The organism is Streptomyces sp. NPDC057010 (genome assembly GCF_042673805.1).
Classification (GTDB): Bacteria; Actinomycetota; Actinomycetes; order Streptomycetales; family Streptomycetaceae; genus Streptomyces.
In genome coordinates, this window is the sequence record NZ_JBHUSC010000006.1 from 1 (window position 1) to 54674 (window position 54674).

Consider the following 54674-nt stretch of genomic DNA (forward strand, 5'->3'; position numbering starts at 1 on the left):
GCACAGGGACGGGGGCGGGGTGCGCACTGCGCACCCCGCCCCCTTCCGGCTGGCCGGACGTGTCGTCCTACAGGAACGAGTTGATCTCGATCGTCTCGGTGCGACCCGGGCCGACGCCGATCGCGGAGATCGGGGCGCCCGACATCTCCTCCAGGGCCTTGACGTACGCCTGGGCGTTCGCCGGGAGGTCCTCGAAGGTCTTGGCCTTGGTGATGTCCTCGGACCAGCCGGGGAGGTATTCGTAGATCGGCTTCGCGTGGTGGAAGTCCGACTGCGAGTACGGGAGCTCCTCGACGCGCTTGCCGTCGATCTCGTACGCGACGCAGACCGGGATCTGCTCCCAGCCGGTCAGCACGTCCAGCTTGGTGAGGAAGAAGTCCGTGAGGCCGTTCACGCGGGTGGCGTAGCGCGCGATCGGCGCGTCGAACCAGCCGCAGCGGCGGTCACGGCCGGTGGTCACACCGCGCTCGCCACCGATGCGGCGCAGGTCCTCGCCGTCCTGGTCGAACAGCTCCGTCGGGAACGGGCCGGCGCCGACACGGGTGGTGTAGGCCTTCAGGATGCCGATGACGCGGCTGATCTTCGTCGGGCCGACACCCGTACCGGTGCAGGCGCCGCCCGCGGTCGGGTTCGAGGAGGTGACGAAGGGGTACGTGCCGTGGTCGACGTCGAGCAGGGTGCCCTGGCCGCCCTCGAAGAGCACGACCTTGTCCTCGTCCAGCGCGTTGTTGAGGATCAGGGTGGTGTCGGCGACGTACGGCTTGATCTGCTCCGCGTACTGGAGCATCTCCTCCACGATCGCGGCGGCGTCGATCGCGCGGCGGTTGTAGAGCTTCGCGAGGAGCTGGTTCTTGCCCTCCAGAGCCGCTTCGACCTTCTGGGTGAGGATCGACTCGTCGTAGAGGTCCTGGACGCGGATGCCGATGCGGTTGATCTTGTCCGCGTAGGTCGGGCCGATGCCGCGGCCGGTCGTACCGATCTTGCGCTTGCCGAGGAAGCGCTCGCCGACCTTGTCGAGGGTGACGTTGTACGGCGTGATCAGGTGCGCGTTGCCGCTGATGAGCAGCTTGGAGGTGTCGATCCCACGCTCGTTGAGGCCGCGCAGCTCGGAGAGCAGGACGGCCGGGTCGACGACGACACCGTTGCCGATGACCGGGGTGCATCCGGGGGAGAGGATGCCGGAAGGGAGAAGGTGCAGCGCGTACTTCTGGTCGCCTACGACAACCGTGTGGCCGGCGTTGTTGCCACCCTGGTAGCGCACTACATAGTCAACGGATCCACCGAGCAGGTCGGTGGCCTTTCCCTTGCCCTCGTCACCCCACTGAGCTCCGAGCAGCACAAGAGCGGGCACAGGCGTACACCTCTTCCGGATGGGGCATGTCCAAGGTCAGGGGGCGTACGACGATGTACACCGCAGGCTGAGCCGTCGGACCGGTACCCCGGAATAGACGAAGGCCCTGGCGCAATAGCGCAAGGGCCTCTTGCACAAAGATGCTACCCGAGGAAGGACCGAGGTGTCGGCTCCAGAGCCCACCATGAGCCACGCGGGCGCGCCGGTAGGCGGCCTGCTCGTGCTCGTCGACCCGGTCGCCCGCCGTCTTGACGGCGAGTCCGTGCGCATTGCGAAGGATGTGTTGTCAGCGGGAGCTGCGGCGAAAATCTGCCTCCCGGATTCGCAGGAGGAATTTGCGCGGGCGCTCGCCCGCCGGGGTCATCGGCGGCCGGTGATCGTGGGCGACGACCGGGCGCTGGTGCGGGCCGTGGGGCTGCTGCACCGGGAGCGGGGGCTGGCGGAGGCCGCCCTGGCGCTGGTGCCGGTGGGGCCCGTGGGGTCCCTGGGGCTGGCGCGGTCTCTGGGGGTGCCGTTGTCGGCCGTGGCGGCGGCGCGGGCGGTCCTGGACGGGTCCGTCCGGGTGTGCGACCTGCTGGTGGACGACAGCGACGGGGTGGTCCTGGGCGCGCTGCACATCGGCCCCGTACGGGTGCCTCCGCGGCCGGCCGGGCCGTCGGTGTGGAGCGCGTACCGCTCGCTCGTGCGGACCCTGGTGCGCCCGGCGCCCGCCGCGGCCGCCGGGCACCGGCTGCGGGTGGAGGCGGACGGGGAGGTGCTGGCGGACGTGGACCGGCCGGTCCAGGACGTGGCGGTGACCACCCGGGAGGACGGCGGCCTGGCGGAGGTGATGGTCCGTACGGACGGGGACGCGGTCCGGACCCACGCAAAGACGATCACGGTGTCGGGTGCGGACTTCCGCTACCGGGCCGACGCCGCGACGGCGGGCCCGGTCCGCCGCCGCACGTGGACCCTCCACCCGGGCGCCTGGACCCTGACCCTGCCCCACCAGCCACCCCCGCCCGACGCCTGAGCCCGGGGCGAGGCGGGGCCCGGGGCGGAGCCAGGGGGGGGGCGAGCCGTCAGTCGAGGTTCAGCGTCGCCCGGTGGGCCCGCCAGCGGTCCATCAGCCCCAGCATCTCGCCCTGCATGAACTCGAAGAACGCCGCCGTCTCCGCGACCCGCGCCCCGGCAGGGGTGCCGGCCCCCAGCCCCGCGGCCCCCTCCCGCAACGTCTTCTCCCACCGGGTCAGCACCTGGTCCCGCCGGGTGAAGGTCTCGTACCAGAGCTCGTTGTGCAGCACGTAACGGTCCCGCCGCGACCCCGGATCCCGCTCCCGGCTGATCATGTTGACCTGGCTCAGGTACGTCACGGCCCCCGACACCGCCGCCGGACTGATCTGCAGGGCCTCGCCCAGCTCCGCCGAGGTCATCGCGCCCCCGTCGCTCGCCAGTAGCTGCGCGAAGACCCGCGCGGCCATCCGCTGCATCCCCGCCTCGGTCAGCTGCGCGGCGAACCGCTCCACGAAGCGGGAGACCGCTTCCTCGTTCCGCACCACCGGTACCGCCATCTCGTCCGCCACCTTCCAAACTTTACGTGATTCCCTAGGTTCACAAATTTGTGAAAGTAGCGTACGTTCGGAAGCATGACGAAGGCAATCAGCGTCGCCGGACTCCACAAGTCGTTCGGCCGCACGCACGCACTGGACGGACTCGACCTCTCGGTCGCCACCGGCGAGGTCCACGGCTTCCTCGGCCCCAACGGCGCCGGCAAGTCCACCACCATCCGCGTTCTGCTGGGCCTGCTGCGCGCCGACTCCGGCACCGCCGAACTCCTCGGCGGCGACCCCTGGGCCGACGCCGTGTCCCTGCACCGCCGCATCGCCTACGTCCCCGGCGACGTCACCCTGTGGCGCAACCTCACCGGCGGCGAGGTCATCGACCTCTACGGCCGGCTGCGCGGCGGCCGCGGCAGGCGCGGCGGCCTCGACCGGGCCCGCCGCGCCGAGCTGATCGAGCGGTTCGAACTCGACCCCACCAAGAAGGGGCGTACGTACTCCAAGGGCAACCGGCAGAAGGTCGCCCTCGTCGCCGCCTTCGCCTCCGACGCCGAACTGATCGTCCTCGACGAGCCCACCTCCGGCCTGGACCCGCTGATGGAGGAGGTCTTCCAGTCGTGCGTCGCCGAGGCCCGCGCCGCCGGGCGCACCATCCTGCTCAGCTCGCACATCCTCAGCGAGGTCGAGACCCTCTGCGACCGGGTCAGCATCATCCGCCAGGGCCGCACCGTGGAGACCGGCAGCCTCGCCGACCTGCGCCACCTCACCCGTACGTCCATCAGCGCCGAGCTCGCCGGCCCGCCGAACGGCCTCGCGCACCTGCCGGGCGTCCACGACGTGGAGGTGCAGGGGCTGAAGGTCCGCCTCCAGGCCGACACCGACAAGCTCGACGCCGTCCTGCGCTCCCTCACGGCCTCCGGGGTGCGGTCGCTGACGTCGAACCCGCCCACCCTCGAAGAGCTTTTCCTGCGCCACTACACGGAAGAGGCGTCGCGATGAAGGACCAACTGGCGGGCACCGGTGAGCTGCTCCGGCTCGCCCTGCGCCGCGACCGCGTGATGATGCCGGTCTGGGTCCTGGTCACCGGCCTGCTGGTGGTAAGCATGCCCGGCTCCCTGGGGAGCGTGTACGGGAGCCCCGCCGAACGCGCCGAGGTCGCCGCCTCGATGAACGCGAACGGTTCGATGCGCGCCCTGTACGGGCCGGTCTTCGGCGACTCGCTCGGCGCCCTGACCGCCTGGCGGATCGGCGTCTACGGGGCCGTCCTCGCGGCCGTGATGAGCCTGGTCATCGTCATCCGGCACACGAGGGAAGAGGAGGAGACGGGCCGCCAGGAACTGCTCTCCGCCGCGATGGTGGGGCGGCGGGCCCCGATGACCGCGGCCCTGCTGGCCGCCCTCGTGGCCAACGTGTGCGTCGCGCTGCTCGTCGCGGGCGGGCTCGCGGGGCAGGGCGCGGCGGGTGCGCTCGCCCTCGGGCTGGCCATGGCCGGCGCCGGGATGCTCTTCGCCAGCACGGCGGCCATCGCCGCCCAGCTGACCGAGAGCGCCCGGGCCGCCAAGGGGATCACGGCCGCCGTGCTCGGCGCCGCCTTCGTCCTGAGGGCGGCGGGCGACGCCGGGACCGCCGGCGGGGGGTCGGTCCTGACCTGGCTCTCGCCGCTCGGCTGGGTGGAGAACGTACGGGCCTTCGCCTCGGAGCGCTGGTGGGTGCTCGCGGTGCTCGCCGCGGCCGTCGTGGTGCAGGCGGGCGCCGCGTACGTCCTGGCCGGACGCCGCGACCTGGGCATGAGCTTCCTGCCGACCCGGCCGGGCCCGGCCGAGGGACGCCTGGGCACGGCGGGTGCGCTGGCCTGGCGGCTGCAGCGCGGCAGCGTGTTCGGCTGGAGCGCGGGCTTCCTGGTCGCCGGCGTCGTCTTCGGCGGGATGGCGGAGGGCGCGGCCGAGGTGGTCGGCGGCAACGAGAAGACCCGTCAGATCATCGAGCGGATGGGCGGGCAGAGCGGGCTCACCGACGCCTTCCTCGCCGCGATGGCCGGGCTGCTGGGCCTGGTCGCCGCGCTCTACATCGTCTCCTCGGTGCTGCGGCTGCACGGCGAGGAGGGCTCCACGCGCGCCGAACCGCTGCTCGCGAACGCCGTCGGGCGCCTGCGCTGGGCCGGCGGCCACCTCGCCGTCGCGTTCGGCGGCTCGGCACTGATCCTGCTGCTGGGCGGCCTCGGGCTGGGCCTCGGGCACGGCGAGGACGTGGGCGCGGCGGTGGGCGCCACCCTCGCGCAGCTCCCGGCGGTGTGGGTGATCGGGGCCCTCGCGGCCCTCCTGTACGGGGTGGCCCCCACCTACGCGGTGGCCGCCTGGGCGGTCGCCGGGACCGCGCTGGCCCTGGGCTGGATCGGCCCGGCGCTGAACCTCCCGCAGGGGGTCCTGGACCTCTCGCCCTTCGCCCACCTGCCCAAACTGCCGGGCGCGCAGGAGCCGGCCTGGACTCCGCTGCTGCTCCTGACCGCGCTGGCGGTCGCCTGCACGGGGGCGGGCCTTGCGGCCCTGCGCCGCCGCGACATGACCGCCTAGAACTCCACGAGCAACTCCCGCAGTCCCCGGATGACGTACCCGTCCCGCCACTGCGGCTCCTCGACGAGCCGCATGGGCGGGACTCCGTCTTCCAGCAGGGCCCCGAAGGAGGCCTCCAGCTCCCGCCGCGCCAGCGGCGCCCCCAGGCAGTAGTGGATCCCGGCCCCGAAGGCCAGATGCGGATTGTCGGCCCGTACGAGGTCCAGCGCGTCGGGCTCGTCGAACCGCGCGGGATCCCGGTTCGCGGAGCCGAACAACAGTGCGACCTCGGCTCCGCGGGGGATGGCGGTGTCCCCGACCCGGATGTCGTCGAGCACCCAGCGCTCGAACATCTGGAGGGGTGTGTCGTAGCGCATCAGTTCATCCACAGCTGTGGACAACTTTTCGGGATGCGCGCGGAGCCGGTCGAGCTGCCCGGGATGGCGGAACAGCGCCCACCACCCGTTGACGGTCGTGTTGACGGTGGCCTCGTGCCCGGCGTTGAGCAGGAGCACGCAGGTGGAGATCATCTCCTGCTCGCTGAGCCGGCCCTCCTCATCGTGAGCGGCGATCAGCCCGGAGATCAAATCCTCGCCGGGCCGCGTGCGCCGCTCGGCGATCAGACCGCGCAGGTACGCGCTGAACTCCACGCTCGCCCGCACCGCGCGCCGCGCCGTCTCCTCGTCCGGCCGGAGCTCGAACATCCCGCAGATGTCCGCCGACCAGGGCCGCAGCAGCCCCCGGTCCGCCTCGGGGACCCCGAGCAGTTCCGCGATCACCGCCACCGGAAGGGGCTCGGCAACCGTGGTCAGCAGATCCCCGCCCCCGTCCGCGAGCAGCCGCCCCACCAGCTCCCCGGCCAGCCGCCGCACGGCGGGCACGAGCTGCTCCACCGTCCGCGGTGTGAAGGCCTTGGCCACCAGCCGCCGGACCCGCGCGTGCGCCGGATCCTCCAGGTCCAGCAGGCCGTTCCCGTTGAGCACGTGGAAGGGCTCGTGCTCCGGCGGCGGGGCCTCGCGCCCGAACTCCTCGTGCGTGAACCGGTGCAGATAGGTCCTGCCCAGCCGCCGGTCCCGCAACAGCGCACTCACGTCGGCGTAATGCGCCACCAGCCACTGCCCGGTGGCCTCACACCACACGGCCCGCCCCTGCTCCCGCACCTCCCGGTACGCCGGATACGGATCGGCGACGAACGCGGCATCCCACGGATCAAAGCCCATGCCCGCACCCTAGATCCGGATCACTCCTCCCAGGGGGATCCCTGGATCGCCTCCACGAAATCCCCGGGGACGAAACCGGGGACGAAGTGCCGCAGCACGTCCGCCTTCACGTTGCCGAAGGTGGTCGCCGGCTTCTGCGCGATGCCCTCGGTGAACGCGTCCAGGATCCGCCGCTTGAAGTCCGGCCGCGGGTGCAGCGCGGTGATCTCGGCGCGGGCGGCGGCATCGATGTCGTCGAAGCCGATGCCCAGCACGTCGTACTCCACGCCCGCCGTCAGCAGCGCCACCTCGGGCTCCATGAACTCCGGTATCCCGGGGGTGGTGTGCAGGGCGATCGCCGTCCACACCCGGCGCACCCCGTCCTCCGGTATCCCGTGTCGCTCCAGGAACCGCCGGGCCTCGTACGCCCCGTCGACCTCGAACCGCCGCCCGCTCGCCCGGAACTCCTTCCCGAGCCCCAGATCGTGGAACATCGCCGCGACGTACAGCAGCTCCGGATCGAAGGCGAGCCCCCGCCGCCGCCCCTGAAGGCTGCCGAACCAGTACACCCGCCGCGAGTGGTGGTAGATCAACTCGCTTGCCGTGTCCCGCACCAGCTCGGTCGCCTCGGCGGCGAGCCCGCTGTCCGGCACGGCCACCCCGGCGGCGCTGTCCCCCCGCACTCCCACGCTGCTGTGACTCACACCGTTCCCCTTCACGCGTGCTCCTCTCGACGTGCCTCCAGCCTCCCCGCACCCGCATCCCGCCCGCCATGTCCCTGCGGACAGCCACCCCACACATCAGGACACCGGTCCCGCCCCGCCCCCTCCCCGCTACCGTGCGGGCATGGGCACCCACACGATCACCGTCCTCGCCTTCGACGGCGTACGCCTGCTGGACGTGGCCGCCCCGCTGGAGGTCTTCACCACCGCCGGAGCGCCCTACGCCGTACAGGTCTGCACCCCCGACGGCGCTCCCGTCCGCACCTCCACCGGCCTGCGGGTCGACGCCGACCTCCCGGCCGAGACGGTCTCCCGCACCGGCACGCTGGTGGTCCCCGGCCCCGCCGACCTGGCCACCCTGCGCACCCGGCCCGGCCTGGTCGACCTCGTCGCCCGGCTGGCCGCCCGCGCCGACCGGACCGCCGCCGTCTGCACCGGCGCCTTCGCCCTCGCCGCCGCCGGCCTGCTGGAAGGCCGCCGCGCCACCACCCACTGGGAGCACGCCGCCGACCTCGCCCGCTCCTACCCGGGCACCACGGTCACCCCCGACGCCATCTACGTCCAGGACGGCCCCGTCCTCACCTCTGCCGGGGTCACCGCCGGCATCGACGTCTGCCTGGCCCTCGTCGAACAGGACCTCGGCCCCGACAGCGCCCGCCGGGTCGCCCGCGACCTCGTGGTGTTCCTGCAACGCCCCGGCGGCCAGTCGCAGTTCTCCGCGGCCTCCCGCACCTCACCCACCCGTGACCCGGTGCTGCGCCCCCTCCTCGACGCCATGGCCGCCGACCCCGCGGCCGATCACAGCCTCACCTCCCTGGCCCGCCGCGCGGGCCTCAGCCCCCGCCACCTCTCCCGACTCTTCAAGGCCCACACCGGCACCACCCCGGCCGTCCACCTGGAAACCCTGCGCCTGGAGACCGCCCGCATCCTCCTGGAGCAAGGCGAACCGGTCACCGTCGCCGCCCGCCGCAGCGGCCTCGGCACCGACGAATCCCTCCGCCGCGCCTTCGCCCGCCACCTCGGCACCACCCCCTCCGCCTACGCCTCCCGCTTCCGCACCACCCGCACGCCCTGACCTTCCCCCGCCCGGAGCACCCCGCCCTATCCCGGGGTCACCAGCCGGGTCTCGTAGGCGAAGACCGCCGCCTGGGTGCGGTCCCGCAGGCCCAGCTTCACCAGGATCCGGCTGACATGCGTCTTGATCGTGGACTCCGCGACGATCAGCCGGCCCGCTATCTCCCCGTTCGACAAGCCCTGCGCGATCAGCACCAGCACCTCCTTCTCCCGTTCCGTCAACTCGCCCACCCCCGCCGGATCCGCGAGCCGCGGCGTCTCGGAGAGCTTCGAGAATTCCGCGATCAGCCGCTTGGTCACCGAAGGCGCCAGCAGCGCCTCCCCGGCCGCCACCACCCTTACCCCGTCCGCCAGCTGACGGGCCGACGCATCCTTGAGCAGGAACCCCGACGCCCCCGCCCGCAGCGCCTGGTACACGTACTCGTCGAGGTCGAAGGTCGTCAGGACCAGCACCTTCGCGTCCGTGTCGGCGGCGACGATCTCCCGCGTCGCCTCCAGCCCGTTCATGTGCGGCATCCGGATGTCCATCAGGACCACGTCCGGCCGCAGCGCCGCCACCTGCGCGATGGCCTCCCGCCCGTCGACCGCCTCGCCCACCACCTCGATGCCTTCCATGGCGTTCAGCAGGACGGAGAACCCCTCGCGCACCATCATCTGGTCGTCGACGATCAACACCCGGATCGTCACGCCGCCCCCTCCTCCGGCACCGGCCGCGGCTCCGGACGACCGGCCACCGGTATGAACACCGCCACCTCGTACCCGCCCGTCGCGGTCCCGCCGGCCGTCATCTCCCCTTCGAGCATGGCCACCCGCTCCCGCATCCCGGTGATCCCGTGCCCGGCCCCCGGCGAGGGCCGCGCATCCCCGGTCCCGGCCTCGTTGACCACGCGTATCCCCAGGCCGCCCAGCACATACGACACCTCGACCGCCGCCGCCGCGCCCGGCGCGTGCCGCAGCGTGTTGCTCAAGGCCTCCTGGATGATCCGGTACGCCGACAGCTCCACGCCCTGCGGCAGCTCCCGCACCGCACCCGTCACCGTCTTCTCCACGCTCAGCCCGGCCTCCCGCACATTGGCCAGCAGCCCGTCCAGCGAGGCCAGCGTCGGCTGCGGGGCGTCCGGGGCCTCGTAGTCCGCGGAGCGCACCACACCCAGCACCCGCCGCAGCTCGGTCAGCGCCGCCACCGCGTTCTCCCGGATGGTGACGAACGCCGCCTCCAGCTCCGGCGGCGGGTTCTTCACCCGGTAGGGCGCGGCCTCCGCCTGGATCGCCACCACCGACATGTGGTGGGCCACCACGTCGTGCAGCTCCCGGGCGATCGTCGTCCGCTCCTCCAGCAGCGTCCGCCTGTCCCGTTCGACGGCCGTGACCTCCTGCTGGGCGCTCACCTCGGCCCTGGCGTGCCGGCGTATCTGGATACTGCTCGCGATCACCAGGGCGAAGGCCGAGGCCACCGCCATCTGCGGCACGTCCGTCCCGTACCCGGCCCCGAACACCATCGAGGAGACGAGGCCGAACGCGATGGTCAGCGTCCACATCCAGGCCGCGACCCGAGGCCCGGTCCGCAGCGTGACCAGGACCATGACCGCGACGTACGAGACGGAGCTGCCCGGACCCCACAGCCCGTCCTCGCCGCCTCCGAACGCGGAGAGCACCACCGTCATCGCGACGGCCGCCCACCACGCGGCGACCGGCCGCACCAGCGTCATGAGGACCGGCGCCGCGGCTATCAGCCCCATGAGGAACTCGCCGGCTTGCCCGAAGTAGCCGGACTGCGAAGAGGACGTGAGCAGCAGGACGAAGAGGGCCACCGCCACCACTCCCGCGTACTGCGTCCACGGGAAGTACTGGCGTATCCCCCTGGGAAGCCGTCGCACGAGCCGCCCGGGCGTCTCCAGCAGCGGCAGCGGCCGGTAGGCGAAGGCATGGGTGACGAGGTCCTGGCGGAGGGTCTCAAGCACCCCCGATGCCATACGGAACTCAGGTGTCCGGGCTGTCCCCCCGGTGGTCGTCTCGCTCATACAGGAACCGTAGGTCCGCACCCCTCTGGTCCGCGTCGCCGCCGAAGGGTATTTCCCGGGGTCCCTCTCAAGTACTACCCGGGTCAGGTCAGTAGCCCGTCGGGCGGACCAGTCCCGTCTCGTACGCGAACACCGCCGCCTGCGTGCGGTCCCGCAGACCCAGCTTCACCAGGATCCGCCCCACGTGCGTCTTCACGGTCTGCTCCGCCACCGTCAGGTGCTGCGCGATCTCCGCGTTCGACAGGCCCTGGGCGACGAGCGTGAGCACCTCGGTCTCCCGCTCCGTCAGTTCGTCGATCCGCGCCCGCGACGGCGCGCGCGGCGCCCCCAGCCGGGAGAACTCGGTGATCAGCCGCTTCGTGATGTTCGGCGACAGCAGCGCCTCCCCGGCGGCCACCACGCGCACCGCCTCCGCGAGCTGGTCGGCCGACGCGTCCTTCAGCAGGAACCCGGAGGCACCGGCCCGCAGCGCCTCGTACACGTACTCGTCGAGGTCGAAAGTGGTCAGCACCAGCACCTTCACCGTGGAGCCGGCGGCGCCCGTGATGACGGACGTGGCCTCGATGCCGCCCATCCCGGGCATGCGGATGTCCATCAGGACCACATCCGGCCCCAGTTCGCCGACCTTGGCCACGGCGTCCGCCCCGTCCACGGCCTGACCGACGACCTCGATGTCGGGCTGGGCGTTGAGGAGCACGGTGAAGCCCTGCCGGACCATCATCTGGTCGTCGGCGATCATCACCTTGATCGGGGTGGTCATGAGTCCCTCTTCGTCTCGGATGCGGAGCCGCCCGGCCGGTCCTGCGGATCCATGGGCAGGATCGCGGACACCTCGTACCCGCCGTCGGGGCGCGGGCCGGCGGCGAGCTCGCCCCCCAGCATGCCCGCCCGCTCCCGCATCCCCAGCAGCCCGTGCCCCGCACCGGGCGAGGGCGGCGCCGGCCTGGTCGGGGCCGTGTTGGCGATGCACAGGTGCAGATCGCGGGGCCCGTAGGCGATGCCGACCTCGACCCGCGAACCGGACGCATGGCGCAGGCAGTTGCTCAGCGCCTCCTGCACGATCCGATAGGCGGTGAGCTCGACACCCGGGGTCAGCGGCCGCCGGATGCCGGCGATCTCGGTGGTGACATCCAGTCCGGCCCCCCGCACGTTGTCCACGAGGCCCTCCAACTCGGCGAGGGTCGGCTGCGGATGCTGCATTGCCACCGGATCGTCCGGCTGCTCGGAACGCAGCACCCCCAGCACCCGGCGAAGCTCCGTCAGGGCCTCCAGCGCGTTCTCCCGGATGCCCGCCAGGTTCTCCTTGAGCTCCTCGGACGGATTCTCCACGAGGTGCGGCGCGACCTGGGCCTGGATGGAGATGACCGACATGTGGTGGGCGACGACGTCGTGCAGCTCCCGCGCGATCCGGCTGCGCTCCTCGAGCAGGGTGCGCCGGGCGCGCTCCTCCTCGGTGAGCGTCTCCTGTTCGACCAGCTCGCCGCGGGCCAGCCGCAGTGCGCGCAGCGCGTAGCCGAGCAGTCCGGCGAAGCCGAACAGGAGGGCGCCGCTGAAGAAGGTGCTTCCGCTGTGCTCCGGCTTGAACAGCGCTTCGGCCAGGCCGGTGCAGGCGAGGGGGACGGTGACGACCGCGACCGTCACCCGGGGCGGAACCCGAAGGGCGACCAACAGGATCACCACGGCGAAGGCGAAGATCCCGCCGATGGTCCCCGGCCACATCTGGCCATGACCGACGTGGTCGTACATCGCCCACGCGCCGAGGCCCGCCGTGATCAGGGCGAGCCACCACGCGGCGATCGGGCGGAGCATCGCGAGCGTGATGGACGCACCCGTCAGCACCGCCAGCACCGGCGGTGCCTGGCCGGTCAAGTGGTAGTGGTCGCTCAGCTGTTCCACCGTGAGGAAGCCGAAGAAGAGCGCGGCGTAGGCCACGAGGACGTGCGGCAGCCGGGCCAGCCAGCGCGGCCGGGACATCCGGGGAAGGGGATCGCGACGCAGGATGAGCAGCTCCTGTGCGGTGGCCCGCAGCATCTCGCTCCGCTTCGCGGGGACCTGCTCCGGGAGCCTGCTCTGCTCGTTCACGTCCTCAAGACTAGGCATGGGTGATCTCCTGGGCGGGCACGGCCCTGGGCCGGGCGGTCGGGCCGGAGCCGGTGATCGTGCGGGACCCGCGGACGGGGGAGGGCGGGGGAGTCCTCGACTCGGTGCGCCGGCCCTGTTCGTATGTACGGAACGCGGCCCAGCACAGCGTCAGCGCGGCGGCGAACACCGGCAGCCACAGGAGCCGGGCGGCTATCCAGTCCCCCGAGTCGGGCACGGTGTGCAGCCCGGGCAGGTCGGTCGAGATCAGCAGGCCGAGGGCGGTGACGGCCATCATGGCGGTCTGGTGCCAGAGGAAGACCGTCATGGCGGAGAGGTTCACCAGGGCCACCTTCGCCCAGGCCGCGGGCCGCCGCATGGCCCGGGCCAGCGGTTCGCGCACCAGCAACGCCAGCCCGCACTGGGCCAGTCCGAACGCGACGGCGGCGAGCGTCGGCGGGTTCAGGTTCGATATCGCAGCCCCCGGGACACCCACCATGGAGGCCGGGTACCCGCCCCGGAGGATCAGCGCGGCGGTCGCGGCGCCGCCCGCGGCGAGCAGGAGGACGGCCGGTCCGCGCCGGGCGAACGCACCCCGGGACCAGGCGGCGCCCAGGGTGTAGGGGACGAGCCAGCCGGCGGCCACGTTGATCCAGCCGGCCCACTCGGGCCCGTCGAGCCCGAAGCGCCACAGGTCGACCCCCGCCACCACGGCCAGCGGCCAGAGGGGGCTCAGCCGGGCCACCAGCGGGGTCGCGGCGGTCAGCGCGGCGAAGACGAGGAGGAACCACAAGGGGGAGAGGACCAGCTTGACCATCGTCTGGACGGTGTTCGGCTCCACCCCGCCGATCAGCATGGCGCCCGCCACGACCGCCCACAGCGTGAGGACGGCGGCGACCGGACGGAACAGCCGCCCCAGCCGCTGCCCGACCCAGGTGCGGTACGACTCCCCGCGGGACCGCGCCGTGGCGTAACCACGGGCGGCGACGTGCCCGCCGACGAGGAAGAACACGGCCAGGGTCTGGAACACCCAGGACACCGGCGCCAGCCAGGACATGTGGGCCAGCGGGCTGGTGTTGCTCAGGCCGCCGTCGGCGGTGGTGAGGGCGGTGACCAGCCAGTGGCCGAGCACCACGCCGAGGATGGCGAAGGCCCGCAGCGCGTCCACGGCGCGGTCCCGGTCGGGCGGGGTGGCACGGTCCACGGCCTCGGCCAGGCCGGTCCAGCGGGCGCGGAGCTTACGCACGGGAGGCCTCCGGGGCGGGCGTGGTGCCGAGGACGATGGCGGCCAGGCTGTCGAGAGACTCGGTGCCCGGCTTGAGGTAGTCGCTGTGCCCGGCGGCGCCGGCCGCGAAGGCCCGCGCCCCGAAGGCCGGGTCCACGGGGTCGGTACCGAAACCGACTCCGCCGAGCCGGACGTGCGGGACGTTCCCGATCCAGTCGCCGCTGCCCCGGCCCGCCCAGACCCGGGCCGCCGTCGGCAGCTCCCGCGCGGACCCGGCCCCCGTGCCCGGACTGCCGAACAGGACCATGTCGGTGACGACGGGGCCGGTCGCGGTCCGCGCGCAGACCACGGAACCGTAGGAGTGGCACAGGAGCGAGAGACGGCTGCCGGGCCACGCCATGCCGTGCAACCAGTCGAGGAACGGCCCCAGTTCGGCGGCAGCCTCCTCGGCCCGATCGGCGGTCAGGACGGTCGTGCTGACCGTGCCGGGGGTGTCGTACCCGAGCCAGGCGACCACGGCGGAGCGCGGATGCCCGGCCTGGAGGCGCTGCTGGAGCGAGACGGCCCCGGCACGGAACCTCTGGTAGGTGTCGAGCGTCGTGTCCGACCCGGGGACCAGCACGGTGACCCGGTCGGCGGTCTCCAGGTCGCCGAACACCTCGACGGCCCGGCCCCGTCCGCGGCCGTCGAAGGCGAGGAACCGTGCCGCACCCTCCGCCTCCATGGCGCGGAGCTTGGCGGCCCGGCCGGTGCGGCCGGCGGCCTCGGCCATCCGGGCCGCCTCGGCGAGGTTGGCGCGGTTGGCGGCGTACCGGTCGTGCGGCGCGGCGTCGTCGGCGAAGGCGGCGGGCGCCGGGGCGGGGACGTTGGGGGAGGCGGCCGCGGACATCGGGAACGCGACGGCCGCGGCGACGAGGGAGGCCAGCAGCGTGCGGCGCAGCCGCCCGGTCCGCCGACCGCCCCCCGCCGCCCCGCCCGCCCCCGCGCCCGTACCCAGCCCCGATGCCCCACCGGCCCCAGCCGCCCCGCCCGCGCCCGCCGTGGCGGCCCCGCCCCTCGTCCCCGTTGCCATCGGCTCTTCCTTCGGTGTCCGGAAGAGCGGTCAGCGCCCTTCTCTGCAACCGAAGTTATGAATCGGCCCCCCTCGCCCGCGTCACGCTCCGGAGCCGTCTTCCCACGTAGCTCTCAGGTATGACGAGGGATACCTGAGAGTCAGACAAGAGCCCGAAGTCCCGGGCAGGGAAAGCCGCCTAGCATCACCGCATGATCGAGAACGACTGGCGGCACGACCGCATCGGCAGCGCCCACCGGGGCCAGAACCCCACCGTCCTGCGCCGCCTCGACGCCGGCTTCGCCGTCATCGGAGACCGGCAGTTCCTCCCCGGCTACTCCGTCCTGCTGACCGAAGACCCCACCGTCACCCGGCTCTCCGACCTCCCCCGAGCACGCAGGATCGCGTACCTCACCGACCTGGAGCGCCTCGCCGAAGCCGTCGAGCGCGCCTGCCGCCGGCTCGACCCGGCCTTCCGCCGCGTCAACATCGAGATCCTGGGCAACACCGACCCGTACCTCCACGCCCACATCTGGCCCCGCTACGACTGGGAGCCCGCCGACCGCGTCCGACTGCCCGTCTGGCTCTACGCGGAGGAGTACTGGCGGGCCGAGCAGCACGCGCTGACCGGCCGCCACGACGCCCTGCGCACCGCCATCGGAGAGGAACTCGACGCCCTCATTGAGCCCTAAGCCCTAGCCGCGCGGGCCGTTCGACGCAGACCGCGCGCCGGTCGGGTCCTCGGGGGACTGGACGGCGTCCAAGGCCCGGGCCAGGCGGTCGAGGGTACGGACCGTCTCCGCGAAGGCGGCGTCGCCCAGTTCGGCCGCGAGGCGGGTCGCCAGGGAGGCGTGGCCGGGACCGATGCGGGCCACCGCCGCGCGCCCGGCTTCCGTCGGGCGGAGGAGTTTGGCCCGGCGGTGGGCCGGGTTCGGGACGTACTCCGCCAGGCCCTTCGCGGCCAGCAGGTCCGCGATGCGCTGCACGCTCTGCCGGGTGATGCCCATCGCCCGGGCGATGCCCGCGACCGGCAGCGGTTCCTTGAGTACCGCGCCCAGCACCTGCCACCAGGCGGCCGTCAGCCCGGCCGGCCGGGCCAGCTCCTCCGAGACCGAGAGGAACTGGCCGTTCAGGCGGAAGACGCCGAGTGCGGTGCGGCTCAGCAGGTCCTGGCGGTCCCGGAGGGTCGGTTCCTGCGGCTCCGGCTCACGCATCGCCCGCCTCCGACGCCTCCATCAGCACCGGGTACGCGCTCTCGTCCGAGTCGTGGAACAGGCGGTACCACGCGTCCAGGACGTGCGGCTTGTAGACGTCCAGGCGGGCGAACACCTCGCGCGCGAAGGCCACCGGTTCCGTCGGCCCGGCCGTGATCAGGTCGCCGTCCGTCACCGCGTCGGCCTCGACGTAGTGCTCGGCTCCCGCGTATCCCGGCTGCGGAGCCAGGTAGAAGGAGGCGGCGCTGGTGTGCGTACGGGAATCCAGGACGCCGGTGCGGGCCAGGCCGGCCGTGGCTCCGCAGATCGCCGCGACCGGGACGCCCGCCGCCAGGAACTCCGCCGCCTTGGCCGCGAAGGGCGCCAGGTCGTCGCCCGTGTCCCAGAGCGAGGCGCCGGTCAGGATCAGGAGCGAGGAGTCCTCGGGCCGCAGGTCCGCGAGGGACAGGTCGGGCTGGATACGGACGCCGCCCATGGTGGTGACCGGCTGCCCGGCGGCGAAGCCGACCGTACGGATCGTGTGGCCGCGCTGGGCGAGGTGAGCGGTGGTGTGGCCGGTCTCCCAGTCCGCGTACGTGTCGTAGACGGCGAGGTGGACGGGCTTGCGCGGGGTCTCGGTCATCGTGATCGCCTCCGGCTTCGGCTTTGGCTTCGTCTTTGGCTTCGTCGTGGGAACACTCTCTATGACAGGATGCTGTCACTATGGAAGTGTGCTGTCAATGATGGCGACGCGCGCGGTCGATGCGCATAAAGGCGCATACAGACTGCCGAGAGCGGCCCCCTCACCGCATACAGTCCGCCGATATCCCTTCCCACCTGCGCACTTCTAGCGTGACGACATGACCCCTCATGTCACCGGCGCGACCGTCAAGGCCGCCGACCGCGCTCACGTCTTCCACTCGTGGTCCGCCCAGGCCCTGATCGACCCGCTGGCCGTAGCCGGCGCCGAGGGCTCGTACTTCTGGGACTACGACGGGAACCGCTTCCTCGACTTCGCCTCCCAGCTGGTCAACACCAACATCGGCCACCAGCACCCCAAGGTCGTCGCCGCCGTCCAGGAGCAGGCCGCCCGGCTCTGCACCCTCGCGCCCGGCTTCGCCGTCGACGTCCGCTCCGAGGCGGCCCGGCTGATCGCCCGGCGGACCCCCGGCGACCTCGACAAGATCTTCTTCACCAACGGCGGCGCCGAGGCCGTCGAGAACGCCGTCCGCATGGCCCGGCTGCACACCGGCCGGCAGAAGGTGCTCTCCACCTACCGCTCGTACCACGGTGCCACCGCCGCCGCGATCAACCTCACCGGCGACCCGCGCCGCTGGCCCTCCGACACGGCCGCCGCCGGCGTCGTGCACTTCTGGGGGCCGTTCCTCTACCGCTCCCCCTTCCACGCCACCACCGAGGCCGAGGAGTGCGAGCGCGCCCTCGCGCACCTCGCCGACACCATCGCCTTCGAGGGGCCGCAGACCATCGCTGCGATCATCCTGGAGAGCGTGCCCGGCACCGCCGGGATCATGACCCCGCCGCCCGGCTACCTCGCCGGCGTGCGCGAGCTCTGCGACGCCCACGGCATCGTCTTCATCCTCGACGAGGTCATGTCCGGATTCGGCCGCACCGGCACGTGGTTCGCCGCCGACAACTGGGGCGTCACCCCCGACCTGATCACCTTCGCCAAGGGCGTGAACAGCGGTTACGTCCCCCTCGGCGGCGTCGCCATCTCCGCCGCCATCGCCGAGACCTTCGCCACCCGCCCCTACCCGGGCGGACTGACGTACTCCGGCCACCCCCTGGCCTGCGCCGCCGCCGTCGCGACGATCAACGCGATGGAGGAGGAGGGCATCGTCGAGCACGCCGCCCACCTCGGCGAGAACGTGATCGGCCCGGCGCTCGCCGAGATCGCCGAGCGGCACCCGTCGGTCGGGGAGGTCCGCGGTCTGGGCACCTTCTGGGCCCTGGAACTCGTACGGGACAAGGAGACGCGCGAGCCGCTCGTCCCGTACAACGCGGCCGGCGCCGCCAACGCGCCGATGGCCGAGTTCGCCGCGGCCTGCAAGGCCTCCGGCCTGTGGCCCTTCGTCAACATGAACCGGACGCACGTCGTCCCGCCGTGCACGATCACGGAGGCGGAGGCGAAGGAGGGCCTGGCCCTGCTGGACGAGGCGCTGTCGGTCGCCGACCGGCACACCACGGCCGGATAGGGGGCGTGCGCGGGCCGGCCCGGGGGCGGGGAACCGGCAGGTGGCCGGTGCGTGGACGGTGCGTGGCCGGTTTTCCGTCCGCATAACGGTCGGTAGATCCGTATAACGATCCTCAACCGTTCGGTTTCGGCCTCGCTGTCTGGCCTAAGGTGTCCGGAGTTCTACAGAGGAGACGGACCCTTATGCCAGGCAGCGGCGCTGTCACCCGCAACACACTTCGCCAGCAGATCGCGGACGCGCTGCGTGACGAGGTGCTCGCGGGACGCCTGCCGCCCGGAACCGAGTTCACCGTCAAGCAGATCGCCGAGAAGTACGAGGTCTCCGCGACCCCGGTCCGCGAGGCGCTCGTGGACCTCTCGGCCCAGGGGCTGCTGGAACTGGTCCAGCACCGCGGGTTCCGCGTCCGGGTCTTCTCCGTGGACGACTTCCGCGGAATGATCGAGGCCCGCTCGCTCGTCGTCGACGGGATCTTCCGCCGGCTCGCCGAGCGCGGCACCGCCCCCGGCTCCGGCGAGATGCTGGTTTCGGTGCGCCGCCGGGCGGAGGAGGCGCGGCGGGCCGCGGAGAGCGGTTCGCTCGAAGTGCTGATCGGCTACGACCTCCGCTTCTGGCGGGAGCTGAGCGAGCTCGTCGGCAACACCTACATCTCGGAGTTCCTGCACCGCATCCGCGTGCAGTGCTGGGTCTTCGCCGTCCCCCACCTCCAGCGGGAGCCGCAGCTGCGGGCGACGCTGTGGTGCGGGCACAGTGCGCTGGTGGACGCGGTGACGCTGGCGGACGCGGACGAGGTGCGGCGCATCGTGCACGAGTACAACCAGCACGGTCTGGACTGGGCCGCCGGCCTGTAGGGGCGGGGCGGCGGAGCGGGGCCACGGCGTCACCCGCCGTATACCGGGTTCTGCGCACCCCTTCGCGGAGGGTGTCCGGCGCACTACGCTGGCCGGATCGGCGGCAACGACTGATCGGAGCCCGCGTGGCCTGTGACCTGTGGCTGGTCCCCCTTGTCGACGTGCTGTGCCACAGCCCCGACAACCCCTTCGCGGAAGAGATCGCCTCGTACGACAAGGCGCTGGGCGAGGCGGGTCTGCCGTCGGTGCCCGTGTTCGCTTACATGCCGGGCCTGAGCGGGGACGTGGCCCCGGTGGCCGGTTTCGACTACGACGCCCTGCACTTCCTGCGGCGGGCGTACCTGCTCCAGATCTGCGGCCTGCCGGTGACGCCGGTGGACGAGCTGGGCGGGGACTACGAGCAGCTCCTGGAGATGTTCGAGCCGACGGCCCAGCAGTCGCACCTGGTGTGGCACTACGACCACGCGGGGGCGTACGTGCCGGTGGACTTCGCGGCTCCGCTGGCGAACGAGGAGCTGTTGGCCGGGGGCGGGCCGCTGGGGTCCGCGCACGGGCTGCTGCGGGAGCTGGCCTTCGTGGCGCCGGCGATCGGGATAGACCCGGGGAACCCGCCGGCCGCGCCCGCGCCGCCGGGGCGGCCGACGTCGTTGGAGGAACCGGCGGGGCCGATTCCCTATGACGACAGTCCGTTCGCGCGGGAGCGGCATGTGTGGCTGGGGTTGCATGCGGCTGCTACGCGGAGCCTGGGGCAAGGCTCGATGATCATCTTCAGCTGAGCGGTGCTTACCGGGCGCCGGGCCGGGGTCGTTCGTCGGCTGCGGCCCGGCCTCCTGGGGCTCCGCCCCCGACCCCGCCCCTCATGCGCCGGCGGGGCTGGATTTCAGCGGGGCTGTTCCGGCGGGCGTTGGCGGGGCATGTTCGGGCGGGTGCCCGGGGGGAGGGGGAAGCGGGCCGGGGGGATGTACGCGTCCGAGCGCGCACCGCCGGCGCCCAGGGACTGCATGACCAGGGGCGCGGGGCCGGAGCTGAACTCCACCATCCACTCCGCGGTCTCCGAGCGGACGAGCTCGGTCACGTCCTCCGAGAAGCGGCGCAGCACCGTGAGGCACCGTTCCGCCGCCTCGCTGGCCGTGCCCTCCGTCGGGCCGAGCACCTCCCGTACGTTCTCCGAGGCCCAGTCGAACTGCAGGGTCTGAAGACGGCGCTGCACCGCCTGGGCGGTGGCCACGTCCCGCATCCAGCCCGAGGTCAGGCCGAAGAACCGGTCGCAGGCCAGGCAGGCCGCGCCCAGGAGGAGCGACAGGTACCCGTACGCCGACGCGCCCGGCGCCGAGCCCGTCAGCTCCAGCAGCGGCATGGCGGCGCCCGTGACGGCGCCCACGGCCGCCCCGGCGCGCAGCACGCGCGCCCCCCGGCGCTTCCACGCCCGGTCGGACAGATACCACTCGGCGGTGCGCAGTGCGTCGGCCTCGACCCGCCGGTAGAGCTCGTCGAGCCGCTCGGCGGGCTCGCCCCAGTCCCCCAGGGGGAAGGGCCGGCCGGTCAGATCGCCCGCCATCGGCCCGCCGCCCTCCTCCCGGGGATCCCGGGGTGGCCCCTCGGGCTGCATCTCCGGCTGGCTCACCCGGCACTCCCTCTGCCTGCGCTGACGACTGGTGGTGCGCGTGTGCGCAATGGTGCGCATGCTCTTCCTACCTTCGAATGACGCTCGATGGACAACGAATCCCGGGATTTCCGCCCGCAAGGAGGTCTCCATCAGGTACGCGTACGCCCTCTCCCTCACCCGAAAGAGTTGGTCCTCACGGCGTAGGGCGCGGCGCCCGGGGAGCACGTAGGCTCGGATTGACCGAGCCGCCCCAGGCTCGGACCGATGCTACGGAGTGAGTGACCCGTGATTCCCGGTGGTGGCCAGCCCAACATGCAGCAGCTGCTCCAGCAGGCCCAGAAGATGCAGCAGGACCTCGCCGCGGCCCAGGAGGAGCTCGCGCAGGCCGAGGTCGAGGGCCAGGCCGGCGGCGGTCTCGTCAAGGCGACCGTCACCGGTTCCGGTGAACTGCGCGCCCTGGTGATCGACCCGAAGGCGGTGGACCCGGAGGACACGGAGACCCTTGCCGACCTGGTGGTGGCGGCGGTCCAGGCGGCCAACGAGAATGCCCAGGCGCTCCAGCAGCAGAAGCTGGGCCCGCTGGCCCAGGGGCTCGGCGGCGGCAGCGGCATCCCCGGCCTCCCGTTCTAGTCCCCGCACCACCCACCGACACCGAAAGAAGGCAGTCCGTTGTACGAAGGCGTGGTCCAGGACCTGATCGACGAACTGGGCAGGCTGCCCGGCGTCGGGCCCAAGAGCGCGCAGCGGATCGCCTTCCACATCCTGCAGGCCGAGCCCACCGACGTCCGCCGCCTCGCGCACGCGCTGCTGGAGGTCAAGGAGAAGGTCCGGTTCTGCGCGGTGTGCGGGAACGTGGCGCAGGAGGAGCGGTGCGGGATCTGCCGTGACCCCCGCCGCGACGCCACGGTCATCTGTGTCGTGGAGGAGCCGAAGGACGTCGTCGCGATCGAGCGGACCCGCGAGTTCCGGGGCAAGTACCACGTCCTCGGCGGGGCGATCAGCCCGATCGAGGGGGTCGGCCCCGACGACCTGCGCATCCGCGAGCTGCTGGCGCGTCTGGCGGACGGCACGGTCACCGAGCTCATCCTGGCGACCGACCCGAACCTGGAGGGCGAGGCGACCGCCACCTACCTCGCCCGCATGATCAAGCCCATGGGCCTCAAGGTCACCCGCCTGGCCAGCGGGCTCCCCGTCGGGGGAGATCTGGAGTACGCGGACGAGGTCACGCTCGGGCGGGCCTTTGAAGGAAGGCGACTTCTCGATGTCTGACGCAACGCTGCACGCCCTCGGCCAGGATCCGGACGACTTCGCCGCCTCGATCGCGGACCAGATCGAGTCGTTCATCGTCGCGGTCACCGAGGTCGCAAAGGGTGAGGACCCGGACAGCGCGGTGCCCTTCCTCCTCCTGGAGGTCTCCCAGCTGCTGCTCGCGGGCGGCCGGCTCGGTGCGTACCAGGACGTGCTGCCCGAGGAGCGCTACGAGCCGGACCTCGGCCCGGAGCCGGACGTGGACGACCTGCGCGAGCGGTTCGCGATCATGCTGGAGCCGGTCGACGTCTACTCCGAGGTCTTCGACCCGTACGAGCCGCGCAAGGCCCCGGTGGCGCACCGCATCTCCGACGACCTGGCCGATGTGGTCGCCGACCTGCGGCACGGCCTCATCCACCTCCAGGCCGGCCGGGTCACCGAGGCGCTGTGGTGGTGGCAGTTCTCGTACTTCACCAACTGGGGGCCTACGGCCTCGGCCACCCTGCGCGCCCTCCAGTCGCTCATCGCGCACGTCCGCCTGAACCAGCCCCTCGCGGCGCTGGACGGCCTGGACACGGACGAGGACCTGGCGGAGGAGGACCTCGCGGAGCAGGCCGGGCAGGTCATGGCCGAGGAACTCGGCGGACTCGGCCGCAAGTAGCCGCAAGTAGAAGCCCCTGGTCGGGAACGTTTTCTATGATCCTTTCGTCTCATGATGTGGTACGAAGCGGTCGGATCGCGGCCGCTCGTTAGACTGCACCAGCAATGAGACGGACTGAGCGAGGAGCGCACGTGGGCCTTGTCGTGCAGAAGTACGGAGGCTCCTCCGTAGCCGATGCCGAGGGCATCAAGCGCGTCGCCAAGCGGATCGTGGACGCCAAGAAGAACGGCCACCAGGTGGTCGTCGTGGTTTCCGCGATGGGCGACACGACGGACGAGCTGATCGATCTCGCCGAGCAGGTATCCCCGATGCCTGCCGGGCGTGAGTTCGACATGCTGCTGACCGCCGGAGAGCGGATCTCCATGGCCCTGCTGGCCATGGCGATCAAAAACCTGGGCCACGAGGCCCAGTCGTTCACCGGTAGCCAGGCAGGCGTCATCACCGACTCGGTCCACAACAAAGCGCGCATCATCGATGTCACGCCGGGCCGTATCCGCACCGCGCTGGACGAGGGCAACATCGCCATCGTCGCCGGCTTCCAGGGCGTGTCCGCGGACTCCAAGGACATCACCACCCTCGGCCGCGGCGGCTCGGACACCACCGCCGTCGCGCTCGCCGCGGCGCTGGACGCCGAGGTCTGCGAGATCTACACCGACGTGGACGGCGTCTTCACCGCCGACCCGCGCGTGGTGAAGAAGGCCCGGAAGATCGACTGGATCTCCTCCGAGGACATGCTGGAGCTCGCGGCCTCCGGTTCCAAGGTGCTGCTGCACCGCTGCGTGGAGTACGCGCGCCGCTACAACATCCCGATCCACGTCCGCTCGTCCTTCTCCGGACTGCCGGGCACCTGGGTCAGCAACGAGAATCCGCAAGGGGACGCGCAGGTGGAGCACGCCATCATCTCCGGAGTCGCTCACGACGTCTCCGAAGCCAAGATCACGGTCGTCGGCGTCCCGGACAAGCCGGGCGAGGCCGCGGCGATCTTCCGCGCCATCGCGGACGCCGAGATCAACATCGACATGATCGTGCAGAACGTGTCGGCGGCCTCGACGGGCCTCACCGACATCTCCTTCACGCTCCCCAAGGCCGAGGGCCACAAGGCCATCGACGCCCTGGAGAAGGCGAAGTCCGTCATCGGCTTCGACTCCCTGCGCTACGACGACCAGATCGGCAAGATCTCCCTGGTCGGCGCGGGCATGAAGACGAACCCGGGCGTCACCGCCTCCTTCTTCCAGGCGCTGTCCGACGCGGGCGTCAACATCGAGCTGATCTCGACCTCCGAGATCCGCATCTCGGTCGTGACCCGCCAGGACGACGTCAACGAGGCCGTCCGTGCCGTGCACACGGCCTTCGGCCTCGACTCCGACAGCGACGAGGCCGTCGTCTACGGAGGCACCGGACGATGACCGCCGACCGGTCCTCCGGCCCGGCGCTCGCCGTGGTCGGAGCGACCGGAGCGGTCGGCACCGTCCTGCTCCAGATCCTGTCCCAGCGCGCCGACGTCTGGGGCGAGATCCGCCTGATCGCCTCCGCCCGCTCGGCCGGCCGCATGCTGGCCGTCCGCGCGGAGGAGACCGAGGTGCTCGCCCTCACCGAGGACGCCTTCGACGGCCTGGGTGCGGGCGATGTCGCCCTCTTCCTGACCCCGGCCGAGATCTCGGCCCGCTGGGCGCCCGTGGTCACCGCGCGCGGCGTCGTGGTCGTGGACCAGTCCGCCGCCTTCCGGGAGGATCCCGAGGTGCCGCTGGTGGTGCCCGAGATCAACGGGCACGCCGTACGGATCCGGCCGCGCGGGATCGTCGCCGCCCCGGACACCGTGACCGCCGCGATGATCGCCTCCCTCGGCGCGCTGCACGCCGAGTACTGCCTCTCCGAGCTGGCCGTCTCCACCTACCAGGCCGCGAGCGCCGCCGGCCGGGCCGGAACCGAGGTGCTGCGCCGCCAGCTCTCGCTCGTCGCCGGTACCTCCCTGGGCGAGCAGACCGGTGACGTGCGCCGGGCCGTCGGCGACGACACCGGCCCCTTCGAAGCCCCGCTGGCCCTCAACGTCGTGCCCTGGTCCGGTGAGCTGCGCGCGGACGGCTGGTCCTCGCACGAGCTCGCCGTACGGGCGGAGACGCGCCGGATCCTGGGCCTGCCGGAGCTGCCGGTCGCCGTGACCTGCGTACAGGTGCCGGTGGTGACCGGGCATTCCCTGACCGTGCGGGCCCGCTTCGAGAACGAGGTGGAGACCGCGCACGCCCGGGAGATCCTGGAGGCCGCGCCGGGCGTGGTCCTCGTCGACGACCCGGAGGCGGGGGAGTTCCCGACCCCTTCGGACGCCGCCGGGACGGATCCCGCCTGGGTGGGACGGGTGCGGGTCTCCCTCGACGACCGGCGCTCGCTGGAGTTCTTCGTGTGCGCCGACAATCTCCGCAAGGGCGCCGCCCTGAATGCCACTCAGATCGCGGAACTGATCGCAGGTGAATTTGCGTAATCCGCTTTGTAGGATCGGTCCCGATCCCTTGATCAAGGTGATGGCCCGACTGCCGTCTCGAAGGACGGGGCAATCGGGAAGAGCGGGTACGCATGAGGGCAATGGGGATATTGCTGGCTGGACTGCCTCGCGCGTACAACCCTGACGGGGGGACGCGTGTCCTACTGGCGTGGCAGAGGCACTGCTGGAACTGGCCGTCCTACCGACGCGCACCGGGATCGTCCCGTCGCGACGGGGCTCCCGTGCGCCCGGCGGCGGTTTTCCCGTGATCGTTCCCGTCCCGCCGGCGGGGCCGTCCGAGGCGCCCGTACGGGCAGCCGTACCGACCCGGGGCGGCCGCGTGCCCGCGCCGCGCGACAGCGCTGAGGGGCCGGGGAGCAGCGGTACGGGCACGGCGGCCGAGACAGCCGGGACGGCTGCGGCGGCCGAGACGGTGACCGAGGTGGTGGCCGGAACCACCGTCGACCACCTCACCGAGACCTACCAGGCGCACTACCGCTCGCTCCTCGGCCTCGCCGCCCTGCTCCTCGACGACACCGCCTCCTGCGAGGACGTGGTGCAGGAGGCGTTCATCCGGGTCCACTCGGCCCGCAACCGGGTCCGCGACCGCGACAAGACGCTGGCGTACCTGCGCCAGACCGTCGTGAACCTCTCCCGGTCCGCCCTGCGCCGGCGCATCCTCGGCCTCAAGCTCCTGTCGAAACCGATGCCGGACATGGCGAGCGCCGAGGAGGGCGCGTACGACCAGCTGGAGCGGGACGATCTGATCAAGGCGATGCGCGGACTGCAGCGCCGCCAGCGAGAGGTACTGGTGCTGCGCTACTTCGCGGACATGACGGAAGCCCAGGTGGCCGAGACGCTCGGAGTGTCGCTCGGCTCGGTGAAGGCGTACGGATCGCGGGGCATTGCCGCGCTGCGGGTGGCGATGGAGGCTGCGCAGTCATGATGGACGACCACATTCCGCCGGGCGGCGCCGCCGAGGAGCAGGCTCTGCGGGGCCTGCTGCGCGGGGCCGTCGAGGGGCTTGAGCCCTCCGAGGGGGCGCTGGAGCGGCTGCGGTACGCGGTCCCCGCGCGCCGGACCCTCAAGCGCCAGGTCCTGGTCGGCGCCGCGGCGGTGGCCCTGCTCGCCGGGACCGCGGTCCCGGCCGCCCTGCACATGACGGCGGCCGAGGGCGACCCCACCGAGCACTCGGCGATGGCCGGGCACGGTGAGCAGCCGGGCGGCCAACCGGGCGCCTCCCCCGCAGACCCGCACCAGAACGGCTCGGGGGCCCAGCCCAGGTCCTCCCGCTCGGCCGGAGCCGGCCCCGATGCGGGCGGCACCATCGGGCAGCCCCTCCCGAGCCTCGGCGGTTTTCCGTCCGGCGGGGTGACGGCCGGCCCGTCCGCCGGCGCCTCGGCCGGAACCGGCGGCGCCACGTCCGGCCCGGCCGCCGGCGGCGGACCGTACCCCCCGGCGGCCGCCGCGAGCGTCCCGGGCTGCGGGGCCGAGCAGCTGGGGGTGGTGGGCTCGGCCCGCGCCCCCGAGGCCGACGGCAAGGTCTACGGCAGCTTCAAGGTCACCAACGTCTCGGCGCGCGGCTGCACCGTCACCGGCCCGGACACCGTGACGGCGGCCGCCGCGGCGGGCCCTGCGCCCGGCCAGGGTTCCGGGGTCGCCGTGGTCGGCCACACGGCGGGGGACCCGGCGAGCGCACTGCTGCCGGACCCCTCGGCGGAGGCCCCGGTGCTGGTGCTGCCGCCGAACACGGCGTACGAGGTCCGCTTCGCGTGGGTGCCGTCGGGGGAGGCCTGCACGGCGGAGGACCCGGGCACGGGCGGCGCGACCGCGAAGCCGCCGCAGCAGCAGAGCGCGGACGCCGGGACGGGTACGCCCGGAACCGAGGGCTCCCCGGACACGCGGTCGGGCGGCGAGCCCCCGAAGCCGGCCGGTGTGGCGGTGTCCCACACACCGCAGACGGGATCCCCGACCACCCGGACGACGATCCCCGAGGCCTGCGGCGGCACGCTCTACCGCACGGGCACGATCCCGGTGGACCCCCCGAAGCCGTAGCCCTCACGGGGCCCGGGACAACGGCGCCGCAGGTCAGGCCTGGTTCGCGCCCGCCGCCGCAGGCTCCGGCACCGTCACCAGGCCGGCTTCGGCGTCGCGAAGGGTTTCCACCTCGCGCCGGTACAGCCGGAACCACATGAAGAGCACGAAGGCGACGAAGACGAACCACTCGCCCGTGTAGCCGAGGTTCTGGAAGGCCTTCAGGTCGAGACCGGTGTCGGCCGGCGCCTGCGCGGGCACCGGAAGCATGCCGTCCGCCGGGGTCTGCACGGTCAGCCACGCGTCGTACATGTCGTACGGGACGATGTTGACCAGCGAGGCCGCCCCGATCACCCCGAGCTGCCCGGCCGGCAGGCCGCCCTGCGAGTGGACCCCCTTCGTGCCGGAGTTCTCGGAGGACTGGAGCGCACCCGTGACCTCCACCCGCCCGGTCGGCGCGGCCGGCGCCTTCGCCGCGTCCGCCGTTCCCGGCAGCCAGCCCCGGACCACCGGCACGGCCTTGCCGGAGTCGGTCTTCAGCAGGGTCAGGACGTAGAAGCCGGTCTTCCCGTCGAGCGCCCGGTCGGGCACCAGCAGCTGCTCCGCGTACTCCCCGGCGGTCGAGGCCATCCGCCCCGAGGTCTTCTTGTCCACCGGGAGCAGCGAGTCCAGCGGCGCGGCGACCTGGCCGGCGGGCCGGCCGGCGGTCGCCTCCCGGTGGCTGTCGACGCGGTCCTCGAACCGGCCGAGCTGCCAGGACCCCATGAACAGGCAGAAGGGAACGGCGAGCGCGACGAAGACGTTGATCCCCCACCAGCGCGGGGTCAGGAGAAACCGGTGCACCCCACCACGGTACGGGGGGTGCACCGGTCGCCGTCCCGCAGGGTCAGGCGGGCATCCGCGGAGGCAGGTGCTTCAGCGCGAACTCCAGCTCCATCCGGACCTGCTTGATCCGCTCCTCCACGACCAGCGAGCCGTGCCCCGCGTCGTACCGGTACACCTCGTACACCGCCCCGCGGGCCGCCAGCCGGTCCACGTAGTTCTCGATCTGCCGGATCGGGCAGCGCGGGTCGTTGACGCCGGCCGCGATGTGGACGGGCGCCTTCACCGCGTCCACGTACGTCAGCGGCGAGGAGGCCTCGAAGCGGTTCGGGACCTCCTCCGGCGTCCCGCCGAAGAGGGTGCGGTCCAGGGACTTCAGCGCCTCCATCTCGTCGTGGTACGCCGTCACGTAGTCCGCGACGGGTACGGCGGCCAGGCCCACGGCCCAGGCCCCGGGCTGCGTGCCCAGGCCCAGCAGCGTCAGGTAGCCGCCCCACGAGCCGCCCGAGAGGACGAGGCGCGCCGGGTCGGCGAGGCCGGAGGAGACCGCCCACTCCCGGACCGCGGCGATGTCCTCCAGCTCGATCAGGCCGACCCGGTGCTTGAGGGCGTCGGTCCACTCGCGGCCGTAGCCGGTCGAGCCGCGGTAGTTGACCCGGACGACCGCGAAGCCGTGGTCCAGCCAGGCCGCCGGGGTCGCCGCGAAGGCGTCGCTGTCGTGCCAGGTGGGGCCGCCGTGGATCTCGAAGACCGTCGGGAAGGGGCCGTCGCCCTGCCCGGCCGGCCGCTGGGCGAGCGCGTGGATCCGGCCGCCCGGGCCCTCCACCCACACGTCCTCCACCGGCAGGGAGGCGGGCGCGCGGAAGCCCGGCGCGTCCAGCACGACGCCGCCCGCGGTGGACCGTACCGCCGAGGGCTCGGCGGCCGAGGACCACAGGAACTCCACCGTCCCGTCCGGCCGCGCGGTGGCACTGGAGACCGTCCCCGGCGGCGTGTCCACCCGTACGAGGTCCCGCGCGGCCAGGTCGTACCGCCAGAGCTCGCTGCGCGCCTCGAAGCTGTGCACGATGAGCAGGGCCGAGCCGTCCTGGTACCACTCGGCGCTGACGTCGCCCGGCAGGTCGATGGCCAGGCCCGTCTGGGTGCCGGCGGCCACGTCCCACACCATCGGCTCCCAGCGGCCGCGCCGCTGGTGTCCGACGAGCAGCCGGTTGTCGCCCGCGACCGGTGCGAAGCCGAGCACCTCCAGGCCCAGCTCCTCGGTGCCGCCCTTGGAGTCGTCGAGCTCGGCGACGGTGGTTCCGTCGAGGGTGAGCACGCGCACGGCGGAGTGCATGGCGTCACCGTGCTCGGTGTGCTCGATGGCGACCAGCGTCCCGTCGCGGGACAGGTCGCCGACGCCGGCCGACTCCCGGTGCCGGTAGATCACGGTGGGAGCGGAGCCGTCCGCGGGGACCACGTGGACGGTCGAGCCCTCCTCGTCGGTGGAGCGCCCGACGACCGCCGTGCCGTCCCGGCCGATCGCGAGGCCGGCCGGGTAGGAGGGCTCCAGGCCGGGCGTGGCGGGCTCGTCGGGGCCGCCCGCGAAGGGCTGGCGCACCCAGGTGCCGAACTCGTCGCCGTCGGTGTCGGAGAACCACCAGATCCACTCGCCGTCGGGGGAGAGGGTGCCGTCGGTGGTGCCGTTGGGGCGGTCGGTGGCCTGGCGCTGCGCGCCGGTGGCGCGGTCCCAGGCGTAGAGCTCGAAGGTCCCCGTCGCGTTGGAGACGAAGAGGGAGCGGTCCGGGGCGTCCTCCGCCCAGTCGGGCAGTCCGACGCGCGGCGCCCGGAAGCGCTTCTCCCAGTCGGGCATCTCGGGGGTGGTCTCGCTGTCGCTGGTCATGCCCCCATTCTTGCGGCATCGGGGGCGCCGCCTGCCGGGATGTCGCCGGGATGCCGACTGCTGCGGACGGGCGCACAGTGGAACCCGTACGGCTGTCACGTGCTCCGAGGAGGAGTGATCATGGCCAAGAAGGCTCGTACCGGTCACCACGGCCACCACGCCCACGAGGATTCCGAGCGTGCGATGGCGAAGAACACGGCGGCCGAGGCACGCGCCAAGGCCGCGGTCAGGGACGTGCAGTCGCTCTCCGCCAAGACGCGGGGCATGCAGCAGAAGGCCCAGTCCAAGCGCGGCTGAGCCACGCCACCGGACTCGGCCCGATGTTTCACGTGAAACGTCGGGCCGCGTGCGTACGCTGGCGCCATGCGGATGATCGTCCGGGGTGCCCGGCTCCTGCACGCTCACGGCCTCGTCGACGTGGAGGTCGCCGAGGACGGCCGGATCGCGCGCGTGATCCCGTACGACGACCAGAAGGAACCGCCGGCCACCGGCGTCCTCATCGAGGCCCACGGCTCGCTCCTCAGCGCGCCCTTCGTCGAGCCGCACATCCACCTCGACACGGCCCTGACGGCGGGCGAACCGCGTCCCAACGCCTCCGGCACCCTCTGGGAGGGCATCGCCTGCTGGAGCGAGCGCAAGCAGACCCTGACCCGCGAGGACGTCGTCGCGCGGGCGAGCGAGGTGCTGCGCTGGCAGGCCGCACAGGGCGTGCTGCACGTGCGCACCCACTGCGACACGACCGACCCGGCCCTGACCGCACTCGACGCGCTGCTGGAGGTGCGCGACCGGGTGCGGGACGTCATGACCCTGCAGATCGTGGCCTTCCCGCAGGAGGGGATCGTCTCGTTCCCCGACGGCGAGGCGCTGCTGCGCGAGGCGGTCCGCCGCGGGGCGGACGTCGTCGGTGCCATCCCGCACTTCGAGGACACCCGGGAGGACGGGGTGGCCTCGCTGCGGACGGCCTTCGCACTGGCCGAGGAGCACGGACTGCGCGTGGACGCCCACTGCGACGAGATCGATGACGAGCAGTCCCGGTTCGTGGAGGTGCTGGCCACCCTCGCGCTGCGCTCGGGCCTGCGCGAGCGCGCCACGGCCTCCCACACGACGGCGATGGGCTCCTACAACGGCGCGTACAGCTTCAAACTCCAGCGGCTCCTGTCCCGTTCCGGCATCAACCTGGTCTCCAACCCCTTCGCCAACCTCAACCTCCAGGGCCGTTTCGACGCCTACCCCAAGCGTCGCGGCCTCACCCAGGTCAAGGAGATGCTGGCGGCGGGGGTCAACGTGGCCTTCGGCCACGACGACGTCATGGACCCCTGGAACGCCCTCGGCACCGCCAACCCGCTCCAGACCGCCCTCGTCGGGCTGTACGCGGCCCAGCTCACCGGAGCGGACGAGATCCCGGTGGCCTTCTCGATGGTGACGGAGCGTGCGGCACGGGTCCTGGGCCTGTCGGATGCGGAATACGGCATCACGGAGGGCGCCCCCGCCTCCTTCGTGCTGCTCCCGGCACAGACACCCGAAGAGGCGGTCCGCCGCCAGGTCCGCCCCCGCTACGTCGTCGCCCGCGGCACCGTCATCGCCGAGACCCCGCCCGCCCCGACCCGGCTGTCCTGGCCGGGGGAGCCCCCGGTGGAGGTCGACTTCAGCCGCGAACCCGGGCACACGGCCCATGACATGGACGCCTGACCCCCTCCGTACGGTCGCCACCCCCGAGGTCACCCACATCCCCCACCGCGTCGGATAGCGTGCCCGCATGTCGTGGGACGAGGACGGAACACCGCACCCGCTCGCGCTGCGCCGCACGGGCCGCAGCGAACAGGAGGCGGACCGGCTGCCCGAGATCCGGGAGCTGGAGGTACTCGGCTGGGAGCCGGCGCCCGAGGAACTGCGCTGGGCCTTCCTCCCGTACGTCTGGCCCCCGGCGGCCCGCACCTGGATCCCCGACCGCTCCACGCACTGGGCGGTGGACACCTCGCTCGACGGCCACGGCCACATCACGGACGTGGCGTGCACCCCGCTCCCGGAGGCCGACCTCCGCGACCTCGACGGCGAGACGGACGCCGCCCTCGCCGCCCTGGGCCTCCCGCCCCGGCCCCGCGGCCGCCTCTGGCTCCTGCGCCCCGTCGGCCCCTTCCCCACGGTCGCCGCGGTCCTCGAGCACCTCGACGCGACCGCAGCGGAGCGCGGCGTACGGCCCGGCCTCTCCCCGGATTTCCTCGACCTGTGCGCCGGCGAGCTGGCGGCGCCGGCCGAGTGAGCACGCCCGCCGGAGTCAGGCGCGGTCCGGCACCCAGAACTGGGCCAGCATCGACTCCTTGAACGGCTGCGGGCTGACGTTGAGATCGCCGGCGAAGGGCCGGTCGAGGACCAGCACCAGCAGCAGACTGAAGCCGATCAGCCCCGAGACGGTCGCCACGAACAGGAACTGCATCTTCAGACTGCGCAGGCCGTAGAGGAAGGTGAGCAGGATGATGACCAACGCTCCGCCGTAGACCAGCACTTGGAGCAGCACGGGCAGCTCGTTCGTGGCGATGTTGATCCGCTCACGGCGCATCGCGGCCGTCTCGTTGAGCCGGCTGACGGCCTCCCCGTAGAAGGCCTGGTCGCGCGGGCTGGCCGGGTCATAGGCCTGCAGGGCGTCGTACATCGCCCCGACATGCTTGGAGGTGGACTCGAAGCTCGGCGCACCCTTCTTCATCAGCGGCCACTGCACCTCGACCACGGCGTGCACGTAGTCGTGCACGGCCCGGTCGACGCGTGCCCGCTCGGCGGGCGGGAAGCTGCGGGTGTCGCGGACGACGAGGGAGACGTCGGTGGCCTCCTGGGAGACGACGGTCTGCGCGTGGTCGAGCTGCGTCCACAGCGTGACGACCACGAACGCCAGGATGATCCCGTAGATCGCGCCGAACATGCCCAGCACGACGCCGATCATCTCGTTGTGCTCGCCCTCGGCGAGACGCGGGAACCGGCGGCGGGCGGCCGCGCTGCCGGCCACGGCCACGAGCACGATCGCGCCGACCATGAGCACGGCCAGTGCGACCGTGCTGAGGTGGTTGAGCAGCCACAGCGCCACGAGGACCTCCCGACGGGATGAGGCCGCCGCGCGCCCTCCCCCACACGCTAGGCAGCCCCCCGCCCACGCCGCGACCGCACGCACCCGCCTGGCCGAGGCGACACCGTCCGACCAGCCCGCAAACGCCAATCAGGGGTCTGATCCACTTGCATGGATCAGACCCCTGATGTGGTCTTGCGAAGTCGGGGTGGCGGGATTTGAACCCACGACCTCTTCGTCCCGAACGAAGCGCGCTGCCAAGCTGCGCTACACCCCGATCGCCGCCTTGCAGTGTTTGCTGCCCTGGCGACATCGATTACTTTAGCGGACCCGCGGCCGGAGACGAAATCCGGTTTTCACGGAGCGGGCGCGGGGCCAGGGGGGACGCCGGGCGGAAGCGGTCCGCCGTGACCAGGAGCAGGCCGAGCGCGTAGAAGGCGATGCCCAGGACGGCGGCGTTCAGGGCGACGCGGGCGTAGCCGTACTGCGCCACGTCGATGAAGGGGTAGGTGTACCGGCTCCTGGTGCCCGGGGCGAGCAGCTCGCCGCGGATCAGCGCGAAGGTCACGTACGCCAGCGGGTACGCGAGCCACTGCGCGGCGTGCCGCGGGCGCAGCGTGCGCGGGGCCGTGAGCAGCAGGAAGTCCAGGACGGCGCCGATCGGGGTGACCGTGTGGAGGAGCTGGTTGGCGACGGCCCGGGCGCCGGTCAGCCTGTCGAGGTCCTCGACCACGTTGAAGGGGCTCGACGGGTTGGCGAGGACCAGGTGGAAGACGAGCCCCGTGATCAGGATGAAGAGCAGGACCCCGCCCCGGTAGAGGGGAGCGAGGTCCGGGCGGTGCTGCCAGGCGCGCGCGGCCGCGAGGCCGAAGACGACCGCGACCGCGATGTTGGTCCAGATGGTGAAGTAGCTCAGGACGACGGGCACGCTGCCGTACGCGCACTCGATGACCACCCCCACCACGGCCGCGGCGCAGATCAGGGCCCGGAAGGCCGCCGGGACGAGGCGCGGGGCTGAGACCGCCGGTGAGATCATCCCGTCAACGTATTACAACGCCTTACGCGGAGTGCGCCTTCGGGGTCAGCGTCAGGAGTGTCGCCTCAGGCGGGCAGGCGAAACGGACCGGGGTGAACCGGTTGGTGCCGCAGCCCGCCGAGACGTGGAGGTACGCGCGGTGGCCGCCCGCCTCGTGCGTGGACAGGCCCTTGACCCGCTTGGTGTCCAGGTCGCAGTTGGTGACGAGCGCCCCGTAGAAGGGGATGCACAGCTGCCCGCCGTGCGTGTGCCCGGCGAGGATCAGCGGGTAGCCGTCCGCCGTGAAGGCCTCCAGCGTGCGCAGGTACGGGGCGTGCACGACGGCGATCGAGAAGTCCGCGTCCGGATCCGGGCCGCCCGCCACCCGCTCGTAGCGGTCCCGCTTGATGTGCGGGTCGTCCAGCCCGGTGAAGGCCAGCTCCAGCCCGTCCAGCTTCATCCGCGCCCGGGTGTTGGTGAGGTTCAGCCAGCCCGCCGCGTCGAAGGCGTCCCGCATCTCCTCCCACGGGTTGTGGACGGCGCCGACGACCGGCTTGTTGCCGTTCAGCCCGTGCCGGCCCTGGACCTTCTCGATCAGGTAGCGCCCGGGGTTGCGCAGCCGCGGCCCGTAGTAGTCGTTCGACCCGAAGACGTACGCGCCGGGGAAGGACATCAGGGGTCCCAGGGCGTCGAGCACCTCGGGGATGCCCTCGGTGTCGGAGAGGTTGTCGCCGGTGTTCACGACGAAGTCGGGGCGCAGGCCCGCCAGGGACTGGAGCCAGGCGCGCTTCTTGCCCTGCCCGCAGACCATGTGGATGTCCGAGACCTGCAGTATGCGCAGCGGCCGCATCCCCTGGGGCAGGACGGGAACGGTCACCCGCCGCAGGCGGAAGGACCGCGCCTCGAAACCGGCGGCATAGGCCACACCCGCGGCCCCCACCGCAGCGATTCCGGCAGCCGCTTTCAGGGGTACTCCGTAACGCGCACGCATGGCCCCATCGTCGCAGACCCGCAAAACCGACGGGCGCCACCGCCCCCGCACCTGGCAGACTCAGCCTCATGACCACGCTCAAGGCCAAGCTCCAGGAAGACCTCACGACCGCCATCAGGGAGCGGAACGAGCTTCACTCGTCCACCCTGCGACTGACCCTCTCCGCCATCACCAACCAGGAGGTCGCGGGCAAGGAGGCACGCGTGCTCTCCGACGAGGAAGTCCTCAAGGTGATCGCCAAGGAGGCGAAGAAGCGCCGCGAGGCCGCGGAGGCCTTCGCGCAGGGCGGCCGTGCCGAGCAGGCCGCGCGCGAGACCGCCGAGGGCGAGTTCCTCGACACGTACCTGCCCAAGCAGCTCTCCGACGACGAGCTCACCGCGATCGTGGCGCAGGCCGTGGCGGAGGCCAAGGCGGCGGGTGCCGAGGGGCCGCGGGCCATGGGCGCCGTCATGAAGATCGTGGGACCGAAGGTCGCCGGGCTGGCGGAGGGCGGGCGCGTCGCCGCCGCCGTGAAGAAGCAGCTCTCCTAGTCGTACGGGAGTGAGTACGCGTGAGGGGCCCAGCCGGATCGGCTGGGCCCCTCACACATGTGTCTGCCCGCTACTGGGTGTCGGGGCCGCCGATCAGGCCGGGTTCGATGGTGATCCGGGGGAACGGGTTCTCGGGGGTGGCCCCGCCCGTCACACCGCCGGTGGCACCGGCCGCCGTCGTTCCGCCGGGGCGGCCGCCGGGCTTGCCGTCGCCGCCCGGCTTGCCCGGCTTCGAGGGCTTGCCCGGGTTGGTGGCCGGCCGTCCGCCGTTGTTGCCGCCGCCCGGGACCATCGGTTCCGGGATGCTGATCGTGGTGAAGGTCGGGGACTCGCGCCCGGAAAGGGCGCCGGTGACGGCGTCCTTCCAGATCGGACCGGGCAGGCCGCCGCCGAAGACCTTTTCGTACGGCTTGCCGCCGATCACGATGTCCTCCATCGTGATCTTCTTGGCGCCGCCCGAGCCGACCCACACCGCGCCGGAGATGTTCGGGGTGTAGCCGACGAACCAGGCGTTCTGTCGGGCGTCGGTCGTACCGGTCTTGCCCGCGCTGTCGCGGTCGGTCAGGCCGGCCCGCTCACCGGTACCGGAGTCGACCACCCCGCGCAGCAGGGTGTTGATGGTGTCGGCCGTGTTCTCCGACATGGCCCGGTCGCACTTGGACTTCGGCACCGAAAGGGCCTTGCCGTGCGAGTCGGTGATCGACTCGATGGCGACCGGAGTGCAGTAGATGCCCCGGTTGGCGAAGGTCGCGTACGCGTTGGCCATGGTCAGCGGGGAGAGCTCGGCGGAGCCGAGCGCGATGGACGGCGCCTCGGGCAGCTTCGTGCCGGCCGCCGGGACCACGCCGAGCTTCTGCGTCATCTCGGTCACGGGGCACAGGCCGATCTCGCTGATCATCTGCACGAAGTACGTGTTGATGGACTTCTCCATCGCCGTCTTCAGCGCGTACGGACCGATCTCGTCCTCGGTCTCGTTCTCCGCGGTGGCGAGCTTGCCCGAGCCGTCGCGGAGGTTCAGCCACTGCGAGCCGTCGCACTTCTGGATCGGGCTCGGGTAGTCCATCTTGTTCGGCGCCGAGTACACCTGCGTCGGAGGCGTCCCCCGCTCCAGGGCGGCCGCGGCGATGAACGGCTTGAAGGTCGAGCCGACCTGGAAGCCGAAGTTCGAGCCGCCCATCCGCTTGTCCACGGAGTAGTTGATCTGCGTCTCGTTCTTCCCGAAGCCGTACGGCTTGGACTGACCCATCGCCAGCACCCGGCCGGTGCCCGGCTGGACCATGGTCACGGCCGTCGCGACCGAGTCCTCCTGGTAGACGTGGTCCTTGATCGACTCGTTCGCCGCGTCCTGCGACTGCGGGTCCAGGGTCGTCCGTACGGTCAGACCGCCCTGGTTCCAGACCTTCGCCCGCTCCTCGCGCGTCTTGCCGAAGACGGGGTCGGTGAGGAAGGAGTTGCGCACGTAGTCGCAGAAGAAGCCGGCGCCCTTGACCGCGGTGATGCAGCCGTTCTTCGGCCTGGTCACCTTCAGCGTGACCGGCTTGGCCTTCGCCGCGTCCGCCTCCGCCTGCGAGACGTCCTTCACGTCGGCCATCCGCTGGAGGACGACGTTGCGGCGCTTCATCGCCTCCTGCGCGTCGTTCACCGGGTCGTACCGGCTCGGCGACTGCACGACGCCCGCCAGCAGCGCGGACTCCTCCAGGGTCAGGTCCTTCGCCGGCTTGCTGAAGTAGCGCTGGGCCGCGGATTCGATTCCGTAGGCCTGCTGACCGAAGTACGTGATGTTGAGGTAGTTCTCGAGGATCTTCTTCTTCCCGAGCTCTTCCTCGACCTGGATGGAGTACTTCAGCTCGCGGATCTTGCGCCCGAGGCTCTTCTCCTGGGCCTCGCGCACCTTGGTCTCGTCGTCGCCGGCCTCTTCGACGAACACGTTCTTCACGTACTGCTGGGTGAGGGTGGAGGCGCCCTGTGCCGCGCCGCCTTCCTGCGCGTTGCGGTTGACCGCGCGCAGGATGCCCTTGAGGTCGACCGCGCCGTGCTCGTAGAAACGCGAGTCCTCGATGGCGACGATTGCCTTCTGCATGTACGGGGAGATCGCCGTGAGGGGGACCACCTGGCGGTCGCGCGAATAGACCGTGGCGATCAAGCCACCCTCGGAGTCCAGAATCGTGGTCCGCTGGCTCAGTGGCGGGGTCTTGAGATTGGCCGGGATCTCATCGAATCCCTCGACCGTCCCCTTGGCCGCGAGCCCCAGGGCGCCTGCGGCCGGGATCGCCATGCCGGCCAGCACAACTCCGGAGAGAACGGACACACCGAGGAACTTGGCGGCCTGCTGGCTCCCCGTGAGCCCGCCGCCCGAGCGCTTCTTTCCCATGGAGGGCAGCCTACGTTCTCATTCGCCGGACACATGCGAATGCCTTGGCCTAAGCTGTCCTCAACTGTCACAGCAGTGCGGTGCGACATCAACCCCTCGGCTTGATTTTCACCCTTCCCGAATGGGGTGGACTCATGTCCGAATCCCGCCTGCCGTGCTGATGATGCCCCGCCGATTCCACCCGAATCGCCGGAATGGTCGGGCATGTCGCCGGATCACTCCGTCGGGTGATCTGCCGCTTACCCATAGTCCGTTCGGACCATTCAAGATTGGGCCCGTCGGGGGTGTTGCACTGTGCCCGCCTTCCGTAACGTCCTCAACTGGCAGCGGTGAATATGCCGCTACCGCCGTGGGGGAGCCTCGATTCGGGAGAGGACGGCGCCGGGATGGGCTGGGTAACCGACTGGAGTGCGCAGGCAGCCTGCCGCACTACCGATCCGGATGAACTGTTCGTTCAAGGAGCGGCACAGAACAGGGCCAAGGCGGTGTGCACCGGATGTCCGGTGCGGACCGAATGCCTGGCCGATGCGCTCGACAACCGTGTCGAGTTCGGAGTGTGGGGCGGTATGACCGAGCGGGAACGGCGTGCGCTGCTGCGCCGGCGTCCCACCGTCACCTCGTGGCGACGGCTGCTCGAAACCGCCCGCACGGAGTACGAGCGCAGTACGGGCATCCTCACCATGGATGACGATGCGGAGATCGACGTTCCGTACGAGACGTACGCGGCAGCCGGGTAGATCACCCGGACGCCACGCCACACGGCGTGTCGCGCCACGTCACATCACGTCGTACGAACGCCTACGCTCCGGCCGGAACCCCGGCCGCGAGTCGCTCTCCGATGGCCCGCAGCCCGGCGAGGTCGTGCACATCGCCGGGCAGGGCGGCCACTTCGGCCACCGCCACTTCGGGGTGCAGCGAGGTGAAGCGGTCGCGTGTGCGCTGTTCACGCGCGATCACCTGCATGCGCTCGGCGTGCAGCCGCAGCAGTCCCGCCGTGATCGCGTCGACCTCCGTGGTGTCGTCGGTTTCACGAAGTCCAGCTTTCCCGGACTCCTGATCGACAATGCCGGCCTCTTCAAGATTCTCTGCGGCCGCCAACGCCCGTTCGGCGGACAGCCGGTCGGCACCGCTGCCGTGCACCCGGTTCAGCACCAGCCCGGCCAGCGGCATGCTCTCCGCCGCCAGCCGCTCCACGAAGTACGCCGCCTCGCGCAGCGCGTCCGGCTCGGGCGCCGCGACCACGAGGAAGGCCGTACCGGGCGCCTGGAGCAGCCGGAAGGTGGCGTCCGCCCTCGTGCGGAACCCGCCGAACATCGTGTCCATCGCCGCCACGAAGGTCTGTACGTCCTTCAGCAGCGAGGCACCCATCAGCTTGCTCAGCGTGCCGGTCATCATCGACATGCCGACGTTGAGGAACTTCATCCCCGCCCGGCCGCCCACCTTCGCCGGAGCCATCAGCACCCGGATGAACTTCCCGTCCAGGAAGGACCCGAGGCGCTTCGGCGCGTCCAGGAAGTCCAGCGCCGACCGGCTCGGCGGGGTGTCCACGATGATCAGGTCCCAGTCGTCCCGGGCCCGCAGCTGCCCCAGCTTCTCCATCGCCATGTACTCCTGCGTGCCCGCGAAGCCGGCCGACAGCGACTGGTAGAAGGGATTGGCGAGGATGGCCTCGGCCCGCTCGCGGTCCGCGTGCGCCTCGACGATCTCGTCGAAGGTCCGCTTCATGTCCAGCATCATGGCGTGCAGTTCACCGCCGTCCGCCCCCACGCCCGCCACCTTGCGCGGGGTGTTGTCCAGCGAGTCGATCCCCATCGACTGCGCGAGCCGCCGCGCCGGGTCGATGGTGAGGACGACCGCCTTCCGCCCGCGCCCGGCCGCCCGTACGCCGAGTGCCGCGGCCGTCGTGGTCTTGCCGACGCCGCCCGCCCCGCAGCACACGATGATCCGGGTCGTCGGATCGTCCAGCAGTCCGTCGACCGCCAGTCGCGGCGGAGTGTCCAGTCCCACGGAGTCCGGTCCCACGGTGTCCACCCCTTCGCTCATTCGGCCACCGACTGCTTCCGCAGTTCCTTGGCCAGCTGGTAGAGCCCGCCCAGATCCATCCCCGTGCCGATCAGGGGCAGTTCGTACGCCGACACGTCCAGCCCGGCCAGTACGGTGCGCTGCGCGCGCTCCAGCTCCACCCGGCTCGCGTGCTCGGCGGCCTGCGTGAGCAGCGGGTCCACCAGCCGCTCGGCCAGCCCGCCGCGCCGCGCACCGCCGAGGCCCGCCCGGGACAGCGCCCTGGCCACCTCGGCGCGGTGGTCGCCGGCCGCGGTGCGCAGGGTGTCCTCGTCCAGGTGGTGCGGCCGCACCATGTTGACGACGACCCGGCCTACGGGCAGGCCGGCCTCCCGGAGCTCGGCGATGCCGTCCGCGGTCTCCTGGACGGGCATCTCCTCCAGGAGGGTGACCAGGTGGACGGCCGTCTCGGGGGACTTGAGCACCTTCATGACGGCCTGGGCCTGGTTGTGGATCGGCCCGAACCGGGCCAGGCCCGCGACCTCGTCGTTGACGTTCAGGAACCGGGTGATCCGCCCGGTCGGCGGCGCGTCCATGATCACGTGGTCGTAGACGTACCGGCCGGCCTTGTCCTTGCGCCGCACCGCCTCACAGGCCTTGCCGGTCAGCAGGACGTCGCGCAGCCCGGGGGCGATCGTCGTGGCGAAGTCGATGGCGCCGAGCTTCTTGAGCGCGCGGCCGGCCGAGCCGAGCTTGTAGAACATCTGGAGGTAGTCGAGCAGGGCCCGCTCGGCGTCGATGGCGAGCGCGAAGACCTCACCGCTCCCGCCGGGGGCGACGGCGATCTTCCGCTCCTCGTAGGGGAGCGCCTCCGTCCCGAAGAGCTGTGCGATGCCCTGCCTGCCCTCGACCTCCACCAGAAGAGTCCGCTTGCCCTCACGTGCGAGGGCGAGCGCGAGTGCCGCGGCGACCGTGGTCTTGCCGGTGCCGCCCTTGCCGCTGACCACCTGGAGCCTGCTCACAGCGTCCGAGCCTAATTCCTTCGCTCCGCACGGCAGGCACTACCCTCGCTCCCATGACCAAGAAGTTCGAATACGCGACGGTTCCGCTGCTCGTGCACGCCACCAAGCAGATCCTGGACACCTGGGGCGAGGACGGCTGGGAGCTCGTCCAGGTCGTGCCCGGGCCGAACAACCCCGAGCAGCTCGTGGCCTACCTGAAGCGGGAGAAGGCATGAGCGGCGCCGTCGAAGCGAAGCTGGCCGAACTCGGCCTGACCCTCCCCGAGGTCGTCCCGCCGCTGGCGGCCTACCAGCCGGCGGTCCGGTCGGGCGCCTACGTCTTCACCGCGGGCCAGCTTCCGATGGTCAAGGGCAGCATGGCGCTCACCGGCAAGGTCGGCGCCGAGGTCTCGGCGGAGCAGGCCAAGGAGATGGCCGCCACCTGCGCGCTGAACGCCCTGGCCGCCGTCAAGTCGGTCATCGGTGACCTCGACAAGATCGCGCGTGTCGTGAAGGTCGTCGGTTTCGTCGCCTCGGCCCCGGACTTCACGGGTCAGCCGGGCGTCCTGAACGGCGCGAGCGAGCTCCTGGGCGCCGTCCTCGGCGACAAGGGCGTCCACGCCCGCAGCGCGGTCGGCGTGGCCGTCCTCCCGCTGGACGCCCCGGTCGAGGTCGAGATCCAGGTCGAGATCGCCTCTTCCTGACGCGCCCTCGCACGGCCCGGCCCCGGCGGGCCTCCCCGGCTCCGCGCAGCGGTCCGGGGCCGGCCCGCCACCGGGTGGCTCTCGAACATCGGCCCGGATCCCCGTAGCATCCCGCCATGCCGAATGGTCAGCACGGTCCGCAGCCACCGCACACCCCGCCCCCGGCCGGAGGCCAGTGGTACCCGCCCGAGTGGCCCGACCGCATCCGCGCCCTCGCGGACGGCTCGCTCACCCCGGTGGAACCGAAGCGCGCAGCCACCGTGATGCTGCTGCGGGACACCCCCACCGGGCCCGCGGTCCACATGCTGCGCCGACGCGCCTCCATGGCCTTCGCCGGAGGCGCGTACGCCTATCCGGGTGGCGGAGTGGACCCGCGCGACGCGGAACACCACGTCGGCTGGGCGGGCCCCTCCCGGCAGGAGTGGGCCGCACGCCTCGGCACCGATCCCGCCGTCGCCCAGGCCATCGTGTGCGGCGCGGTCCGCGAGACCTTCGAGGAGGCGGGCGTACTGCTCGCCGGGGAGACCGGGGACACCGTCGTCGGCGACACCACCGGCGACGAGTGGGAGGCCGACCGGCAGGCCCTCGTCGCCCGGGAGCTGTCCTTCGCCCAGTTCCTCGACCGCCGCGGTCTGCGGCTGCGTTCGGACCTGCTCGGGGCGTGGGCCCGCTGGATCACCCCGGAGTTCGAGCCGCGCCGCTACGACACCTGGTTCTTCGTCGCCGCCCTCCCCGAGGGCCAGCGCACCCGCAACGCCTCCACCGAGGCCGACCGGACCGTCTGGATCCGCCCCGCGGACGCGGCCGACGGGTACGACAAGGGCGAACTGCTGATGATGCCGCCCACGATCTCCACGCTGCGCTCCCTGGAGCCGTACGGGAGCGCCGCCGACGCGCTCGCCGCGGCCGGCGCGCAGGACCTCACGGCCGTTCTGGCGCAGGCCGCGCTGGAGGACGGGGAGCTGGTGCTCAGCTGGCCGGGACACGACGAGTTCACCAAGCGAGTGCGCCTCGGAGGCCCCGCATGACCGACGCCGCCGCCCTGCCCGGACAGCCCCGCGGAGTCGTCAGCTCCGGCCGCGCGACCGCCCGCGCGGTCAACGTCCTGGCCCCCAACGCCTCCGCGATGACCCTGGACGGCACCAACACCTGGCTCCTGTCCGAGCCCGACTCCGAGCTGGCCGTCGTCATCGACCCCGGCCCGCTGGACGAGGGGCACCTGCGCGCGGTGATCGCCGCCGCCGAGCAGGCCGGCAAGCGCATCGCCCTCACGCTGCTCACCCACGGCCACCCCGACCACGCCGAGGGCGCCGGCCGCTTCGCCGAGCTCACCGGCACCAAGGTCCGGGCGCTGGACCCGGCCCTGCGCCTGGGCGACGAGGGTCTGGCCGCCGGGGACGTGATCCGGACGGGCGGGCTGGAGCTGCGCGTGGTCCCGACCCCCGGGCACACCGGGGACTCCCTGTGCTTCCACCTGCCCGCCGACCGGGCCGTCCTGACCGGCGACACGATCCTCGGCCGCGGCACGACCGTCGTCGCGCACCCCGACGGCCGCCTCGGCGACTACCTGGACTCCCTGCGCCGCCTGCGCTCGCTCACCGTCGACGACGGGGTGCACACCGTCCTGCCGGGCCACGGGCCGGTCCTGGAGGACGCCCAGGGCGCCGTCGAGTACTACCTGGCCCACCGCGCGCACCGCCTCGCCCAGGTCGAGACGGCCGTCGAGAACGGCTTCACGACCCCCGAGGCGGTCGTCGCCCAGGTCTACGCGGACGTGGACCGCTCGCTGTGGCCCGCTGCGGAATGGTCGGTACGGGCGCAGCTGGAGTACCTCCAGGAGCACGGCCTGATCCCGGGCGGGCCCGAATGAGCGGGCCGGCCGCGCGTCAGGACCGCGGGGCCTTCCTGCCGTGCCGGGCCGTGTACTCGTCCGCGAGCCACGGTCCGAGGTCCTCGATGTAGCTGCGCAGCACGGCCGGGTCCGCGACGGGTTCCAGGGCCACGGCGGCCGCGGCCCGCATCTGGGCCGCCCGCTGGGGGTAGTACCCGCCGAAGATCTCCGCGGACTCGGTCAGGTCGCTGGTCCAGCCGCCCCACCGCGGCATGACCAGCGTGAACCCGGTGCGCACCAGGCGCCGCGAGAAGGCCCGGCTCAGCCTGCGGTACTCGTCCGCGGTGGACGCCTCCTGCACTTTCGCCCGCCACCCGGGCAGTACGTCGGCCAGGTCGCCGTTGGTCTCGCGGGCGAGGAGGCCGTCGGGGCGGTAGCGGGGCAGGTGCTCGGCCAGGTCGGCGCCGAGCAGCGGGGTGCACAGGCAGGCCAGGAACCAGCCCAGGTCGTATCGTTCCTGCTCGCTGAGCAGGGTGTCCTTGCCGTAGAGCAGGATCCCGGCGCCGTCGATCTCCGGGAAGTCCTCGTCGAGCCCGCGGGACAGCACCTCGGCGGTGTCCCGGTCCTCGTCGGCGGGCTCGTGCTGCAGGGCGAGGAGCAGGTCGAGGTCGGACCGGCCGGGCCGGGCCGTTCCGCGCGGCAGGGACCCGTACAGGTAGGCACTGTGCAGCCGCCTGCCGTACGCCTCGGCGATCCGCTCCCGGGCGGCGGCCACGACCCCCCTGAACCCGGCCGGCACCCGCCCGAGGGCCCCCTCCCGCTCGATGTACCCGTCCGCGTCCAGCCCTCTGTGCTCCATGCGTCCTACTGTGCCTTCGCCCTGCCCGGGAGCGGTCGCGCAAACGCCGGGTTCCGGGGCAAAACCAGCCCCGCCGGCGTGTGAGGCGCGGGGGCTCGGGGGCAGAGCCCCGGCAACGGCGTCGTACCCGAACACGGGAAAGGGGCCCCACCCAACCGGGCGGGACCCCTCAGACAGCGAAGACCAAGCGTCAGCGGGAACGCTTGGCGAGCCGCTCCACATCCAGCAGGATCACGGCGCGGGCCTCGAGCCGCAGCCATCCGCGGCCCGCGAAGTCGGCCAGGGCCTTGTTCACGGTCTCGCGCGAGGCGCCGACGAGCTGCGCCAGCTCCTCCTGCGTGAGGTCGTGCACCACGTGGATGCCCTCCTCCGACTGCACGCCGAAACGGCGCGACAGGTCGAGGAGCGCCCGGGCCACGCGGCCGGGAACGTCGGAGAAGACCAGGTCGGACATCTGGTCGTTGGTCTTGCGCAGGCGCCGGGCGACGGCGCGCAGCAGCGCGGTCGCGACCTCGGGCCGGGCGTTCAGCCAGGGCTGGAGGTCGCCGTGCCCGAGACCGAGCAGCTTGACCTCGGTCAGCGCGGTGGCGGTTGCGGTGCGCGGGCCCGGGTCGAAGAGCGACAGCTCGCCGATCAGCTCGCCGGGGCCGAGGACGGCCAGCATGTTCTCGCGACCGTCGGGGGAGGTGCGGTGCAGCTTCACCTTGCCCTCGGTCACGACATACAGCCGGTCGCCGGGGTCGCCCTCGTGGAACAGGGCGTCACCGCGTGCGAGGGTCACCTCGCCCATGGAGGCGCGGAGCTCCGCGGCCTGCTCGTCATCGAGCGCCGCGAAGAGCGGGGCGCGCCGCAGAACGTCGTCCACGAGTCTCTCTCCTATGTCGACCAGCTCAGGGGACCCGGACCGGGGTCTCCCATTTTGCCGGACGGCTCAAACAGTGCGATCAATCACTACCAAGGATGCCGGACGTACGCGTGTGCTGTGCGGTGTGAGACCAATCGGGGTGGTGTTACCTGAGGTCCGGGCGGGTGTCAGCGGTCGGCCTTAGGCTGGCCGGGTGTCCAATAAGCCGGTGAGAGCACAGGCCAAGGGGTCCGCGGGAGTGACCGCGGCCCATAATTCAGCCGTGGGCGAACAAGCCCCCGCGAAGGCATCTTCGCAGGCCCTGCCCGCCCCCCAGGGCAAAGGTTCGGCCAAGAAACCGCCCGTGGCCAAGCCCGAATCGCGCCTGGCGATGGTGCGCCGGGCGCGCCGCATCAACCGGGAGCTGGCCGAGGTCTATCCGTACGCCCATCCGGAGCTCGACTTCCGCAATCCCTTCGAGCTGCTCGTCGCGACGGTGCTCTCCGCGCAGACCACCGACCTGCGGGTGAACCAGACGACCCCGGCCCTCTTCGCCGCCTACCCGACCCCCGAGGACATGGCCGCGGCCGTTCCCGAGGATCTGGAGGAGCTCATCCGGCCGACCGGGTTCTTCCGGGCGAAGTCGAGGTCTCTGCTCGGCCTCTCGCAGGCCCTCCGGGACAACTTCGGCGGGGAGGTGCCGGGCCGGATAGAGGACCTGGTGACCCTGCCCGGAGTCGGCCGCAAGACGGCGAACGTGGTGCTCGGCAATGCGTTCGGGGTTCCCGGGATCACGGTCGACACCCACTTCGGCCGGCTGGTCCGCCGCTGGAAGTGGACCGAGCAGGAGGATCCGGAGAAGGTCGAGGCGGAGATCTGCGCGATCTTCCCGAAGAGCGAGTGGACGATGCTCTCGCACCGGGTCGTCTTCCACGGCCGCCGGATCTGCCACGCCCGCAAGCCCGCCTGCGGGGCCTGCCCGATCGCCCCGCTGTGCCCGGCGTACGGGGAGGGCGAGACGGACCCGGAGAAGGCGAAGAAGCTGCTGCGGTACGAGAAGGGAGGCCAGCCGGGCCAGCGCCTGACCCCGCCCCCGGACTACCCGGGCCTTCCCGCTCCGCCTCTGGGAGCCGGCCCCTCCGGCAGCGGCGCGCAGCCGTAGGAACGAATCGGTACCCGGACCGCGTTTGGCGGTAAGGGAGATCACGGACAGGGGTGCCTATGACGCGCGGTACACGGGACGAGACGGCAGCAGCCCGGGAGGGCACGGGCATCGAGGTGTCCGCCGAGGGCCTGCCCGACTGGCTCGAGCCGGTCGAGCGGGTCGTGCGGACCATCGAGCCGCCCCAGCTGAGCCGGTTCCTGCCGCCCGAGGACGGCCGCGGCCGCCAGTCGGCCGTGCTGATCCTCTTCGGCGAGGGCCCGCGCGGCCCCGAGCTGCTGCTCATGGAGCGCGCCGGCAGCCTGCGCTCCCACCCGGGCCAGCCCTCCTTCCCCGGCGGCGCCCTCGACCCGGAGGACGGCGATCCGCACACCACCGGCCCGCTGCGCGCCGCCCTGCGCGAGGCCGAGGAGGAGACCGGCCTCGACCCCTCCGGTGTCCAGCTCTTCGGGGTCCTGCCCCGGCTCTACATCCCGGTCAGCGAGTTCGTCGTGACCCCGGTCCTCGGCTGGTGGCGCACCCCGAGCCCGGTGGGCGTGGTGGACCCGGCCGAGACGGCCCGCGTCTTCACGGTCCCCGTGGCGGATCTCACGGATCCCGAGCACCGCGTCACGGCCGTCCACCCGAGTGGCCACCTGGGCCCGGGTTTCACCGTCGAATCGGCTCTGGTCTGGGGTTTCACGGCCGGAGTGATCGACCGGCTCCTGCATTTCGCGGGCTGGGAACGCCCCTGGGACCGCTCGCGGCACGTCCCGCTCGACTGGCGCGCGTGAGACGGTGACCCATGTGAACGTGCTGGACATCCTGTTGCTGCTCGCCGCCGTGTGGTTCGCGATCGTCGGCTACCGCCAGGGGTTCGTCGTCGGCATCCTGTCGGTGATCGGATTCCTCGGCGGTGGCCTCGTCGCCGTGTCCCTGCTCCCGCTGGTCTGGGACCGGGTGACGGACAACGGCACCCAGGTGTCCACCACGGTCGTCGTCATCGCGGTCGTCGTGATCATCGTCTGCGCCTCGATCGGGCAGGCCCTGACCACCCACCTCGGCAACAAACTCCGCCGCAACATCACGTGGTCACCGGCGCGCGCCCTCGACGCGACCGGCGGGGCCCTGGTCAATGTCGTGGCGATGCTGCTGGTGGCGTGGCTGATCGGTTCTGCACTGGCCGGGACCTCGCTGCCCACCCTGGGCAAGGAAGTCCGCAACTCCAAGGTGCTCCTCGGCGTGTCGCGGGTGCTGCCCGCGCAGGCGAACACCTGGTTCTCGGACTTCAGCTCCACCCTGGCGCGCAACGGCTTCCCACAGGTGTTCAGCCCGTTCTCCAACGAGCCCATCACCGAGGTGAAGGCGCCCGATCCGGCGCTGGCCCAAAGCCCCGTCGCCGAGCAGGCGAAGCGTTCGATCGTGAAGGTCGTCGGCACCGCGCCCAGCTGTAGCAAGGTGCTGGAGGGCACGGGCTTCGTCTTCGCGCCCGGCAAGGTGATGACCAACGCGCACGTCGTCGGCGGCGTCGGCGAGCCGACCGTGCAGATCGGCGGCGAGGGCAGGCTCTACGACGGCAAGGTCGTGCTCTACGACTGGGAGCGCGACATCGCCGTCCTGGACGTGCCCAAGCTGAAGGCCCCGGCGCTGGAGTTCACCGACAGGGACGCGGCGAGCGGCAGCGACGCGATCGTCGCCGGCTTCCCCGAGAACGGCGCGTACGACGTCCGCTCCGCCCGCGTCCGCGGCCGGATCAACGCCAACGGCCCGGACATCTACCACCGGGGCACCGTCCGACGGGACGTCTACTCGCTCTACGCGACGGTCCGCCAGGGCAATTCCGGCGGCCCCCTGCTGACCCCGGAAGGCAAGGTCTACGGGGTGGTCTTCGCGAAGTCCCTCGACGACCCGAACACCGGCTACGCGCTGACGGCGGACGAGATCCGCGACGACATCCGGATCGGCAAGTCCGCCGAGCAGCGCATCGACAGCCAGGGTTGCGCCCTCTGAGGCTCCCGCGCAGCCGCTTTCCCGCAGGCTCAGCGGCCTCCGCGGTCCCTACGTCCGCGGATGCCGCAGGCGGGCCGAGACCCAGCGGGCGCGGCGGCGCAGGATGCGCGGGATCCCGAGTCTGAGGTCGTGGCCGTGCCGGCCCGCCCTCTCGTGGGTGCCCGGCGTAGCTGCCGAGCGGCGTTCGTGCGCGGTGTCACCGTGGTCGTACGTCCAGCCCATACTCCGAGCTGTGCCCGTGCCCCAAGGTCGGTAACCCCGTACGCGGCGGCCAATTGGCCTATGCGCCAGGCAATTGAATGGTTGTCATATCGCAAGGGGCGTGCGGTGGCGTGTGATGGGTCAGCGGTCCGGCTCGGGGTCCTTCAGCCAGTTCACCAACTCCGTCGAGAAGGCGACCGGGTCCTCCTCGTGCGGGAAGTGCCCGAGACCGTCGAACAGCCGCCACCGGTACGGGGCTTCGACGTACTCCCCGGAGCCGGCCGCACTGCGCGTCCGCATCACCGGGTCGAGCGAACCGTGCAGGTGCAGCGTCGGCACCCGCACCGGCCGCTTCATCCGCCGGTTGAACTGGAGCCCGTCGGGCCGCGCCATCGACCGCATCATCCAGCGGTACGGCTCGATCGAGCAGTGCGCGGTGGAGGGGATGCACATCGCCCGCTGGTACACGGCGAGATCCGCGTCCTCCGGGAGCAGCGGCCCCGACCAGTCCCGGATCAGCTGCCCCACGAGGGCCCCGTCGTCGGCGACGAGCTGCCGCTCGGGGACGAACGGCCGCTGGAAGCCCCAGATGTGCGAACTGGCCCGGGTCTGACCGAAGTCCGACAGCATCGCGGAGCGCCAGCGGCGCGGATGCGGCATGGAGGAGACGACGAGGCGGCGCACCAGCTTGGGCCGCATGACGGCGGCCGTCCAGGCCAGGTATCCGCCCAGGTCGTGCCCCACGAGCGCGGCGTCCGGCTCGCCGAGGGACCGTACGACCCCGGTGATGTCGAGCGCCAGATTGGCCGGGTCGTAACCGCGCGGGGTGCGGTCGCTGCCGCCCACGCCGCGCAGGTCCATGGCGACCGCCCGGTAGCCGGCGTCGGCGAGGGCGGTCAGCTGGTGCCGCCAGGTCCACCAGAACTGCGGGAAGCCGTGCAGCAGCAGCACCAGCGGCCCGTCACCGAGCTCGGCGACGTGGAAGCGGGCACCGTTGGCGGCGACGTCCCGGTGGATCACCGTCCTGCCGGGCACGTCGAGCCGTACCGCCGTGGCGGCGGTGGGCGGAGTGCTGGGGTCCGGCGAGGGCGCTGTCATGAGGACGAGCGTGCCACACCCACGGCGTTGTCACTCAACGGCCGCGCGTGCGGCTTGACGGTCCCGACGAGCGCGGCGGTCTGCTTGACGGACTCGATGGTCTTCACCGGCGGCTTGACCTTCTTGAACTTGACCACGGCGAGCAGCCCGACCAGGCCCGCGAGCAGCCAGAACGCGCCGCCGACGATGAGGAAGGACCACGCCAGGCCGAGCCCGAGGTTATGGATCCCGTACGCCGCGGCGAAACTCAGTACGGGGAGGGAGAAGAGCACGAGCACGCCCGCGACGATCGCCGCGCCGCTGCCGATGCCCGCGCGCTTGACGTCCTGCTTGATCTCGACCTTGGCGAGGGCGATCTCATCGTGCACCAGGGCGGACATCTCGGCGGTGGCCGAGGCGACCAGCTGGCCGAGCGTGCGCTCGGCTCCTTGCACCCCTTGGTCCACTGTGCTCATCGCTCTCTCCCTCTGTTGTCTGCTGCCGGCGGCTGTCCTCCGTCGTCACTCAGATCATGCCGGACGGTCGCCCTCGGCGCTGGACCCGGCCGCCGCTTCGGCCGGTCCCGCGGCCGCCGCCGCGGCCTTGCGGCGGTGCTCGGCGGCCTTGTTCTCGTAGATCCTCGCCATCCGCAGGTGGTACGCCGGGTTGTGCTCCTCGTAGATGTCCGGGATGCCGTCGAGGTCCTCGTCGCGCTCCTCGGCCTCGGTGAGCGCCCTGTACCTGCGGTCGCGGAGCTTGAGCAGGACGCAGGCGACGACCGCTGCGATGAGCGAGCCGATCAGGACGGCCGCCTTGACCTCGTCGGTGAGGAGCTCGTCGCCGGCGAAGGCGAGCTCGCCGATCAGCAGTGAGACGGTGAAGCCGATGCCGGCGAGCGAGGCCACGGCGAACACGTCGGGCCAGGCCAGGTCCTCGTTCAGCTCGGCCTTGGTGAAGCGGGCCGCCAGCCAGGTGCCGCCGAAGATGCCCACGGTCTTGCCGACGACCAGGCCGAGCACCACACCGAGGGTCTCGGGCCGGCTGAACACCTGGCCGATGGACTCGTCGGAGAGGGAGACGCCGGCGGAGAACAGCGCGAAGAGCGGGACGGCGAGACCGGCGGAGACGGGCCGGATCAGGTGCTCGATGTGCTCGCCGGGGGAGTGCTGCTCGCCGTCCTTGCGGGTGCAGCGGAGCATCAGGCCCATGGCGACACCGGCGATGGTGGCGTGGATGCCGCTGTTGTACATCAGGCCCCAGATGACCAGGGCGAGCGGGACGTAGACGTACCAGCCGCGGACGTTCCTGCGCAGCAGGAACCAGAAGAGGACCAGGCCCGCGACGGCGCCGCCGAGCGCCAGGAAGTCGATCTCGTTGGTGAAGAACACCGCGATGATCAGGATGGCGAAGAGGTCGTCGACGACGGCGAGCGTCAGCAGGAAGGCGCGCAGGGCGGAGGGCAGCGAGGTGCCGATGACCGCGAGGACCGCGAGTGCGAAGGCGATGTCGGTCGCGGTCGGGACCGCCCAGCCGTCCATCGAGCCGTTGCCGAGCGTGTTGACCAGCGCGTAGACGAGGGCCGGGACGGCCATGCCGCAGACGGCGGCGATGACCGGCAGGGCGGCCGCCTTGGGGTCGCGCAGGTCGCCCGCGACGAGCTCGCGCTTGAGTTCGATGCCGGCGACGAAGAAGAAGATCGCGAGGAGGCCGTCGGCGGCCCAGTGCTGGATCGACAGGTCCAGGCCGAGGGCGGCGGGGCCCAGGTGGAAGCCCCGGACCGTGTCGTAGCTGTTCGTCAGGGCGGGCGTGTTGGCCCAGATCAGGGCGGCGATCGCGGCCACGAGCAGCAGTACGCCACCGACGGTCTCGGCGCGCAGGGCATTCGCGACGAAGCGGCGCTCCGGCAGCGAGAGGCGGCCGAGCAGTTTGCGGCTGGGGGTGGGCGTGGCCACGGCGGGGCACCTCCGGGTGGTCGACGGCATGACGAAGCAGTTGCCGACCAGACTTCCCGGCGCACCCTGTGATTTTTACGCTTTCAATATTTTACAGGGTGTACGCGAGGGCGTATCCGGCGATCATCACCTTATGTGCGAAAGGGGCATCCGGCGCGGCGCGCCGGATGCCCCTCCGGTCGTGTCTCAGTCCTCGCTGGAAGCGCTCGGCAGCTTGCTCTGGATCAGGTCCATGACCGAGGAGTCCGCGAGCGTGGTCACATCGCCGACGGCGCGGTTCTCCGCCACGTCGCGCAGCAGACGGCGCATGATCTTGCCCGAGCGGGTCTTCGGCAGTTCCTGGACCGGCAGGATCCGCTTGGGCTTGGCGATCGGGCCGAGCGTGGCGCCGACGTGGCCCCGCAGCTCCGCGACCAGGCTCTCGGTCTCGGAGGCGCTGCCGCGCAGGATGACGAAGGCCACGATGGCCTGGCCGGTGGTCTCGTCGTTGGCGCCGACCACGGCCGCCTCGGCGACCGCGGGGTGCGAGACGAGCGCCGACTCGACCTCGGTGGTGGAGATGTTGTGGCCGGATACCAGCATCACGTCGTCGACCCGGCCGAGCAGCCAGATGTCGCCGTCGTCGTCCTTCTTGGCGCCGTCGCCCGCGAAGTACTTGCCCTCGAAGCGCGACCAGTAGGTGTCGATGAACCGCTGGTCGTCACCCCAGATGGTGCGCAGCATCGACGGCCACGGCTCGGTGAGGACCAGGTAGCCGCCCCCGCCGTTGGGCACCTCGTGCGCCTCGTCGTCCACGACGGTGGCGGAGATCCCGGGCAGGGCGCGCTGGGCGGAGCCCGGCTTGGTGTGCGTGACGCCCGGCAGCGGGGAGATCATCATCGCGCCGGTCTCGGTCTGCCACCAGGTGTCCACGATCGGGCAGCGGTCGCCGCCGATGTGCTTGCGGTACCAGATCCAGGCCTCGGGGTTGATCGGCTCGCCGACCGAGCCCAGTACGCGCAGGCTCGACAGGTCGAACTTCGCGGGGATGTCGTCGCCCCACTTCATGAACGTACGGATGGCCGTGGGCGCCGTGTACAGGATGGTGACGCCGTACTTCTGGACGACCTCCCAGAAGCGGCCCTGGTGCGGGGTGTCCGGCGTGCCCTCGTACATGACCTGGGTGGCGCCGTTCGCGAGCGGCCCGTAGACGATGTACGAGTGCCCGGTCACCCAGCCGATGTCGGCGGTGCACCAGTAGACGTCGCTCTCCGGCTTCAGGTCGAAGACCGCGTGGTGGGTGTACGCGGCCTGCGTGAGGTAGCCGCCCGAGGTGTGCAGGATGCCCTTCGGCTTACCCGTGGTCCCCGAGGTGTAGAGGATGAAGAGCGGGTGCTCGGCGTCGAACGCCTGCGGGGTGTGCGCGGTGGACTGGCGGCCGACGACCTCGTGCCACCAGAGGTCGCGGCCCTCGGTGAAGGCGGTGTCCTGGCCGGTGCGCTGCACCACGAGCACGTTCTTGACCTGCGGACACTTGTCGACGGCCTCGTCGATGGCGGGCTTCAGCGCGGTGGGCTTGCCGCGGCGGTAGCCGCCGTCGGCGGTGATGACCAGCTTGGCGTCGGCGTCCTGGATGCGGGAGGCGACGGCGTCCGCGGAGAAGCCGCCGAAGACCACGGAGTGCGCGGCGCCGACGCGGGCGCACGCGAGCATCGCGATGACCGCCTCGGGGATCATCGGCAGGTAGACGGCGACGCGGTCGCCGGCCTGCACGCCCAGCTCGGTCAGGGCGTTGGCGGCCCGGGAGACCTCGTCCTTGAGCTCGGCGTAGGTGATCGCGCGGCTGTCGCCGGGCTCGCCCTCGAAGTGGATGGCGACGCGGTCGCCGTTGCCGGCCTCGACGTGCCGGTCCACGCAGTTGTAGGCGACGTTCAGCTTGCCGTCCGCGAACCACTTCGCGAAGGGCGGGTTCGTCCAGTCGAGCGTCTCGGTCGGCTCGGTGGCCCAGGTCAGCCGCCGGGCCTGCTCGGCCCAGAAGCCCAGCCGGTCCGCGTCGGCCTGTGTGTACGCAGCCTCTGTCACGTTGGCGGCGGCGGCCAGATCGGCGGGCGGTGCGAACCGCCGCTCCTCCTTGAGCAGATTGGCCAGGCTTTCGTTGCTCACGACATCTCCCTTTCCCAGGGTGTCCGTTGTGTCCCCGGGCATAGCTCATCAGTCAGCGGCCCAGGTGACAAGGGGTAGCCGAGAATTGGTTTAGACCTATAACACGGCCGGGTCCGGGCGCGAAAGGCCCCTTCCCGCTGCAGGGTGCGGGAAGGGGCCAAAACGATTGCACGGATGGGTGAGGCTATCGGTTCAGGCGCGCTGTGGTTTCAGGCGTTCTGTCCGACGGCTTCGGCGGTTCCCACCGCTCCCGCGGCTCCCACGGTGTCGAAGACCCGGCAGTCGAAGAAGTCCTCGCCTTCGGAGAGCAGGTACGCCTGCGCCTCGCCCACGTGGAAGTACATCCCGTGCAGCTCCAGCGTGCCCTCGGCGAGCCGCCTGGCCACCGATTCGTGGGCCCGCAGGTGCTCCAGCTGCTGGACCACATTGGTCAGGCACAGCTGCTCCACCGCGTCCGCCGGGAGCCGCCCCGAGATCCGGGCCCAGGCGTGGTGGCGGCTGGCCATCCGCTCCAGGCTGGGCAGCCCGTGCCGCAGCCAGCGGTGCAGCGGGGTCGTCGGGGCCCCGGGCGCGGAGTTGAGCAGGGCCTGCATGGCCCCGCAGCCCGAGTGACCGCACACCGTGATGCTGTCCACCTTGAGCACGTCCACCGCGTACTCGATGGCCGCCGCGACCGAGTCGTCGTTGGACTCGGCGCCCGGCAGGGGGACGAGGTTGCCGACGTTGCGGACGGTGAACAGGTCGCCAGGCCCGCTGGCCGTGATCATGCTGGTCACCAGGCGGGAGTCGGCGCAGGTGAGGAAGAGCTGGGAGGGCCGCTGCCCCTCGCGCGCCAGCCGGGCCAGCTCGTCCCGGACGTGGGGCGCGGTATCGCGCTGGAAGGCGCTGATCCCGTTGGCCAGTTGGCCGGCGCCGCGCCGCCGGGGGGCCGCCGTCGCTCCGGCGGCCGCGGTCGTGGCCGTACGGGTCCCCGTGGCCTGGTGGTCGCAGTGGTTCTGCCACGGAGTCCAGGGGCGGCAGCACTGGTGGCCTGCGCGCTGGGGCGTGCGCCGCGACCGGTCGGCCTCGGAGATCGGGCCCGGCGACCCGGAGCGGCCGGTGACCTCCGCCGAACCCCCGTGCGCCAGATGGGATTCCTGCCAGTCCTTCAAGGTCTCG

56 protein-coding genes and 1 tRNA gene (1 of these 57 running past the window's edge) are annotated in these 54674 nt (G+C 71.9%); 27 read left to right on the forward strand and 30 right to left on the reverse strand.

The annotated features are described in order from the left end of the window. Window positions 1-67: 67 nt before the first annotated feature. Window positions 68-1351, reverse strand: coding sequence for an adenylosuccinate synthase (locus ACFTXQ_RS09080; protein WP_362588411.1), 1284 nt, complete (start codon window positions 1349-1351; stop codon window positions 68-70). A gap of 184 nt (window positions 1352-1535) precedes the next feature. On the opposite strand from ACFTXQ_RS09080, the gene ACFTXQ_RS09085 reads away from it, so the two are divergent. After that, window positions 1536-2363: a diacylglycerol kinase gene (locus ACFTXQ_RS09085; RefSeq protein ID WP_382637934.1), complete on the forward strand. Its 828-nt coding sequence runs from the start codon at window positions 1536-1538 to the stop codon at window positions 2361-2363. 49 nt (window positions 2364-2412) lie between these two features. Here ACFTXQ_RS09085 and ACFTXQ_RS09090 read toward each other — a convergent pair whose 3' ends face one another. Beyond that, the gene (locus ACFTXQ_RS09090; protein ID WP_382637937.1) at window positions 2413-2901 is read right to left on the reverse strand and encodes a GbsR/MarR family transcriptional regulator; all 489 of its coding nucleotides are present in this window, start codon (window positions 2899-2901) and stop codon (window positions 2413-2415) included. Between the two features lie 75 nt (window positions 2902-2976). On the opposite strand from ACFTXQ_RS09090, the gene ACFTXQ_RS09095 reads away from it, so the two are divergent. Together ACFTXQ_RS09095 and ACFTXQ_RS09100 are read left to right on the forward strand one after the other, a co-directional pair. Then, window positions 2977-3888, forward strand: a complete 912-nt coding sequence (locus ACFTXQ_RS09095) for an ATP-binding cassette domain-containing protein (protein WP_382637419.1) — start codon at window positions 2977-2979, stop codon at window positions 3886-3888. Then, window positions 3885-5459 carry an ABC transporter permease gene (locus ACFTXQ_RS09100; RefSeq protein WP_382637422.1) on the forward strand — a complete coding sequence of 525 codons (1575 nt, stop codon included), beginning with the start codon at window positions 3885-3887 and terminating at the stop codon, window positions 5457-5459. The genes ACFTXQ_RS09095 and ACFTXQ_RS09100 overlap by 4 nt, the downstream gene beginning before the upstream one ends. On the opposite strand, the gene ACFTXQ_RS09105 is transcribed toward ACFTXQ_RS09100, so the two are convergent. Beyond that, window positions 5456-6658: a cytochrome P450 gene (locus ACFTXQ_RS09105; RefSeq protein ID WP_382637425.1), complete on the reverse strand. Its 1203-nt coding sequence runs from the start codon at window positions 6656-6658 to the stop codon at window positions 5456-5458. The two genes, ACFTXQ_RS09100 and ACFTXQ_RS09105, sit on opposite strands and share 4 nt — an antisense overlap. A 20-nt stretch (window positions 6659-6678) precedes the next feature. Continuing rightward, a complete protein-coding gene (locus ACFTXQ_RS09110; protein ID WP_382637940.1) occupies window positions 6679-7326 on the reverse strand; it encodes an HD domain-containing protein in 648 nt (215 codons plus the stop codon). 157 nt (window positions 7327-7483) lie between these two features. Between ACFTXQ_RS09110 and ACFTXQ_RS09115 the strand changes: the two genes are divergently transcribed. Beyond that, window positions 7484-8434 (forward strand): GlxA family transcriptional regulator, encoded by a 951-nt coding sequence (locus ACFTXQ_RS09115; protein ID WP_382637428.1) that lies wholly within the window; start codon window positions 7484-7486, stop codon window positions 8432-8434. Between the two features lie 26 nt (window positions 8435-8460). Here the strand turns inward: ACFTXQ_RS09115 and ACFTXQ_RS09120 are convergent, their stop codons facing one another. From ACFTXQ_RS09120 to ACFTXQ_RS09145, 6 genes are all read right to left on the reverse strand, one after another. Next, window positions 8461-9120: a response regulator gene (locus ACFTXQ_RS09120; protein ID WP_382637431.1), complete on the reverse strand. Its 660-nt coding sequence runs from the start codon at window positions 9118-9120 to the stop codon at window positions 8461-8463. Continuing rightward, complete coding sequence (locus ACFTXQ_RS09125) at window positions 9117-10454, reverse strand: sensor histidine kinase (RefSeq protein WP_382637435.1); 1338 nt, start codon at window positions 10452-10454, stop codon at window positions 9117-9119. Before ACFTXQ_RS09125 ends, ACFTXQ_RS09120 begins: the two co-directional genes overlap by 4 nt. Before the next feature lie 88 nt (window positions 10455-10542). Beyond that, window positions 10543-11214 carry a response regulator gene (locus ACFTXQ_RS09130; RefSeq protein WP_382637438.1) on the reverse strand — a complete coding sequence of 224 codons (672 nt, stop codon included), beginning with the start codon at window positions 11212-11214 and terminating at the stop codon, window positions 10543-10545. Beyond that, a complete protein-coding gene (locus ACFTXQ_RS09135) occupies window positions 11211-12554 on the reverse strand; it encodes a sensor histidine kinase (RefSeq protein ID WP_382637441.1) in 1344 nt (447 codons plus the stop codon). Before ACFTXQ_RS09135 ends, ACFTXQ_RS09130 begins: the two co-directional genes overlap by 4 nt. Next, window positions 12547-13779: an acyltransferase gene (locus tag ACFTXQ_RS09140; protein WP_382637443.1), complete on the reverse strand. Its 1233-nt coding sequence runs from the start codon at window positions 13777-13779 to the stop codon at window positions 12547-12549. The genes ACFTXQ_RS09135 and ACFTXQ_RS09140 overlap by 8 nt, the downstream gene beginning before the upstream one ends. Beyond that, the gene (locus tag ACFTXQ_RS09145) at window positions 13772-14830 is read right to left on the reverse strand and encodes an alpha/beta hydrolase (protein ID WP_382637446.1); all 1059 of its coding nucleotides are present in this window, start codon (window positions 14828-14830) and stop codon (window positions 13772-13774) included. Before ACFTXQ_RS09145 ends, ACFTXQ_RS09140 begins: the two co-directional genes overlap by 8 nt. Before the next feature lie 194 nt (window positions 14831-15024). Here ACFTXQ_RS09145 and ACFTXQ_RS09150 point away from each other — a divergent pair, with 194 nt between their 5' ends. Next, entirely contained in the window at window positions 15025-15501 is a 477-nt protein-coding gene (locus tag ACFTXQ_RS09150; RefSeq protein ID WP_382637943.1) for an HIT family protein, read from the forward strand. Window positions 15502-15504: 3 nt separating this feature from the next. Here the strand turns inward: ACFTXQ_RS09150 and ACFTXQ_RS09155 are convergent, their stop codons facing one another. Then, window positions 15505-16023, reverse strand: coding sequence for a MarR family winged helix-turn-helix transcriptional regulator (locus ACFTXQ_RS09155; protein WP_382637449.1), 519 nt, complete (start codon window positions 16021-16023; stop codon window positions 15505-15507). Beyond that, window positions 16016-16645, reverse strand: a complete 630-nt coding sequence (locus ACFTXQ_RS09160; protein ID WP_382637452.1) for a DJ-1/PfpI family protein — start codon at window positions 16643-16645, stop codon at window positions 16016-16018. Before ACFTXQ_RS09160 ends, ACFTXQ_RS09155 begins: the two co-directional genes overlap by 8 nt. 217 nt (window positions 16646-16862) lie before the next feature. Between ACFTXQ_RS09160 and ACFTXQ_RS09165 the strand changes: the two genes are divergently transcribed. From ACFTXQ_RS09165 to ACFTXQ_RS09175, 3 genes are all read left to right on the forward strand, one after another. Beyond that, window positions 16863-18215: an aspartate aminotransferase family protein gene (locus tag ACFTXQ_RS09165; protein ID WP_382637455.1), complete on the forward strand. Its 1353-nt coding sequence runs from the start codon at window positions 16863-16865 to the stop codon at window positions 18213-18215. 182 nt (window positions 18216-18397) lie between these two features. Then, entirely contained in the window at window positions 18398-19063 is a 666-nt protein-coding gene (locus tag ACFTXQ_RS09170) for a GntR family transcriptional regulator (protein WP_382637458.1), read from the forward strand. A gap of 125 nt (window positions 19064-19188) precedes the next feature. After that, on the forward strand, window positions 19189-19839 hold the full coding sequence (locus tag ACFTXQ_RS09175) for a hypothetical protein (RefSeq protein ID WP_382637461.1): 651 nt from the start codon (window positions 19189-19191) through the stop codon (window positions 19837-19839). Between the two features lie 104 nt (window positions 19840-19943). On the opposite strand, the gene ACFTXQ_RS09180 is transcribed toward ACFTXQ_RS09175, so the two are convergent. After that, on the reverse strand, window positions 19944-20687 hold the full coding sequence (locus tag ACFTXQ_RS09180; protein ID WP_382637463.1) for an SLATT domain-containing protein: 744 nt from the start codon (window positions 20685-20687) through the stop codon (window positions 19944-19946). Between the two features lie 267 nt (window positions 20688-20954). Here ACFTXQ_RS09180 and ACFTXQ_RS09185 point away from each other — a divergent pair, with 267 nt between their 5' ends. From ACFTXQ_RS09185 to ACFTXQ_RS09215, 7 genes are all read left to right on the forward strand, one after another. Further along, window positions 20955-21299 (forward strand): YbaB/EbfC family nucleoid-associated protein, encoded by a 345-nt coding sequence (locus ACFTXQ_RS09185; RefSeq protein WP_078892798.1) that lies wholly within the window; start codon window positions 20955-20957, stop codon window positions 21297-21299. 39 nt (window positions 21300-21338) lie between these two features. Beyond that, window positions 21339-21938, forward strand: a complete 600-nt coding sequence (gene recR, locus ACFTXQ_RS09190) for a recombination mediator RecR (protein ID WP_042816380.1) — start codon at window positions 21339-21341, stop codon at window positions 21936-21938. Then, window positions 21931-22578, forward strand: coding sequence for a DUF5063 domain-containing protein (locus tag ACFTXQ_RS09195; RefSeq protein ID WP_382637468.1), 648 nt, complete (start codon window positions 21931-21933; stop codon window positions 22576-22578). Before recR ends, ACFTXQ_RS09195 begins: the two co-directional genes overlap by 8 nt. Window positions 22579-22709: 131 nt before the next feature. Continuing rightward, the gene (locus tag ACFTXQ_RS09200) at window positions 22710-23984 is read left to right on the forward strand and encodes an aspartate kinase (protein ID WP_382637471.1); all 1275 of its coding nucleotides are present in this window, start codon (window positions 22710-22712) and stop codon (window positions 23982-23984) included. Then, a complete protein-coding gene (locus ACFTXQ_RS09205) occupies window positions 23981-25054 on the forward strand; it encodes an aspartate-semialdehyde dehydrogenase (RefSeq protein ID WP_382637473.1) in 1074 nt (357 codons plus the stop codon). The genes ACFTXQ_RS09200 and ACFTXQ_RS09205 overlap by 4 nt, the downstream gene beginning before the upstream one ends. A 169-nt stretch (window positions 25055-25223) precedes the next feature. Further along, window positions 25224-26000: a SigE family RNA polymerase sigma factor gene (locus ACFTXQ_RS09210; RefSeq protein ID WP_382637476.1), complete on the forward strand. Its 777-nt coding sequence runs from the start codon at window positions 25224-25226 to the stop codon at window positions 25998-26000. Then, a complete protein-coding gene (locus ACFTXQ_RS09215; RefSeq protein WP_382637478.1) occupies window positions 25997-27109 on the forward strand; it encodes a hypothetical protein in 1113 nt (370 codons plus the stop codon). The genes ACFTXQ_RS09210 and ACFTXQ_RS09215 overlap by 4 nt, the downstream gene beginning before the upstream one ends. Window positions 27110-27142: 33 nt before the next feature. Here ACFTXQ_RS09215 and ACFTXQ_RS09220 read toward each other — a convergent pair whose 3' ends face one another. Together ACFTXQ_RS09220 and ACFTXQ_RS09225 are read right to left on the reverse strand one after the other, a co-directional pair. After that, window positions 27143-27931, reverse strand: coding sequence for an SURF1 family protein (locus tag ACFTXQ_RS09220; RefSeq protein ID WP_382637481.1), 789 nt, complete (start codon window positions 27929-27931; stop codon window positions 27143-27145). Between the two features lie 43 nt (window positions 27932-27974). After that, the gene (locus ACFTXQ_RS09225) at window positions 27975-29792 is read right to left on the reverse strand and encodes a S9 family peptidase (protein ID WP_382637484.1); all 1818 of its coding nucleotides are present in this window, start codon (window positions 29790-29792) and stop codon (window positions 27975-27977) included. A 120-nt stretch (window positions 29793-29912) separates the two neighbouring features. Between ACFTXQ_RS09225 and ACFTXQ_RS09230 the strand changes: the two genes are divergently transcribed. The 3 genes from ACFTXQ_RS09230 to ACFTXQ_RS09240 all read left to right on the forward strand — a co-directional run bounded on the left by ACFTXQ_RS09230 (window position 29913) and on the right by ACFTXQ_RS09240 (window position 32052). After that, window positions 29913-30089: a hypothetical protein gene (locus ACFTXQ_RS09230; RefSeq protein WP_382637487.1), complete on the forward strand. Its 177-nt coding sequence runs from the start codon at window positions 29913-29915 to the stop codon at window positions 30087-30089. 66 nt (window positions 30090-30155) lie between these two features. Continuing rightward, entirely contained in the window at window positions 30156-31481 is a 1326-nt protein-coding gene (codA, locus tag ACFTXQ_RS09235) for a cytosine deaminase (RefSeq protein WP_382637490.1), read from the forward strand. A gap of 67 nt (window positions 31482-31548) precedes the next feature. Next, the gene (locus tag ACFTXQ_RS09240) at window positions 31549-32052 is read left to right on the forward strand and encodes a DUF5956 family protein (RefSeq protein ID WP_382637493.1); all 504 of its coding nucleotides are present in this window, start codon (window positions 31549-31551) and stop codon (window positions 32050-32052) included. A 15-nt stretch (window positions 32053-32067) separates the two neighbouring features. Here the strand turns inward: ACFTXQ_RS09240 and ACFTXQ_RS09245 are convergent, their stop codons facing one another. The 4 genes from ACFTXQ_RS09245 to ACFTXQ_RS09260 form a co-directional block, all read right to left on the reverse strand. Further along, a complete protein-coding gene (locus tag ACFTXQ_RS09245) occupies window positions 32068-32868 on the reverse strand; it encodes a DUF4239 domain-containing protein (RefSeq protein ID WP_382637496.1) in 801 nt (266 codons plus the stop codon). Window positions 32869-33050: 182 nt separating this feature from the next. Beyond that, a tRNA-Pro gene (locus ACFTXQ_RS09250) sits at window positions 33051-33124 on the reverse strand. 39 nt (window positions 33125-33163) lie between these two features. Next, a complete protein-coding gene (locus tag ACFTXQ_RS09255; RefSeq protein WP_382637498.1) occupies window positions 33164-33883 on the reverse strand; it encodes a Pr6Pr family membrane protein in 720 nt (239 codons plus the stop codon). A 22-nt stretch (window positions 33884-33905) separates the two neighbouring features. After that, window positions 33906-34853: a metallophosphoesterase gene (locus ACFTXQ_RS09260; RefSeq protein ID WP_382637500.1), complete on the reverse strand. Its 948-nt coding sequence runs from the start codon at window positions 34851-34853 to the stop codon at window positions 33906-33908. A 68-nt stretch (window positions 34854-34921) separates the two neighbouring features. Between ACFTXQ_RS09260 and ACFTXQ_RS09265 the strand changes: the two genes are divergently transcribed. Continuing rightward, window positions 34922-35383: a GatB/YqeY domain-containing protein gene (locus ACFTXQ_RS09265; RefSeq protein ID WP_382637503.1), complete on the forward strand. Its 462-nt coding sequence runs from the start codon at window positions 34922-34924 to the stop codon at window positions 35381-35383. A gap of 70 nt (window positions 35384-35453) precedes the next feature. Here ACFTXQ_RS09265 and ACFTXQ_RS09270 read toward each other — a convergent pair whose 3' ends face one another. Beyond that, on the reverse strand, window positions 35454-37754 hold the full coding sequence (locus ACFTXQ_RS09270; protein WP_382637506.1) for a transglycosylase domain-containing protein: 2301 nt from the start codon (window positions 37752-37754) through the stop codon (window positions 35454-35456). Between the two features lie 386 nt (window positions 37755-38140). Between ACFTXQ_RS09270 and ACFTXQ_RS09275 the strand changes: the two genes are divergently transcribed. Then, window positions 38141-38491, forward strand: coding sequence for a WhiB family transcriptional regulator (locus ACFTXQ_RS09275; RefSeq protein ID WP_382637509.1), 351 nt, complete (start codon window positions 38141-38143; stop codon window positions 38489-38491). A gap of 61 nt (window positions 38492-38552) precedes the next feature. Here ACFTXQ_RS09275 and ACFTXQ_RS09280 read toward each other — a convergent pair whose 3' ends face one another. Both ACFTXQ_RS09280 and ACFTXQ_RS09285 read right to left on the reverse strand, forming a co-directional pair. Next, the gene (locus tag ACFTXQ_RS09280) at window positions 38553-39797 is read right to left on the reverse strand and encodes an ArsA family ATPase (RefSeq protein ID WP_382637512.1); all 1245 of its coding nucleotides are present in this window, start codon (window positions 39795-39797) and stop codon (window positions 38553-38555) included. Next, a complete protein-coding gene (locus tag ACFTXQ_RS09285; RefSeq protein WP_382637515.1) occupies window positions 39794-40777 on the reverse strand; it encodes an ArsA family ATPase in 984 nt (327 codons plus the stop codon). The genes ACFTXQ_RS09280 and ACFTXQ_RS09285 overlap by 4 nt, the downstream gene beginning before the upstream one ends. A gap of 53 nt (window positions 40778-40830) precedes the next feature. On the opposite strand from ACFTXQ_RS09285, the gene ACFTXQ_RS09290 reads away from it, so the two are divergent. From ACFTXQ_RS09290 to ACFTXQ_RS09305, 4 genes are all read left to right on the forward strand, one after another. Beyond that, complete coding sequence (locus ACFTXQ_RS09290) at window positions 40831-40992, forward strand: DUF4177 domain-containing protein (RefSeq protein ID WP_007264966.1); 162 nt, start codon at window positions 40831-40833, stop codon at window positions 40990-40992. Continuing rightward, on the forward strand, window positions 40989-41459 hold the full coding sequence (locus ACFTXQ_RS09295) for a RidA family protein (protein WP_382637518.1): 471 nt from the start codon (window positions 40989-40991) through the stop codon (window positions 41457-41459). Before ACFTXQ_RS09290 ends, ACFTXQ_RS09295 begins: the two co-directional genes overlap by 4 nt. Window positions 41460-41575: 116 nt before the next feature. Next, a complete protein-coding gene (locus ACFTXQ_RS09300; RefSeq protein WP_382637521.1) occupies window positions 41576-42487 on the forward strand; it encodes an NUDIX hydrolase in 912 nt (303 codons plus the stop codon). Further along, window positions 42484-43329 (forward strand): MBL fold metallo-hydrolase, encoded by an 846-nt coding sequence (locus ACFTXQ_RS09305; RefSeq protein WP_382637524.1) that lies wholly within the window; start codon window positions 42484-42486, stop codon window positions 43327-43329. The genes ACFTXQ_RS09300 and ACFTXQ_RS09305 overlap by 4 nt, the downstream gene beginning before the upstream one ends. A 16-nt stretch (window positions 43330-43345) precedes the next feature. On the opposite strand, the gene ACFTXQ_RS09310 is transcribed toward ACFTXQ_RS09305, so the two are convergent. Together ACFTXQ_RS09310 and ACFTXQ_RS09315 are read right to left on the reverse strand one after the other, a co-directional pair. Beyond that, complete coding sequence (locus tag ACFTXQ_RS09310; RefSeq protein WP_382637527.1) at window positions 43346-44149, reverse strand: nucleotidyltransferase domain-containing protein; 804 nt, start codon at window positions 44147-44149, stop codon at window positions 43346-43348. Window positions 44150-44339: 190 nt separating this feature from the next. Beyond that, complete coding sequence (locus ACFTXQ_RS09315; RefSeq protein ID WP_003981529.1) at window positions 44340-45014, reverse strand: Crp/Fnr family transcriptional regulator; 675 nt, start codon at window positions 45012-45014, stop codon at window positions 44340-44342. 301 nt (window positions 45015-45315) lie between these two features. Here ACFTXQ_RS09315 and nth point away from each other — a divergent pair, with 301 nt between their 5' ends. Genes nth through ACFTXQ_RS09330 form a run of 3 tightly spaced genes read left to right on the forward strand, consistent with a single transcriptional unit; the run spans window position 45316 to window position 48144 of the window. Beyond that, window positions 45316-46155 (forward strand): endonuclease III, encoded by an 840-nt coding sequence (gene nth / locus ACFTXQ_RS09320; RefSeq protein WP_382637946.1) that lies wholly within the window; start codon window positions 45316-45318, stop codon window positions 46153-46155. Window positions 46156-46214: 59 nt separating this feature from the next. Then, the gene (locus tag ACFTXQ_RS09325; protein ID WP_382637531.1) at window positions 46215-46928 is read left to right on the forward strand and encodes an NUDIX hydrolase; all 714 of its coding nucleotides are present in this window, start codon (window positions 46215-46217) and stop codon (window positions 46926-46928) included. Window positions 46929-46941: 13 nt separating this feature from the next. Then, window positions 46942-48144 (forward strand): MarP family serine protease, encoded by a 1203-nt coding sequence (locus tag ACFTXQ_RS09330; RefSeq protein ID WP_382637533.1) that lies wholly within the window; start codon window positions 46942-46944, stop codon window positions 48142-48144. A gap of 48 nt (window positions 48145-48192) precedes the next feature. Here ACFTXQ_RS09330 and ACFTXQ_RS09335 read toward each other — a convergent pair whose 3' ends face one another. From ACFTXQ_RS09335 to ACFTXQ_RS09360, 6 genes are all read right to left on the reverse strand, one after another. Beyond that, entirely contained in the window at window positions 48193-48366 is a 174-nt protein-coding gene (locus tag ACFTXQ_RS09335; RefSeq protein WP_382637535.1) for a hypothetical protein, read from the reverse strand. A gap of 120 nt (window positions 48367-48486) precedes the next feature. Continuing rightward, entirely contained in the window at window positions 48487-49443 is a 957-nt protein-coding gene (locus tag ACFTXQ_RS09340) for an alpha/beta fold hydrolase (RefSeq protein ID WP_382637538.1), read from the reverse strand. Continuing rightward, on the reverse strand, window positions 49440-49898 hold the full coding sequence (locus ACFTXQ_RS09345; protein WP_382637541.1) for a phage holin family protein: 459 nt from the start codon (window positions 49896-49898) through the stop codon (window positions 49440-49442). Before ACFTXQ_RS09345 ends, ACFTXQ_RS09340 begins: the two co-directional genes overlap by 4 nt. Before the next feature lie 54 nt (window positions 49899-49952). Further along, complete coding sequence (gene nhaA, locus ACFTXQ_RS09350; protein ID WP_382637544.1) at window positions 49953-51404, reverse strand: Na+/H+ antiporter NhaA; 1452 nt, start codon at window positions 51402-51404, stop codon at window positions 49953-49955. Between the two features lie 156 nt (window positions 51405-51560). Continuing rightward, window positions 51561-53558 (reverse strand): acetate--CoA ligase, encoded by a 1998-nt coding sequence (gene acs, locus ACFTXQ_RS09355; protein ID WP_382637546.1) that lies wholly within the window; start codon window positions 53556-53558, stop codon window positions 51561-51563. 167 nt (window positions 53559-53725) lie between these two features. Then, window positions 53726-54674, reverse strand: partial view of a bifunctional SulP family inorganic anion transporter/carbonic anhydrase gene (locus ACFTXQ_RS09360; protein ID WP_382637549.1) — the 3' end only. It continues 1394 nt past the right edge of the window; only the last 949 of its 2343 coding nucleotides appear in the window; its start codon lies beyond the right edge, outside the window; the stop codon is at window positions 53726-53728.

Excerpts from the sequence above, each read along its gene's own strand:
- ACFTXQ_RS09085 (WP_382637934.1), top strand. The coding sequence starts at position 1,536 with ATGAGCCACGCGGGCGCGCCGGTAGGCGGCCTGCTCGTGCTCGTCGAC.
- ACFTXQ_RS09090 (WP_382637937.1), bottom strand. The coding sequence starts at position 2,901 with ATGGCGGTACCGGTGGTGCGGAACGAGGAAGCGGTCTCCCGCTTCGTG.
- ACFTXQ_RS09095 (WP_382637419.1), top strand. The coding sequence starts at position 2,977 with ATGACGAAGGCAATCAGCGTCGCCGGACTCCACAAGTCGTTCGGCCGC.
- ACFTXQ_RS09100 (WP_382637422.1), top strand. The coding sequence starts at position 3,885 with ATGAAGGACCAACTGGCGGGCACCGGTGAGCTGCTCCGGCTCGCCCTG.
- ACFTXQ_RS09105 (WP_382637425.1), bottom strand. The coding sequence starts at position 6,658 with ATGGGCTTTGATCCGTGGGATGCCGCGTTCGTCGCCGATCCGTATCCG.
- ACFTXQ_RS09115 (WP_382637428.1), top strand. The coding sequence starts at position 7,484 with ATGGGCACCCACACGATCACCGTCCTCGCCTTCGACGGCGTACGCCTG.
- ACFTXQ_RS09125 (WP_382637435.1), bottom strand. The coding sequence starts at position 10,454 with ATGAGCGAGACGACCACCGGGGGGACAGCCCGGACACCTGAGTTCCGT.
- ACFTXQ_RS09130 (WP_382637438.1), bottom strand. The coding sequence starts at position 11,214 with ATGACCACCCCGATCAAGGTGATGATCGCCGACGACCAGATGATGGTC.
- ACFTXQ_RS09135 (WP_382637441.1), bottom strand. The coding sequence starts at position 12,554 with ATGCCTAGTCTTGAGGACGTGAACGAGCAGAGCAGGCTCCCGGAGCAG.
- ACFTXQ_RS09145 (WP_382637446.1), bottom strand. The coding sequence starts at position 14,830 with ATGGCAACGGGGACGAGGGGCGGGGCCGCCACGGCGGGCGCGGGCGGG.
- ACFTXQ_RS09155 (WP_382637449.1), bottom strand. The coding sequence starts at position 16,023 with ATGCGTGAGCCGGAGCCGCAGGAACCGACCCTCCGGGACCGCCAGGAC.
- ACFTXQ_RS09160 (WP_382637452.1), bottom strand. The coding sequence starts at position 16,645 with ATGACCGAGACCCCGCGCAAGCCCGTCCACCTCGCCGTCTACGACACG.
- ACFTXQ_RS09165 (WP_382637455.1), top strand. The coding sequence starts at position 16,863 with ATGACCCCTCATGTCACCGGCGCGACCGTCAAGGCCGCCGACCGCGCT.
- ACFTXQ_RS09170 (WP_382637458.1), top strand. The coding sequence starts at position 18,398 with ATGCCAGGCAGCGGCGCTGTCACCCGCAACACACTTCGCCAGCAGATC.
- ACFTXQ_RS09195 (WP_382637468.1), top strand. The coding sequence starts at position 21,931 with ATGTCTGACGCAACGCTGCACGCCCTCGGCCAGGATCCGGACGACTTC.
- ACFTXQ_RS09205 (WP_382637473.1), top strand. The coding sequence starts at position 23,981 with ATGACCGCCGACCGGTCCTCCGGCCCGGCGCTCGCCGTGGTCGGAGCG.
- ACFTXQ_RS09215 (WP_382637478.1), top strand. The coding sequence starts at position 25,997 with ATGATGGACGACCACATTCCGCCGGGCGGCGCCGCCGAGGAGCAGGCT.
- ACFTXQ_RS09225 (WP_382637484.1), bottom strand. The coding sequence starts at position 29,792 with ATGACCAGCGACAGCGAGACCACCCCCGAGATGCCCGACTGGGAGAAG.
- ACFTXQ_RS09230 (WP_382637487.1), top strand. The coding sequence starts at position 29,913 with ATGGCCAAGAAGGCTCGTACCGGTCACCACGGCCACCACGCCCACGAG.
- codA (WP_382637490.1), top strand. The coding sequence starts at position 30,156 with ATGCGGATGATCGTCCGGGGTGCCCGGCTCCTGCACGCTCACGGCCTC.
- ACFTXQ_RS09240 (WP_382637493.1), top strand. The coding sequence starts at position 31,549 with ATGTCGTGGGACGAGGACGGAACACCGCACCCGCTCGCGCTGCGCCGC.
- ACFTXQ_RS09255 (WP_382637498.1), bottom strand. The coding sequence starts at position 33,883 with ATGATCTCACCGGCGGTCTCAGCCCCGCGCCTCGTCCCGGCGGCCTTC.
- ACFTXQ_RS09260 (WP_382637500.1), bottom strand. The coding sequence starts at position 34,853 with ATGCGTGCGCGTTACGGAGTACCCCTGAAAGCGGCTGCCGGAATCGCT.
- ACFTXQ_RS09265 (WP_382637503.1), top strand. The coding sequence starts at position 34,922 with ATGACCACGCTCAAGGCCAAGCTCCAGGAAGACCTCACGACCGCCATC.
- ACFTXQ_RS09270 (WP_382637506.1), bottom strand. The coding sequence starts at position 37,754 with ATGGGAAAGAAGCGCTCGGGCGGCGGGCTCACGGGGAGCCAGCAGGCC.
- ACFTXQ_RS09275 (WP_382637509.1), top strand. The coding sequence starts at position 38,141 with ATGGGCTGGGTAACCGACTGGAGTGCGCAGGCAGCCTGCCGCACTACC.
- ACFTXQ_RS09280 (WP_382637512.1), bottom strand. The coding sequence starts at position 39,797 with ATGAGCGAAGGGGTGGACACCGTGGGACCGGACTCCGTGGGACTGGAC.
- ACFTXQ_RS09290 (WP_007264966.1), top strand. The coding sequence starts at position 40,831 with ATGACCAAGAAGTTCGAATACGCGACGGTTCCGCTGCTCGTGCACGCC.
- ACFTXQ_RS09295 (WP_382637518.1), top strand. The coding sequence starts at position 40,989 with ATGAGCGGCGCCGTCGAAGCGAAGCTGGCCGAACTCGGCCTGACCCTC.
- ACFTXQ_RS09300 (WP_382637521.1), top strand. The coding sequence starts at position 41,576 with ATGCCGAATGGTCAGCACGGTCCGCAGCCACCGCACACCCCGCCCCCG.
- ACFTXQ_RS09305 (WP_382637524.1), top strand. The coding sequence starts at position 42,484 with ATGACCGACGCCGCCGCCCTGCCCGGACAGCCCCGCGGAGTCGTCAGC.
- ACFTXQ_RS09310 (WP_382637527.1), bottom strand. The coding sequence starts at position 44,149 with ATGGAGCACAGAGGGCTGGACGCGGACGGGTACATCGAGCGGGAGGGG.
- ACFTXQ_RS09325 (WP_382637531.1), top strand. The coding sequence starts at position 46,215 with ATGACGCGCGGTACACGGGACGAGACGGCAGCAGCCCGGGAGGGCACG.
- ACFTXQ_RS09335 (WP_382637535.1), bottom strand. The coding sequence starts at position 48,366 with ATGGGCTGGACGTACGACCACGGTGACACCGCGCACGAACGCCGCTCG.
- ACFTXQ_RS09340 (WP_382637538.1), bottom strand. The coding sequence starts at position 49,443 with ATGACAGCGCCCTCGCCGGACCCCAGCACTCCGCCCACCGCCGCCACG.
- ACFTXQ_RS09345 (WP_382637541.1), bottom strand. The coding sequence starts at position 49,898 with ATGAGCACAGTGGACCAAGGGGTGCAAGGAGCCGAGCGCACGCTCGGC.
- nhaA (WP_382637544.1), bottom strand. The coding sequence starts at position 51,404 with ATGCCGTCGACCACCCGGAGGTGCCCCGCCGTGGCCACGCCCACCCCC.
- acs (WP_382637546.1), bottom strand. The coding sequence starts at position 53,558 with ATGCCCGGGGACACAACGGACACCCTGGGAAAGGGAGATGTCGTGAGC.